This window comes from Paucihalobacter sp. (assembly GCF_036825875.1).
Classification (GTDB): Bacteria; Bacteroidota; Bacteroidia; order Flavobacteriales; family Flavobacteriaceae; genus Paucihalobacter.
This window is the reverse complement of the sequence record NZ_DAISXK010000001.1, coordinates 110,277-167,947: the sequence shown is the minus strand read 5'-3', so window position 1 is coordinate 167,947 and position 57,671 is coordinate 110,277. Positions and strand designations below refer to the sequence as shown.

At 37.3% G+C, this 57,671-nt stretch carries 50 protein-coding genes and 1 pseudogene (1 of these 51 only partly in view); 28 read left to right on the top strand and 23 right to left on the bottom strand.

Going from position 1 to position 57,671, the window contains the following annotated elements; genetic code table 11:
* Nucleotides 1-1,069, top strand: the final stretch of a protein-coding gene (locus V7Z48_RS00775) for a TonB-dependent receptor (RefSeq protein ID WP_334111473.1). Its footprint begins 1,346 nt before the window's first position; only the last 1,069 of its 2,415 coding nucleotides appear in the window; its start codon lies off the left edge, out of view; it ends in the stop codon at nucleotides 1,067-1,069.
* Here V7Z48_RS00775 and V7Z48_RS00770 read toward each other — a convergent pair.
* A complete protein-coding gene (locus V7Z48_RS00770) occupies nucleotides 1,066-1,854 on the bottom strand; it encodes an alpha/beta fold hydrolase (protein ID WP_334111472.1) in 789 nt (262 codons plus the stop codon). The two genes, V7Z48_RS00775 and V7Z48_RS00770, sit on opposite strands and share 4 nt — an antisense overlap.
* A 3-nt stretch (nucleotides 1,855-1,857) precedes the next feature.
* On the bottom strand, nucleotides 1,858-3,000 hold the full coding sequence (locus V7Z48_RS00765) for a cysteine desulfurase family protein (RefSeq protein WP_334111471.1): 1,143 nt from the start codon (nucleotides 2,998-3,000) through the stop codon (nucleotides 1,858-1,860).
* A 92-nt stretch (nucleotides 3,001-3,092) separates the two neighbouring features.
* Here V7Z48_RS00765 and V7Z48_RS00760 point away from each other — a divergent pair, with 92 nt between their 5' ends.
* Nucleotides 3,093-4,016 (top strand): hypothetical protein, encoded by a 924-nt coding sequence (locus V7Z48_RS00760; RefSeq protein ID WP_334111470.1) that lies wholly within the window; start codon nucleotides 3,093-3,095, stop codon nucleotides 4,014-4,016.
* Here the strand turns inward: V7Z48_RS00760 and V7Z48_RS00755 are convergent.
* Both V7Z48_RS00755 and V7Z48_RS00750 read right to left on the bottom strand, forming a co-directional pair.
* Nucleotides 4,009-4,566 (bottom strand): Smr/MutS family protein, encoded by a 558-nt coding sequence (locus V7Z48_RS00755; RefSeq protein WP_334111469.1) that lies wholly within the window; start codon nucleotides 4,564-4,566, stop codon nucleotides 4,009-4,011. The two genes, V7Z48_RS00760 and V7Z48_RS00755, sit on opposite strands and share 8 nt — an antisense overlap.
* A gap of 2 nt (nucleotides 4,567-4,568) precedes the next feature.
* Complete coding sequence (locus tag V7Z48_RS00750; RefSeq protein ID WP_334111468.1) at nucleotides 4,569-4,778, bottom strand: hypothetical protein; 210 nt, start codon at nucleotides 4,776-4,778, stop codon at nucleotides 4,569-4,571.
* A 97-nt stretch (nucleotides 4,779-4,875) separates the two neighbouring features.
* Between V7Z48_RS00750 and V7Z48_RS00745 the strand changes: the two genes are divergently transcribed.
* The 6 genes from V7Z48_RS00745 (at nucleotide 4,876) to V7Z48_RS00725 (ending at nucleotide 8,902) form a co-directional block, all read left to right on the top strand.
* Complete coding sequence (locus V7Z48_RS00745; RefSeq protein ID WP_334111467.1) at nucleotides 4,876-6,609, top strand: T9SS type A sorting domain-containing protein; 1,734 nt, start codon at nucleotides 4,876-4,878, stop codon at nucleotides 6,607-6,609.
* Between the two features lie 21 nt (nucleotides 6,610-6,630).
* The gene (locus V7Z48_RS00740; RefSeq protein ID WP_334111466.1) at nucleotides 6,631-6,939 is read left to right on the top strand and encodes a DUF2752 domain-containing protein; all 309 of its coding nucleotides are present in this window, start codon (nucleotides 6,631-6,633) and stop codon (nucleotides 6,937-6,939) included.
* 10 nt (nucleotides 6,940-6,949) lie between these two features.
* Nucleotides 6,950-7,285, top strand: a complete 336-nt coding sequence (locus tag V7Z48_RS00735; protein WP_334111465.1) for a CCC motif membrane protein — start codon at nucleotides 6,950-6,952, stop codon at nucleotides 7,283-7,285.
* 19 nt (nucleotides 7,286-7,304) lie between these two features.
* Nucleotides 7,305-7,574: a CD225/dispanin family protein gene (locus V7Z48_RS00730; RefSeq protein ID WP_334111464.1), complete on the top strand. Its 270-nt coding sequence runs from the start codon at nucleotides 7,305-7,307 to the stop codon at nucleotides 7,572-7,574.
* Nucleotides 7,575-7,617: 43 nt separating this feature from the next.
* Nucleotides 7,618-7,971, top strand: coding sequence for a DUF2752 domain-containing protein (locus V7Z48_RS13560; RefSeq protein WP_442954705.1), 354 nt, complete (start codon nucleotides 7,618-7,620; stop codon nucleotides 7,969-7,971).
* 67 nt (nucleotides 7,972-8,038) lie between these two features.
* Complete coding sequence (locus V7Z48_RS00725; RefSeq protein WP_334111463.1) at nucleotides 8,039-8,902, top strand: sulfurtransferase; 864 nt, start codon at nucleotides 8,039-8,041, stop codon at nucleotides 8,900-8,902.
* Nucleotides 8,903-8,988: 86 nt separating this feature from the next.
* Here V7Z48_RS00725 and rocD read toward each other — a convergent pair whose 3' ends face one another.
* A complete protein-coding gene (gene rocD / locus V7Z48_RS00720; protein ID WP_334111462.1) occupies nucleotides 8,989-10,269 on the bottom strand; it encodes an ornithine--oxo-acid transaminase in 1,281 nt (426 codons plus the stop codon).
* Nucleotides 10,270-10,402: 133 nt separating this feature from the next.
* On the opposite strand from rocD, the gene rlmD reads away from it, so the two are divergent.
* Genes rlmD through V7Z48_RS00700 form a run of 4 tightly spaced genes read left to right on the top strand, consistent with a single transcriptional unit; the run spans nucleotide 10,403 to nucleotide 13,641 of the window.
* Nucleotides 10,403-11,821, top strand: a complete 1,419-nt coding sequence (gene rlmD, locus V7Z48_RS00715) for a 23S rRNA (uracil(1939)-C(5))-methyltransferase RlmD (protein WP_334111461.1) — start codon at nucleotides 10,403-10,405, stop codon at nucleotides 11,819-11,821.
* A gap of 1 nt (nucleotide 11,822) precedes the next feature.
* The gene (locus V7Z48_RS00710; RefSeq protein WP_334111460.1) at nucleotides 11,823-12,353 is read left to right on the top strand and encodes a DUF6452 family protein; all 531 of its coding nucleotides are present in this window, start codon (nucleotides 11,823-11,825) and stop codon (nucleotides 12,351-12,353) included.
* A complete protein-coding gene (locus V7Z48_RS00705; protein WP_334111459.1) occupies nucleotides 12,328-13,038 on the top strand; it encodes a DUF6048 family protein in 711 nt (236 codons plus the stop codon). Before V7Z48_RS00710 ends, V7Z48_RS00705 begins: the two co-directional genes overlap by 26 nt.
* Nucleotides 13,039-13,098: 60 nt before the next feature.
* The gene (locus V7Z48_RS00700; protein WP_334111458.1) at nucleotides 13,099-13,641 is read left to right on the top strand and encodes a DinB family protein; all 543 of its coding nucleotides are present in this window, start codon (nucleotides 13,099-13,101) and stop codon (nucleotides 13,639-13,641) included.
* Nucleotides 13,642-13,748: 107 nt separating this feature from the next.
* Here V7Z48_RS00700 and V7Z48_RS00695 read toward each other — a convergent pair whose 3' ends face one another.
* Complete coding sequence (locus V7Z48_RS00695) at nucleotides 13,749-14,903, bottom strand: THUMP domain-containing class I SAM-dependent RNA methyltransferase (RefSeq protein WP_334111457.1); 1,155 nt, start codon at nucleotides 14,901-14,903, stop codon at nucleotides 13,749-13,751.
* Nucleotides 14,904-14,961: 58 nt separating this feature from the next.
* Between V7Z48_RS00695 and V7Z48_RS00690 the strand changes: the two genes are divergently transcribed.
* Genes V7Z48_RS00690 through V7Z48_RS00680 form a run of 3 tightly spaced genes read left to right on the top strand, consistent with a single transcriptional unit; the run spans nucleotide 14,962 to nucleotide 16,807 of the window.
* Nucleotides 14,962-15,693: a class I SAM-dependent methyltransferase gene (locus V7Z48_RS00690; protein ID WP_334111456.1), complete on the top strand. Its 732-nt coding sequence runs from the start codon at nucleotides 14,962-14,964 to the stop codon at nucleotides 15,691-15,693.
* Nucleotides 15,690-16,373, top strand: coding sequence for a ZIP family metal transporter (locus V7Z48_RS00685; RefSeq protein WP_428849999.1), 684 nt, complete (start codon nucleotides 15,690-15,692; stop codon nucleotides 16,371-16,373). Before V7Z48_RS00690 ends, V7Z48_RS00685 begins: the two co-directional genes overlap by 4 nt.
* A 2-nt stretch (nucleotides 16,374-16,375) precedes the next feature.
* Nucleotides 16,376-16,807 carry a DUF4268 domain-containing protein gene (locus V7Z48_RS00680; RefSeq protein WP_334111454.1) on the top strand — a complete coding sequence of 144 codons (432 nt, stop codon included), beginning with the start codon at nucleotides 16,376-16,378 and terminating at the stop codon, nucleotides 16,805-16,807.
* Nucleotides 16,808-16,821: 14 nt separating this feature from the next.
* Here the strand turns inward: V7Z48_RS00680 and trhA are convergent, their stop codons facing one another.
* Nucleotides 16,822-17,448, bottom strand: a complete 627-nt coding sequence (trhA, locus tag V7Z48_RS00675) for a PAQR family membrane homeostasis protein TrhA (protein ID WP_334111453.1) — start codon at nucleotides 17,446-17,448, stop codon at nucleotides 16,822-16,824.
* Nucleotides 17,448-18,140, bottom strand: a complete 693-nt coding sequence (locus tag V7Z48_RS00670) for a DUF4294 domain-containing protein (protein ID WP_334111452.1) — start codon at nucleotides 18,138-18,140, stop codon at nucleotides 17,448-17,450. The genes trhA and V7Z48_RS00670 overlap by 1 nt, the downstream gene beginning before the upstream one ends.
* A gap of 130 nt (nucleotides 18,141-18,270) precedes the next feature.
* On the opposite strand from V7Z48_RS00670, the gene V7Z48_RS13555 reads away from it, so the two are divergent.
* Entirely contained in the window at nucleotides 18,271-18,435 is a 165-nt protein-coding gene (locus V7Z48_RS13555; RefSeq protein ID WP_428850000.1) for a DUF3149 domain-containing protein, read from the top strand.
* 257 nt (nucleotides 18,436-18,692) lie between these two features.
* Here the strand turns inward: V7Z48_RS13555 and V7Z48_RS13550 are convergent.
* Nucleotides 18,693-19,289 (bottom strand): annotated as a pseudogene (locus V7Z48_RS13550) (M1 family aminopeptidase); the annotation flags it as partial.
* 2,620 nt (nucleotides 19,290-21,909) lie between these two features.
* Nucleotides 21,910-22,800, bottom strand: a complete 891-nt coding sequence (locus V7Z48_RS00660) for an ABC transporter ATP-binding protein (protein WP_334111450.1) — start codon at nucleotides 22,798-22,800, stop codon at nucleotides 21,910-21,912.
* A gap of 134 nt (nucleotides 22,801-22,934) precedes the next feature.
* Between V7Z48_RS00660 and V7Z48_RS00655 the strand changes: the two genes are divergently transcribed.
* The 7 genes from V7Z48_RS00655 (at nucleotide 22,935) to V7Z48_RS00625 (ending at nucleotide 30,726) form a co-directional block, all read left to right on the top strand.
* Nucleotides 22,935-24,023, top strand: coding sequence for a M42 family metallopeptidase (locus tag V7Z48_RS00655; protein ID WP_334111449.1), 1,089 nt, complete (start codon nucleotides 22,935-22,937; stop codon nucleotides 24,021-24,023).
* Complete coding sequence (locus V7Z48_RS00650) at nucleotides 24,016-24,591, top strand: NUDIX hydrolase (RefSeq protein ID WP_334111448.1); 576 nt, start codon at nucleotides 24,016-24,018, stop codon at nucleotides 24,589-24,591. The genes V7Z48_RS00655 and V7Z48_RS00650 overlap by 8 nt, the downstream gene beginning before the upstream one ends.
* 75 nt (nucleotides 24,592-24,666) lie before the next feature.
* Nucleotides 24,667-26,550 carry a DUF294 nucleotidyltransferase-like domain-containing protein gene (locus V7Z48_RS00645; RefSeq protein ID WP_334111447.1) on the top strand — a complete coding sequence of 628 codons (1,884 nt, stop codon included), beginning with the start codon at nucleotides 24,667-24,669 and terminating at the stop codon, nucleotides 26,548-26,550.
* A 1-nt stretch (nucleotide 26,551) separates the two neighbouring features.
* Nucleotides 26,552-27,220 carry a 3'-5' exonuclease gene (locus V7Z48_RS00640; protein ID WP_334111446.1) on the top strand — a complete coding sequence of 223 codons (669 nt, stop codon included), beginning with the start codon at nucleotides 26,552-26,554 and terminating at the stop codon, nucleotides 27,218-27,220.
* 11 nt (nucleotides 27,221-27,231) lie between these two features.
* Nucleotides 27,232-27,720: an acetyl-CoA carboxylase biotin carboxyl carrier protein subunit gene (locus tag V7Z48_RS00635; protein ID WP_334111445.1), complete on the top strand. Its 489-nt coding sequence runs from the start codon at nucleotides 27,232-27,234 to the stop codon at nucleotides 27,718-27,720.
* A gap of 10 nt (nucleotides 27,721-27,730) precedes the next feature.
* Nucleotides 27,731-29,173, top strand: a complete 1,443-nt coding sequence (gene accC, locus V7Z48_RS00630) for an acetyl-CoA carboxylase biotin carboxylase subunit (RefSeq protein WP_334111444.1) — start codon at nucleotides 27,731-27,733, stop codon at nucleotides 29,171-29,173.
* Nucleotides 29,174-29,184: 11 nt separating this feature from the next.
* Nucleotides 29,185-30,726, top strand: coding sequence for an acyl-CoA carboxylase subunit beta (locus tag V7Z48_RS00625; protein ID WP_334111443.1), 1,542 nt, complete (start codon nucleotides 29,185-29,187; stop codon nucleotides 30,724-30,726).
* 54 nt (nucleotides 30,727-30,780) lie between these two features.
* Here the strand turns inward: V7Z48_RS00625 and V7Z48_RS00620 are convergent, their stop codons facing one another.
* The 8 genes from V7Z48_RS00620 to V7Z48_RS00585 form a co-directional block, all read right to left on the bottom strand.
* A complete protein-coding gene (locus tag V7Z48_RS00620; RefSeq protein ID WP_334111442.1) occupies nucleotides 30,781-31,272 on the bottom strand; it encodes a hypothetical protein in 492 nt (163 codons plus the stop codon).
* Nucleotides 31,273-31,344: 72 nt separating this feature from the next.
* Nucleotides 31,345-32,367 carry a DUF481 domain-containing protein gene (locus V7Z48_RS00615; protein WP_334111441.1) on the bottom strand — a complete coding sequence of 341 codons (1,023 nt, stop codon included), beginning with the start codon at nucleotides 32,365-32,367 and terminating at the stop codon, nucleotides 31,345-31,347.
* 110 nt (nucleotides 32,368-32,477) lie between these two features.
* Nucleotides 32,478-33,353 (bottom strand): pirin family protein, encoded by an 876-nt coding sequence (locus V7Z48_RS00610; RefSeq protein ID WP_334111440.1) that lies wholly within the window; start codon nucleotides 33,351-33,353, stop codon nucleotides 32,478-32,480.
* A gap of 135 nt (nucleotides 33,354-33,488) precedes the next feature.
* Nucleotides 33,489-34,961 (bottom strand): S41 family peptidase, encoded by a 1,473-nt coding sequence (locus V7Z48_RS00605; protein WP_334111439.1) that lies wholly within the window; start codon nucleotides 34,959-34,961, stop codon nucleotides 33,489-33,491.
* Nucleotides 34,962-35,097: 136 nt separating this feature from the next.
* Nucleotides 35,098-35,490 (bottom strand): DoxX family protein, encoded by a 393-nt coding sequence (locus V7Z48_RS00600; RefSeq protein WP_334111438.1) that lies wholly within the window; start codon nucleotides 35,488-35,490, stop codon nucleotides 35,098-35,100.
* A 113-nt stretch (nucleotides 35,491-35,603) separates the two neighbouring features.
* Nucleotides 35,604-36,128 (bottom strand): hypothetical protein, encoded by a 525-nt coding sequence (locus V7Z48_RS00595; RefSeq protein ID WP_334111437.1) that lies wholly within the window; start codon nucleotides 36,126-36,128, stop codon nucleotides 35,604-35,606.
* Between the two features lie 166 nt (nucleotides 36,129-36,294).
* Entirely contained in the window at nucleotides 36,295-36,762 is a 468-nt protein-coding gene (locus V7Z48_RS00590) for a hypothetical protein (RefSeq protein WP_334111436.1), read from the bottom strand.
* Between the two features lie 87 nt (nucleotides 36,763-36,849).
* The gene (locus V7Z48_RS00585) at nucleotides 36,850-37,221 is read right to left on the bottom strand and encodes a hypothetical protein (protein ID WP_334111435.1); all 372 of its coding nucleotides are present in this window, start codon (nucleotides 37,219-37,221) and stop codon (nucleotides 36,850-36,852) included.
* A 236-nt stretch (nucleotides 37,222-37,457) separates the two neighbouring features.
* Between V7Z48_RS00585 and uvrA the strand changes: the two genes are divergently transcribed.
* The 5 genes from uvrA (at nucleotide 37,458) to V7Z48_RS00560 (ending at nucleotide 47,787) form a co-directional block, all read left to right on the top strand.
* On the top strand, nucleotides 37,458-40,304 hold the full coding sequence (gene uvrA / locus V7Z48_RS00580) for an excinuclease ABC subunit UvrA (protein WP_334111434.1): 2,847 nt from the start codon (nucleotides 37,458-37,460) through the stop codon (nucleotides 40,302-40,304).
* A 122-nt stretch (nucleotides 40,305-40,426) separates the two neighbouring features.
* Nucleotides 40,427-41,113, top strand: coding sequence for a TIGR00730 family Rossman fold protein (locus tag V7Z48_RS00575; protein WP_334111433.1), 687 nt, complete (start codon nucleotides 40,427-40,429; stop codon nucleotides 41,111-41,113).
* A gap of 18 nt (nucleotides 41,114-41,131) precedes the next feature.
* Nucleotides 41,132-42,394 (top strand): hypothetical protein, encoded by a 1,263-nt coding sequence (locus V7Z48_RS00570; RefSeq protein ID WP_334111432.1) that lies wholly within the window; start codon nucleotides 41,132-41,134, stop codon nucleotides 42,392-42,394.
* On the top strand, nucleotides 42,391-45,225 hold the full coding sequence (locus V7Z48_RS00565) for a metalloprotease (protein WP_334111431.1): 2,835 nt from the start codon (nucleotides 42,391-42,393) through the stop codon (nucleotides 45,223-45,225). The genes V7Z48_RS00570 and V7Z48_RS00565 overlap by 4 nt, the downstream gene beginning before the upstream one ends.
* A gap of 150 nt (nucleotides 45,226-45,375) precedes the next feature.
* Nucleotides 45,376-47,787: an alpha-ketoacid dehydrogenase subunit alpha/beta gene (locus tag V7Z48_RS00560; RefSeq protein WP_334111430.1), complete on the top strand. Its 2,412-nt coding sequence runs from the start codon at nucleotides 45,376-45,378 to the stop codon at nucleotides 47,785-47,787.
* Between the two features lie 866 nt (nucleotides 47,788-48,653).
* Here V7Z48_RS00560 and V7Z48_RS00555 read toward each other — a convergent pair.
* The 5 genes from V7Z48_RS00555 to V7Z48_RS00535 form a co-directional block, all read right to left on the bottom strand.
* A complete protein-coding gene (locus V7Z48_RS00555) occupies nucleotides 48,654-49,289 on the bottom strand; it encodes a response regulator transcription factor (RefSeq protein ID WP_334111429.1) in 636 nt (211 codons plus the stop codon).
* On the bottom strand, nucleotides 49,279-51,228 hold the full coding sequence (locus tag V7Z48_RS00550) for a sensor histidine kinase (RefSeq protein ID WP_334111428.1): 1,950 nt from the start codon (nucleotides 51,226-51,228) through the stop codon (nucleotides 49,279-49,281). Before V7Z48_RS00550 ends, V7Z48_RS00555 begins: the two co-directional genes overlap by 11 nt.
* A 78-nt stretch (nucleotides 51,229-51,306) precedes the next feature.
* The gene (locus V7Z48_RS00545; RefSeq protein WP_334111427.1) at nucleotides 51,307-53,964 is read right to left on the bottom strand and encodes a tail fiber domain-containing protein; all 2,658 of its coding nucleotides are present in this window, start codon (nucleotides 53,962-53,964) and stop codon (nucleotides 51,307-51,309) included.
* A 19-nt stretch (nucleotides 53,965-53,983) separates the two neighbouring features.
* The gene (locus tag V7Z48_RS00540) at nucleotides 53,984-55,813 is read right to left on the bottom strand and encodes a BspA family leucine-rich repeat surface protein (RefSeq protein ID WP_334111426.1); all 1,830 of its coding nucleotides are present in this window, start codon (nucleotides 55,811-55,813) and stop codon (nucleotides 53,984-53,986) included.
* 826 nt (nucleotides 55,814-56,639) lie between these two features.
* Entirely contained in the window at nucleotides 56,640-57,611 is a 972-nt protein-coding gene (locus V7Z48_RS00535) for an SDR family oxidoreductase (RefSeq protein WP_334111425.1), read from the bottom strand.
* Nucleotides 57,612-57,671: the final 60 nt, after the last annotated feature.

Below are 57,671 nucleotides of genomic sequence, written 5' to 3'. Positions count from 1 at the left end.
TTCGATTCGTCCACCAAATTTCAATATCCCCAATAACCAACCATACGAACCATTTTCTGGGCCTTTGGTTGCCTTTCAAAATATACGTGCCATAAATTTTGTTCAAATAGACCGTATACAAGCTTCGGTACAATGGAGTAAACGCGGATATATCGGCGATCATGAGGTGTTCTACAACGCAGGTGTAAGAGCGCATAATTGGACGGTTAACGGCGACGGACTCGAATCGAATACCCAAACAGTATTTAGTCCGAGAGCGCAATTCGCCATCAAACCCAACTGGAATAAAGATATTTTGTTTAGAGTGGCAGGCGGCTTGTATTACCAACCACCATTTTATCGAGAATTACGAGATTCATCTGGAATTGTGCGACCAGAAGTGAAAGCACAACAGTCTTTTCATGTGGTATTGGGAAGTGAGCACAGTTTTCAAATGTGGGACAGACCCTTTAAACTGGTGGCTGAAGCCTATTACAAAGGACTCACCGATGTAAATCCTTACACCTTAGAAAACGTACGAATAAGATACCGCGCTCGCAACAATGCCGAAGCTTATGCCTATGGTTTAGATATGCGACTTAATGGCGAGTTTGTGCCTGGAACAGAGTCTTGGTTTAGTGTTGGGTATTTAAAAACAGAAGAAAATATAGACGACCGCGGATTTATTTCACGACCCACGGACCAGCGTTTAAAGTTTGGCGTTTTGTTTCAGGATTATGTGCCTAATATGCCAGATTTAAAGATGTACCTCAATTTGGTTTACAACACTGGTGTACCAGGTGGATCGCCAAGTTATGCCGATCCTTATGATTATCAATTTAGATTAAGAGATTACCGTCGTGCGGATGCTGGATTTTTATACGATATGGTAAACGCTGAAAGAGAATACAGCAATTGGAAACGCCATTTTAAGGCCCTATCGATAGGATTTGAAATTTATAACATCTTCAACAATCAAAACTCTATTACCAATACTTGGGTTCGCGACGTAAACAGCAAGGCACAATTCGCTATTCCAAATTTCCTAACACCAAGGGTTTTTAATTTACGATTAACCGCGCAGCTTTAAGCTATAGCGAGCTGTTTTAAAAACTTAAGGGTTTCTGTATTAAACACATCATGTTGTTCAATATTAACAACGTGTCCACAATTAGGCACCACAAGTAAGGTAGAAACAACGTGCGATTCAGAAATTTTTCTAATGGTTGGTAAAAACAAATAATCTTGTTCTCCCATTACGTATAATGTAGGTATTTTGATATCCTTCGCTCTAAAAAATCGCAATAGGGGATTTATTTCTGACGTGAGTTTAAACCATCTTACAAATTCCTTTTGATATAATTTTTTAGCTTCATTTACAAATAATAATCTTGACTGTTTATGGTTTTTCCTAGGCATGATGATAAACGCAAACAACTTGTAAAGATACATATACGGTATCACCGATTTAAAAATAACACCAACCCGCATTAATAATTGCGAACGCATGTCTAACTTCATAATGGCGCCGCCCATAATCATACTTTGAACACGCTCAGGATGCATCTCTGCAAGGTTACGTATTAAAATCGTTCCTAAGGAAATACCTACAAAGTGCGAAGCTTTAATTTTTAAATGATCCAACACTTCAATGATATCGTGTGTTATAGAATCGAAAGTGTATTTTGTATTAAAGGCATCTTTCAGTTGTGGTTTACTGTTGCCATGACCTCTCAAATCTAAGACCAACACATTAAACTCCTTTTTATAGGCTCTGATCTGCTTAAACCAAATAGACGAACTGCCACCTGCACCGTGCACAAATGTTACCCATGGTGTTTCTTCATCCAATAAATAGGTATTGTAATTCAGCATTTTTCAGGAATGAATTATATCGGTTAAAACTTTCACAACATAGTCAATATCAGCTTTGCTGTTAAAAATACTAAATGAAAAACGAATTGATGGTTTTTTTAACATTTCAGGAGTCTGAATTTCAGCGAGTACATGGGATACTTGTGCACTTCCACTTTGACAAGCACTGCCTTTAGAACAGGCAATACCCTTTAAATCTAGTTGAAACTGCATCATGGTGGCTTTGGCTTCGCTTAAAGGCACTTGAACATTTACAATGGTATAAGCACTATTTTGAAAGTCTAAACAATTTCCGTTAAAAATAACCCCTTCAATTTGCTGAAGTTTGTCAATAAAATAGCGTTTTAAATTTTCTATGTGTTGCTGCTCATTTTCAAGTGAATCGTAAGCCAGTTCAAGAGCCTTAGCCATTCCCACAATATTATGAATACTCTCAGTTCCGGCACGAAGGCCTCGCTCCTGCTCGCCACCAAATAAGAGTGGTTTTAAGCCTGAATGTTTTCTTATAAAACAAAAGCCTACACCTTTCGGACCATGAAATTTGTGCGCACTTGCGGCTATAAAATCAACAGGAATCAAGCTTAAATCTAAATGGTAATGACCTACTGATTGCACCGTATCACTGTGAAACAAGGCATTATGTAACTTGCACAATTTGGTAACCTTTACTAGGTCTAAAATATTGCCAATTTCGTTATTGATATGCATGAGCGACACCAATTTTTTATGTGGTGATGACAATAAAGTTTCAAGATGGGCTAAATCAATATTACCAAGTGCATCAGTGTTTACATATTGCACTACAATATTCTGTGTTTGTTGCAAGTACTGTACGGTATGTAACACGGCATGGTGTTCTATTTTAGAGGTAATAATTTCTGTGACGCCCAAATCTCGAATGGCGCTGAATAACACCAAATTATCTGCCTCGGTACCTCCTGAAGTGAAAACTATTTCAGAAGCAGAAACCTTTAAATAGCTAGCTATTTGCTTTCTACAAGATTCAATTAACGATTTAGAAGATCGTCCATAACTATGCGATGACGAAGCGTTTCCGAAGTTGTTCTGCAACACATTCGTAATTGCTTCAATCACTTCTGGTTTAAGAGCTGTGGTAGCTGCGTTATCTAGATAAACTGTTTGCATCTTGCAAAAATATACTAAATAAAATTATTCTGATTATGCGACGTTATAATATATTAATTCCACTATTTTTGTGACTGAAAACATGAATAAAAATGCAAAAATTCAAAGTAATAATAATCGCACTCTTACTGTGTTTTAGCTGTAATGACGGTGATATAATAGATGTTGAATTTAATTTTGATGATTCTTTTGCTTTTACACAGTGCGGGCAAATAATTTTCTTTAAAATCAATGAAGACGGCAACGAATCATTGGCTCTAAGTTTATCCGGAATTAGCGTTGATGATTTATTTGATTTTGATGACATATTAAATGATGTTGAAGACACCATCGTGATTGAACGCACTTTAAATGGCACAACCGATCGCTTCAATTACAGAACCTATAGCAGCGAAGTTAGTGGTAATGATTTGTTTTGTAACCCAATTCCTCCAGCCAATATTAATGTTTTGAAAGAAGAAGAAAGTTTAAGTGGAACCGTAATTATAACCATTACAGCCAGAGACGATGACAATGACGGTGTTCCGGCAGAATTTGAAGACGTAAATGGCAATGGTAATTTATTTGATGATGATACGGACGGCGATGGGATTCCAAATTTCTTAGATGCTGATGACGATGGCGATAATGTGCTAACACGTGATGAACTAAACTCCGATAGTATCAATGAAAATTTTGGCAATAACCCTTTAGATACTGATGGTGATGGCATTCCGGATTATCTTGATACCGATGATGATGGTGATGGTACCTTAACGCGTGATGAAGAAATTGCACCTCAAGATCAAAACCCTAGAAACGATGTTACCGATATTAATTTTGGTCCAAATTATCTCAATCCAAACGTATCAGATGAACTTCCTGCGGTTGCATTTAGACCGCATTCGGTAACCAGAACTTACACTATTACAATTACAATAAACAATATTCAGTTCAGCTTTTTAAACCAAACCAGTTTTGATTTCGGTGAAAATGTATCTTCAGAAAGCATTCAAAAAACACCGATTTTTAATTAGGAGCAACATTTTGAAAAATACGCACCTCGGTGGCGCCTAAACCAAAGATTTTGTAATCGGCATCGTAAAAAGTTATATTGTCATAACGCCTTAATAAAGTATGTAACTCCATTTTTAGTACACCTTCACCAACGCCATGAATAAAAACAATGTGCGGCATACGTTTTGAAATGGCGAACTCCAATCGTCTTTTAGCCGTGTCCAATTGAAGGTTGAGCATATCAAAATTTTCCATATGCTTGGTGTTTTCAACTAACTGATGGATATGTAAATCCACGACCATTTTTTCGGTTTCTTTAGACTTCATTTTAAAAGTTGGACCAGGCTTTTTTGACATTTCTTTATCAACAATTACCTTTTGGAAATCGGTATTAAAAATATCTTTTCTAATCATGGTCTCATCCTGTTCTAAAATCAACTCATGAGCCTTAAACTCTAACTCAAAACCTTCGGTAGTGATAATGGTAACAGTGTCGTTATGAACCTTAGCAACCACACCGTTTATAGCGTCGTCTAAGACAGATACTTTTTGTCCTTTTTTAAATTTCATAATCAATTAGTTAGATCTTGAGAATCATCAGGCTTATCTGTACTTTCTGATTTGCTAGAAAGATTTCTAGAAATGCGATAAAGACCAATCATGAGTAGTACAATCCCAGAAATTAATAAATACTCGTTCTGCGCTTCACCAGCCTGCGCATAAATTGCTACCAATCCGCCTAGTAAGATGAAAATATAATTGAAAAATCTTGGAATATTCATGTTGTTTGTCGGTGTTTTTAACAATTAATCGAAAATAGATTTACAAAAGTAAATATAAATATCGTAGCTATTAACTTTAAGACATTAATCCACGGTCATGTTAACAAAACTTCTTTCCTTAACAATTTTCATTACCTTTTATTGTACTGGATTCGCCCAGCTTTATGTTGGTGGCGATCATTATATTTTCGCTAGTGATGCGCAACTTTTCGTGACTCAAGAAGTTGAATTACGGGATGCCAATAGCAATTTATATTTACGCGATGGTGCACAATTACTACAAGATGCCAGTGTCGGTAATTTGGGTTTAGGCGAATTAAGTGTTCAACAAACTGGAACTGTCAATCAATTTGCCTATAACTATTGGTGTTCGCCAATTGGTGGTAGTACTGTTGCAGCAGGAAACACAACATTTCGAGTGGAATTAATTGATGAGCCTACAGGACTTATTAGCAGCGATGATGTTGGATTCACGACAGCATTCAACAGTATTGCTAGTCCTTTACAAATATCAGACCGTTGGCTTTACACATTTGTTCAGGCAACCAATTATACCCAATGGACTTACGTAGGCAGGAACGGCGCAATCGCTCCAGGCCTAGGATTCACCATGAAAGGTGTTGGAACCGCGCCCATGGGAAATCAAGTTTACGACTTTAGAGGCAAACCAAATAATGGGGATATTCCTAATCCTGTGGCAACAGGTGCCTTTACACTTATTGGAAATCCGTATCCTTCAGCTTTAGATGCTGCACTTTTTATTAATGATCCTGTTAACGCTGATATCTCAGGTGAATTGTACTTTTGGGAGCAACAACAAGGTGCTGCTTCGCATTTTATAGCAGATTACATTGGTGGTTATGCAACCTTAACTTATAATTCAGCCTTTGTTGAAAATTTTGTGCCTGCTACATTTTCTACTTACGACAGTGCGGGCAATCCAGTAGCTGTGCCACCGGGTCCTGGTGGAACCAAATTTGCCCAACGCTACCAACCAATAGGGCAAGGATTCCTAGTTAGAGGTTCAAATGATGGAAATGTTACAGTCAAAAACGAACACCGCGCTTTCGTACAATTAGGGCCAGACAGTTTCTTTTTTAGAAATACCGAAACTCAAATCCCAAACGACGAAGATATTTTTTATCAAATTCCCGAAGATTACAAACGTTTTAGAATTAATGTCGATTTTAATAATCTCTACACACGTCAGTTACTTCATAACTTCCACCACACTGCAACAGATGGATTTGATCGCGGATTGGAAGGTCATCGTCCGGGCGGACCAGCCAGTGATGCTTTTTGGATTTTAGAAGATGATAAATTTGTAATACAAGCGCATAGTTTTGATGAATCTTTACGAATCCCTTTAGTCGTCAATGCTGAAAACAACCAGCCACTGCGTTTTAGGATTTTGGATGTTCAGCATTTTGACGACCAACCTATTTACCTCTATGATAACGCTTCTAACATTTACGTAGATTTAAAATCGCAGCATTACGACATCAATATTGAAGCTGGTTATTATCCAAACCGCTTTGAAATTACATTCAACAGAGGCACCTTATCCAATGACGAATTTCAAATCTCAGATTTTAGAATAGTTCAAAACAATACAGCGCAAGAACTGCAGCTATTCAACAATAAATTACTTGACATAAGATCATTTCAATTGATAGATGTCAGTGGTAAAACGGTTTTAAAACAGGCTTCATTAGGCAATGCTAACGAATTTACATTTAGTACTTCCAAACTAAGCGAAGGTGTTTATATTGCCAACATAGCCCTAACAAATGGTGGCTCTATATCTCAAAAAATCATAATCACAAATTAAATATTTTAGTATCTTTCGCTCGTGATTAAAGCATTGGCCATACTATTTTATTTAAAGGCGGACGACTATATGTTGCCCTGTTTATGGAAGAAAAACTTTGGTATTGAATGTTTTGGTTGTGGCATGCAGCGTTCTTTCTCCCTTTTAATGCAAGGAGAATTTTCGGCAGCATTCAAGATGTATCCCGCAATTTTTACCTTAATCGCAATGTTTGCCACGCTCCTACTGCACTTAAAATTTAATTTTAAAAATGGTCATAAAATTATTTTGGCTTTATTTGTAACCAATGTTATTATTATAATTACTAACTATATATTAAAAATCACTTAAATTAAAAATTATGGAACAACAAAAACTACCAAACGCAACGCTCGTACTAATAATGGGCATTTTATCAATTATCGGATGCTGCTTTTACGGCTTACCTGGAATAATATTTGGGATTGTGGCAGTTATCTTTGGAAGAAAAGACAAAAAATTACATGCTTCAAATCCTGATGAATACACCGGAATAGGCAACGTTAATGCTGGTTATATTATGGGAATAATTGGTATTGTATTGGGTGTTCTCTCTTTCTTGTTTTCAATTTGGGTTATTTCCTTTTTTGGCTGGGACGTTCTTACCAATCAAGAGTTATTACAAGAGCGTATGATGGAAATGCAACAAAACCAATAACAACTAAGATCAATAAAACATGGAAAACCGACCACCAAAACCGCCTAGTTATTTAGCATTGGCCATCATAAGCACCGTATTATGCTGTTTGCCAGCAGGAATAGTTAGTATTGTTTATGCCACAAAGGTAAACGATGCCTATATGAACGAGGATTACCAAGGCGCTATAAACGCCTCTAAAAATGCGAAAACCTGGGGCATCGTGTCTGTTGGAATTGCGCTTTTAGGTTGGGTTTTATATGTAGCTATTTTCGGAATTGCTTTTTTAGGAGCCATTGCAAATAGCTAATCTTCATATTGCCATTAAAATAATAATAGCGATAGTACTTGTTATGGTGCTATCGCTATTTTTTATGTTTGATCCTTCTAGTTTTACCATATTTCCTAAATGCCCATTTCATTCTATAACCGGATTTCATTGTCCTGGTTGTGGCAGTCAACGTGCGATTCATAGTTTTATGCATGGTAACTTGGCCCAAGGTTTTCAACACAACTTTATCATTTTATTACTATTAATTGTTGTCGTATATGACGCTATCGTTATTACTATTAACAAAGGATTTAAAAAACAATACTTTAACTTACTACACCACCCAGTTACAACCAAAAGTGTTTTAGTGATCATCATTTTGTTTTGGATTTTAAGAAATGTCAATTTTTACCCGTTCAATCTTTTATCACCTTGATGATATTTTGTATTAAGAATTATAAATCCGTAGGTTAAAATAAAGCCATGTATTTGAGCTGAAAAACATGAAAGCTACTTATTCGCAAATCATTCAAGCATCAGAACTTCAATTATTGCACAACTCAAAAGATCTTGTGATTGTTGATGCTAGTACTGGCATGAATGCAAAGTCTAATTACCAAGCAAAGCATTTAGAAGGCGCAATATTTGTAGATTTAAATACACAACTTGCCGAAATAAAGGACAATTTGGCAATCGGAGGCAGACATCCTTTACCAAGTATTGAAAATTTTACGCGAATATTGGCGGAACTGGGAATTGCTCCAAAAAGTCATGTAATCATTTATGATGACAAAAATGGTTCAAATGCCGCCGCCCGATTTTGGTGGATGTTAAAAGCCGTTGGTCATGAAAAAGTGCAAGTTCTTAACGGTGGACTCCACGAGGCAGAAAAACACCACTTTCCGATAAGTTCAAAAATAGAGACTCGGCAAAAAGCTAGCCTATTTAAAGTTGACCATTGGAAATTACCATTGGCTAATATGGAAGATGTAGAAAACTTATCTAAAACCGATAATCATCTGGTAATCGACGTCCGAGAGCCTAAACGTTATAGCGGAGAAACGGAACCCATAGATTTAATAGCTGGTCATATTCCAGGGGCAATAAATGCACCTTTTCATGAAAATTTAGATGAAAACGGTTTATTTCTTAATCCTCAACTTTTAAAAATGAAATATCAAAAGTTAATTGAAACGGTTCGTCCTGAAAATATAATCATTCATTGCGGATCTGGGGTTACGGCCTGTCATACAATTTTGGCTATGGCGTACGGCGGATTGGAAATTCCAAAACTTTATGTCGGTTCGTGGAGTGAATGGAGTCGTAATAACAAACCCATTATAAATAACGCATCAAATGCCTCTTAAACATCGCTGATATTACTCTAATAAAAAAACCTCACGAGCCAGTCGCGAGGTTTTAAATTTTAAAAATCTTATGTGTTTAAGCCAAATTAATCTTCAAAAGTTTTCAAGGTTTTGATTATAATGGCAACACAATCTCTCAATTGTTCTTCGGTCATTACCAAAGGCGGCGCAAAACGGATAATATTGCCATGCGTTGGTTTGGCCAATAAACCATTGTCGCGAAGTTTTAGGCAGATATTCCAAGCTGTATCGCTTTGTTCGTGTTCATTGATTACAATGGCGTTTAGCAAACCTTTACCACGTACAAGTTTAACGATGGTACTTTGTTTGATGTATGTATTTAATTCATCTCTAAAAATAATACCAAGTCGCTCGGCGTTTTCAGCCAAATGTTCATCGTTCACCACTTCCAAAGCAGCCATCGCAACCGCAGCAGCAATGGGGTTTCCTCCAAAAGTACTTCCGTGACTCCCGGGCTTTATCACATTCATAATGTCATTATTTGCCAACACCGCCGACACAGGATACAAACCACCACTTAAAGCTTTTCCCAAAATAAGGATATCTGGTTTTATGTCAGGCGTTCCAGAACAATCTTTTTGCTCGCAAGTACAATTACCGCAGGTTGCTAAAAGTCGGCCAGTTCTGGCGATACCAGTTTGTACTTCATCAGCCAAAAATAAAACGTTATATTGAGTACATAATGCTTTGGCTTTCATTAAATAACCTTCATCTGGCACCATCACTCCTGCTTCACCTTGTATGGGTTCCACTAAAAATCCAGCAATATCGCTGTGTTTGGATAAGACAGTTTCTAAAGCATCGATATCGTTATAAGGAATGTTTAAAAAACCTTCGGTGTAAGGACCAAAGTTTCTTTTAGCATTGGCATCATTCGAAAATGAAATTATTGTTGTAGTACGACCGTGAAAGTTGTTGTTACAAACTATTATTTTGGCTTGATTTTCATCAATACCTTTTACTTCATAGGCCCATCTACGACAAATCTTAATAGCAGTTTCCACCGCTTCTGCACCAGTATTCATGGGCAGTAATTTGTCGAAATTAAAATATTGTGTCGTAAATTCTTCATATTTACCAAGCACATCATTGTAGAACGCCCTAGACGTAAGTGTTAATCGTTGCGCTTGTTCAATTAATGCATTTACAATTTTTGGATGTCCATGACCTTGGTTTAAAGACGAATAAGCCGATAAGAAATCGTAATATTTCTTGCCTTCTACGTCCCAAACATAAACGCCTTCACCTTTGGTTAAAACTACAGGAAGCGGATGATAGTTGTGAGCACCGTATTGGTCTTCGAGGTTCATCGCCTCTTGCGATGAAATGGATTCTAATTGAATCATAATAAAATAATTTTGTCATTAAATAGCAATTCCTTCTTTTGGAGAGAAATCATCCGTTTATAACGAATTGCAAATTACTAAATCTTCAACGAAATTTAGCATAATTGGCTTCAATTTATACTATTTTTGCGCCATGTCAAGAAAACAAAAAAACCTAGTTTTTACACATGTAGAAGTCATTGATGCTGGCGCAAAAGGTAAGTCTGTTGCGAAATCTCCAGATGGTAGAGTCATTTTTTTATCAAATGCTATTCCCGGTGATGTGGTTGATATTCAAACCTTAAAAAAGCGCAGTTCGTATTACGAAGGTAAGGCCATCAACTTCCATACCTATTCAGCAAAGCGTACCAAGCCAGAATGCCAACATTTTGGTGTTTGTGGTGGATGTAAATGGCAGCATATGGATTATACATTTCAACTTGAATACAAACAGAAAGAAGTAGAAAACAATTTAATACGCATTGGCCATTTAGACTGGGATGAAACCTTACCCATTTTAAGCTGCGAATCACCTTATTTTTACAGAAATAAAATGGAGTTTTCATTTTCAGATAGTCGATGGTTAACTGTAGATGAATTTCAATCGGATGGTGATTTAGTAGACAGAAACGCCCTAGGTTTTCACATTCCTGGCATGTGGGATAAAATTCTAGATATTAAAAAATGTTGGCTACAAGCCGATCCTTCAAACGCTATAAGAAACGCCGTTAAGCAATTTGCCGTTGAAAATAACCTAGAGTTTTTTAATACCAGGCAACAAACCGGATTTCTGCGAACTTTAATGATTAGAACGTCTTCTACTGGTGACGTTATGGTGTTAATTCAGTTTTTTAAGGAAGATCAAAACAATCGAGAAAAATTACTCGATTTTGTGCATGCACAATTTCCTGAAATAACTTCGCTTTTGTACGTTATCAATTCCAAAGCTAACGACACACTTTACGACCAAGAGATCATTTGCTATAAAGGTCAAGACCATATTTTTGAAGAAATGGAAGGTTTGCAATTTAAAATTAATGCCAAATCTTTCTATCAAACCAATTCGCAACAGGCTTACGAGTTGTATAAAGTCACGAGAGATTTTGCCAATTTAAGCGGTGACGAACTGGTTTACGATTTGTATACTGGTGCTGGCACTATCGCTCAATTCGTAGCTAAAAAAGCTAAAAAAGTAATTGGTGTGGAAGCCGTACCAGATGCCATTGAGGCTGCCAAAGCCAATGCACAATTAAATGGCATTAGCAACGTTGAGTTTTATGTTGGCGACATGAAATCGGTATTTAACGAATCGTTTATAAACCATCATGGCAAGCCTGAGGTTATTATTACCGATCCGCCGAGAGATGGTATGCACAAAGATGTGGTACAACAAATTTTAAATATTATGCCAGATAGAATCGTTTATGTGAGTTGTAATAGCGCCACGCAAGCAAGAGATATTGCGCTCATGAATGATTTTTACAAAATTGAAAAGGTTCAGCCTGTTGATATGTTTCCGCAAACACATCACGTAGAAAATGTTGTACTTTTAACCAGAAGACAAACGACTTAACATGTTCAGTAAAAAATCTATTGTCCTACTTATTCTAGTGTTTGCCCTTTGGAATTGCGAGCGCGATGATATTTGCGCCGAGTCAACACCCACAACGCCCCGTTTAATTATTGAATTTAACGATATAAATAATTTAGAAAACAGCAAGGCAGTACGACAACTTACCGTTATTGGCATTGATGAAAATGGCAACGATATTAACACGCTTATTTCGCGAACCAATACCAATGAGGTCTCATTACCATTACGAATAATTGCTGAAGGTGTGACCAACACATCACGCTATAAATTTATACGGGATGCCGATTTTGACACGGATGATAATCCTGAAACCGCATCAAATACCGATATTATAACGATTACGTATTTACCCGAATTTGTATTTGTTTCCAGAGCATGCGGATTTAAAAGCATTTTTAATTCTATTGGAATTAACTCTGAAAATGATGATAGTATTTGGATTCTAGCCGAACAACTTAACACCGATAACGTAGAAAACGAAAACAATGCGCATATTACTCTATTTCATTAGTAGTTGTTTTTTTTGGATGAGCGCTGTGGCATTTGCACAAGACAGCTCGTCTAACGATAGTATCCCTAAATTCAGAGAAAAGTATGGTTTGCGCCTTGGTGGCGATGCACATAAATTGGCGCGCTCCTTTTACGATTCCGACTATACTGGTTTTGAAATTAATGGCGATTACAGACTTACCAAAAAATTGTATATAGCTGGCGAAATAGGTGTTGAAGAAAAAATTACAACAACTGATTTTTTAAACACTACGACTTCAGGAAGTTATTTGCGCGCCGGCGTAGATTACAATTTTTACCAGAATTGGTTAGATATGGAAAATATGCTTTATGGTGGTTTTAGAATTGGTGCTGCCGCCTTTTCACAAGATCTTAATAGTTTCACCATTTATGACGTCAATAACCAATTTTGGAATGAACAATTCAGTAGTCCAGAAACCATATCATTTAACGACCTTACGGCGATCTGGACGGAAATCGTTCTCGGTGTTAAAGTTCAAGTGGTGACCAATTTATATATTGGCTTTAACGTCCAACTCAAAGTATTGGTAACTGAAACTACACCAGATAATTTTGATAATTTATTTATCCCTAGTTTTAATAGAACTTTCGATAACAGTCGTATTGGTGCAGGATTTGGTTATACCATCTCATATTTGATTCCTATTTATAAAAAAGATAAGTAACCTTCTTTTTTCGCTTTTTTGATATTTGAATATTTGCTAATTTTAAGCAAACCAGTTTTTATGACAAAAGAGGACATTGTTCAACTGTTAGAGGACAGTCACCAAGCACTTATTACTTTTTTAGAAAATCAACCTAACGATTTGTGGACAAAGGGTCCGAAAGGCAAATGGACCACGGGTCAGCAAGCTCTGCATTTACTTCAAAGTATAAAAAAGTTGAATGATGCTTTATGTCTTCCTAAATTTATTTTAAAGTATAAATTCGGCACCTCGAATCGGGAATTGCGTGACTTCGATACCATTATTAAACGCTATCAGGAACGTTTAGAGGCCGCACAAGGGGTTACTTTTAAGGCTTCACGTAATATGAAAATTCCGCCGCTTAGCGATAAACCTTATATTCTTACGCGTCTGCAGATGGAACATAAAAAACTGCAGTATAAAACCATGAAGATTTCAGATTCAAACTTAAATAATTTAGTTGTACCACATCCGCTTATGGGAAAAATGCCACTACGTGAAATTATTATGTGGACGGCGCATCACGTTAACCATCACAGTAAAATTCTTAAAGAGCGCTATAATAAGGCTGTATTAAGTTGATGAAAACAATAGTTTTATACACTCTTGATCTTTTGGTTGAACAATTGTTTTAAAACCCAACCTAAAAAATTAAAGACAAGGATCGCGGATCGCGTCACAAAAAATAACTATTGCTTTTTCGCTTTTCGGCTGCCTTCGTACATTTCGTATTTAACAAGACGTGCTTCTAATTTGGCGTTCATTACTTTTATTTTTCGTGACGGTCTTAAGCCTACATGCTTTAAGGCTTCCAGATTTGAAGTTATAAACCACGCATTGGTGTTGGGATAACCGTGTTTTAAGGTTGTGCCCAAATCGGCGTAAAATTGTTCTAAGTCAATATCCAATCGCTCCCCGTAAGGCGGATTAAAAACCATGTGTAACTTGTTATCACCACCTTTTTGAGTTTTAAAGAAATCTTCGTGTTTTACAGTAATAAACTCTTCTAGATGTGCATTTTGGACATTCTCAATAGCTTTTTGAACCGCCGATGGTGATTTGTCATAACCAGTTATTTTATGGTGAAAATCTCTGGTTTTATTAAGCAAAGAAGTTTCAATGGTTTCGAACAATTCCACATCCCAATTTTGCCAGCGTTCAAAGGCAAATTCATTTCGCATTAAGTTAGGTGGAATATTACAGGCAATCATAGCGGCTTCAATCAAAATAGTACCACTACCACACATCGGATCCATAAAATCTGATTGGCCATCCCAACCGCTTAACATAACCAAACCTGCCGCCAAAACTTCATTAATGGGTGCAATATTGGTTGCGATTTTATAACCGCGTTTGTGCAATGATTCACCTGAAGTATCTAAGGAAATGGTACACATTTGTCCATCAATATGCACGTTGAGTTTCAAATCTGGAAACCTCAAATCAATATTAGGTCTGGTGCCTGTCGTGTTTCTAAACTTATCAACAATAGCATCTTTAGTCTTTAAGGCGATATATTGAGAATGCGTAAACTGTGCTGAATGCACAGTCGCGTCAATAGCCAAAGTACCCGTTGGTTTTAAATACGGTTCCCAATTCATGGCGTATACCTTATCGTATAAATCCTGTTCGTCTTTAATTTTAAAACTGTCGATAGGCATTAAAATTTTAATAGCAGTTCGCAAAGCCATATTAGCCTTGTACATAAAACCTTTATCGCCTTCAAACTGCACATTTCTAACACCTTCACTTACATTTACAGCACCTAACTGCGTAAGTTCCTTTGCTAATAATTCTTCAAAACCAAAGAGCGTTTTGGCTACCATTTTAAAATTATTGTCCATACCTTTCAACTAATTGATTGCAAAAATACAGTATTTTTGCAGCCACATTAACTTATTAATGACAAAACAACAATCCAATTGGTACGCTTCGTGGTTTAATACGCCATACTATCATATGCTTTACCACGATAGAAATCACGCTGAAGCTAGTGCATTCATGGATAATCTCACCAATTATCTCAACCTTCCTGAACAGGGCAGTATTCTTGATTTGGCCTGCGGAAAAGGACGGCATTCTATTTACCTAAATTCTCTTGGTTATAAGGTTACAGGATTAGATTTATCGGAAGAAAGTATTGCTCATGCGAAACAATTTGAAACCGAAAGTTTGAAGTTTGAGGTACACGACATGAGCGTGCCTTATAAAGAACAGTTTGATGCAGTTTTTAATTTATTCACCAGTTTTGGATATTTTGAAAATGAAGATGATAATGCCAAAACTTTGAGCGCCATTCAGCAAAATTTTAACGAAACTGGTTTTGGGGTTATCGATTTTATGAATGTCAACCAGGTTATCAACAACTTGGTGCCAAATGACATAAAAAGTATAAATAACGTCAACTTTGAAATCAGTCGCTCTACCGAAGATGGTTATATTATAAAAGACATAAAATTCTCTGATAAAGGTGAAGACTTTTCATTTACCGAACGGGTAAAAGCCTTTACGTTGAAAGATTTTGAAGTACTTTTCGAGGAGTTAAACATTTCACTTTTTGATGTTTTTGGCGATTACAAACTCAACCGTTTTTATCCTAACCAATCCGAAAGATTAATCATGATTTTTAAATAATGAGTTACCTACTTCCCATATTGGCAGTTGTGTTTGGCGCAAGTATCGTGTTGCTTACAAAAAAGAAAAGTACGATATCTCAATGGAGCACCAAACTACTACTTTCGTTTAGTGGTGCCTTTTTATTATCGCTCACCTTGTTTAATTTATTGCCTGAAGTCTACCACCACCTCGAAGGAAAAACAACAGGTGTTTTTATTATGCTCGGTATTTTTATACAAATATTTTTAGAGAGTTTATCAAAAGGTGCGGAACACGGCCATTTACATATTCACACTAAACACAGCAATTTCCCTTGGTTGTTATTTATAAGTTTAAGTATACACAGTTTTTTGGAAGGTTTTCCTTTACACCAGCACAATACCATGGTTTATGGGGTTTTAATTCATAAAATTCCAATTGCCATTCTTATAACTGCGTTTCTCATCAAATCTGGCTTTTCTTTTTTTAAAACAACCTCCTTTTTGGTGATTTTTGCCATCATGACACCTTTAGGAACCTTTGTGTCTTACTTTTTTGAAGGTTTGGCACCATATCTCAGCTATATTAACGCTATTGTTATTGGAATTTTTCTTCATATCTCTACCATTATATTATTTGAAAGTAGCGAAGGCCACAAGTTTAATTTCTCGAAGTTGCTATCCATATTCCTAGGGGTTTTGATAGCCTATTTCTTGTAAATATGTTTAGCAAAGAAGAATCAAAACGCATAAAGCAGGAATTTTGGATTAGTTACGGGAAATCTTTTCCTCGGAAGTGGCTGCTATACAACACCAAAATTAAAGATCTATCCTTTAAATTTCATTTCGATACGAAAAGTGCCATGGTAGCCTTAGATGTAGAAGGCGATTTGGAACAACGTATTAAATACTGGGAAAAACTAGAATCACTTAAAACCATTCTTATTGCCGATTATGTGCCAAATGCTATTTTTGACGACACTTATATCTTAGAAAACGGCAAAGAAATTTCACGTATATACGTGACTTTAGACATAAAGGTTTCAATTCACAACAAAAATACCTGGCAAGAAGTCATGCTGTTTTTTAACGAAACCATGCCCAAGTTCGAACATTTTTTTGAAGACTTTGAAGACGTGCTTCAGGACGCATAAATTGACTTTTAGTTTTAAACAACAAAAAGGTAAATCATAAAGAAGTGCCCCAGCGCACCGCCTAAAACAAACAAATGCCAAATCACATGGTTGTAAGGAATTTTTTGAATGGCATAAAATACAATCCCAATGGTGTAGGAAAGTCCGCCAATAAACAGCCACAAAATCCCATTTGGTCCAATAGCTTCAGATAGGTTACTAAAATCGAAAATAATGAGCCAACCCATCAGCAAATAAAGCAACGTTGAAAACACCTCGAACCGTCCAGTAAAAAACAATTTAAGAATTACCCCAAACGCTGCAATTCCCCATACCACCCAAAATAACAACCAGCCACGTGTATCAGCTAGTGTGATCAGCAATACTGGTGTATAAGTACCTGCAATTAAAAAATAAATACTGATGTGGTCAACAATTCTAAAGTAGTGTTTTTGACGTTCCTTTCTCACAGAGTGATATAAGGTAGAAGCACTAAAAAGAACGATAATTGAAATACCATAAACTACCACACTAAAGGTGCTAAATGGCACTTCAGAATTGTTTTTTAACAATAAAAGTATAAGACCTGCAATACCTAACAATGCACCAAGACCATGGGTGTAAGCGTTAAGCAGTTCTTCTTTATGTGTTTGTACGCGCATTAATTTTTAGGGTTGACCACCGTTGGTTTTTGATGAATCCATTTTTCGGTAAGGCTAAAATAATCGATATAGAAAGCCGATTTCTGTCGTTCCAATTGTTCACTTTGAAAGGCACGTTCTAAAATATCTTCAATAAAAAAGTCTTCCTTAACGTCTACAGGTTGAAATTCTTTCTTAAGCGAAATATCGAATAAAGAAGCCGTATTGTTGTACCAAAATGCGCGCCAACCAGTGCGTAATTCTTTTACCAATTCAAAAGCGGTTTTACCGGTTTGTCTGTGGATGAGTTTTACTAAAATCTGACCTTCGCTTTTGGTGAGTTTCTTGAGTTCGGCGGAAAATTCTTCTTCAATATATTTCTGAATCATTTTAGAATACCGGCGTCTTTCTCGTTTGTTTTCAAGGCTTTCCAAACGTTCGTTTAAAGCCTCCAAACGTTCCGAGGCGAGTTTGGCGTAAGGATACACTTTTAATGTTTTACGCTTTAAAATGAGGTAATTAATGCGTTCGTCCTTATCTATAAACTTAAGACTTTCAAGAATACGCACTTCATCCAAATATATGGCATCCATAGCTAAAGAGTCTCCGCCAACATAAAAATATTGCACTAAGGTGCTGTCCTTTTTTTTGGGTTCTGTTTGCGACCAGACCACACAAGGAATTACTATGATTATAAAAACTAATAATCTCAATAGATAGTGGTTAAAATAACTAAAACATCCCGAATAATTCGGGATATAAAATTACGGATTTACAAAATGTATAACCTTAAAATTGTTCTAATATTATAGTTGTTTTCGGTTATCTTCGGAATTAGTGTCGATGAGCTTGTTAAATGGGTCCACACCAACTTCTTTGGGTTCCTTATCAACAATTATTGTCACCTTATTATTGATGGTATTTATTTTGTGTTTTTTCAAATATAAAACTTCTTCTGGTTCGTCGCTGCTCTCTTCCTTTTCACCAAAAATACCAATATCAACATAATCGGCCAATGGCGCCGAATAAATCGGCTTGCGCATAGTTTCAGTCTTGTAATTTAAAGTATCGGTTTCGGTTTCATTGTAGTAGGTTTTACCCAAATCGTTGTTACGGTATTTACTCACATTAAACTCAATTTCAACCTCATACTTACCATTGTCTAATTTTTTAAAACTGGCGTCCACCACATTGTTACTGTACAGGGTTATAGTTTCATACATGTCTTTTATTAAATACTGTAGCGAATCTGGTGTAACTTGCCTTAATTCTTCAACCAATTCTATCGAAGTCGTGTAAGGTGGTTCTTGAAAAGCCACCTTTGACACATAGGATTTTAAAGCATTATTGAGCGTCTTTTCACCTAAATAATCACTCATGGCATAGAATACCAAAGATCCCTTTTGGTAATGTATATAACCTTGTCCGTCGTTGTACATGAGCGGTTTTTCACGCTTCCGTTCAAATGTTCGGGAAAGTAGATAATTATCCAAAGCATCTTTTAAAAACTTACGCATTTTAGTTTTGCCGTATTTATGTTCTAATACTTTTAATGATGTGTATTCTGATAAGCTTTCAGACAACATTGTGGCACCTAAAACATCAGCACCAATTACTTGATGCGCCCACCATTGGTGCGCAATTTCGTGTGCCGTAATAGCATACGGATAATCAACACCACCTTCTTCCGAATCGTCTACATCGGCAATAAAACCAATAGCTTCAGAAAATGGAATGGTATTAGGAAATGCCTGTGCAAAACTACCCGAGGTTCGTGGAAACTCAATAATTCTAGCCTGTTTGTGTTGGTACGGACTATAATTTTCGGAAGCATAGGCCAAGGCATCTTTTAAGCCTAGCATCATTCGGTCTAAATTGAACGTGTGATCTTTGTGGTAATAAATCTCAAGATTAACATCATTCCACTTATCTTTTTTAACCTCAAATTCTGCTGAAATAAAGGCATAGAAATTTAAGATCTTGCTATCCATTTTATAATGAAAGAACTTTCGGTCGCCTTCTTCCCATTCCTTCTGCAAATAGCCTGGTGCAATGGCAATTTGTTCTTTAGATGTACTTACGGTGGCTTCAAAATCTATCCAATCGGCGTCTTTAGAAATATAAGTATCTCCAAGTGCGGTGCTATCTGAAGGATGTGGTTTTAACGGATTGGGTGGCAATTCGTATTTTTCGCGGGTTTTATCGTCACGCAATTCACCACCACTGTTATACCCGAAAGAAGGAAATATTTGAAAATTATTAATAAAAGTTCCATTATACAATACAGGAGAGCGTTTTCGCAACCAATTATTAGATTTATTTTTAACAGTTACCTCTAAGGAAATGGTATCACCTGGCATTAAAGGTTGCTGTAATTTATAGAGGTTTACCCTATGAACCGTATCGTTCACCACCAATTCATTGTTCAAGCTGAAATCATAAGTATTGATATAGCTGTTGGTATTTAAGAACAAGGTGTCGATGCTTTGATTGGTTTTATTGACCATTAAATAATTGGCATCGGCTTCAAAATTTAAATCTTCAGGGAAAATATGAACGTTGGCATTCACTGCAATTATCCGCGGCTGTGCCTTGTTCAGGTATTTTTTGTATGTTTTCTCTCTTTCTACGGCTTGTAGTTCACTTTCTTTAGCCGAAGTTCGCGTGTTTTTTACGTTGTTTTGATAATACAAACCATAACCAATCCCTAGAAATGCAATTAATAACACTATAAACGAGACCAACGAAAGGCCTTTCATTCTTTGTTTGGCCATGATTAAGCGTTCTTTAAATGAATTTGGTAAGCCTCTAACCCAAAACAAAGCTGTAACTAGTAAAAGCAATAATCCAGCTATAAGCCAATACAGCTTATAAACCATATAAGGCCAAAAAGAGGTGCCATAACCATTCATATCAGAATAGGAATAACCAGGACCTTGGTTGTATTTATAAATATCTTGTTCAATTCCGGCTGCACTTAAAAATGGGATACCAATCCAAAGCACCAACAGAATAAATAATCCCAAATAAGCATTCCCTATTAGTACTTGAATAAACATTGCCATCAAAGCCCAAATTGCAAAAGAGATAAAGTCTAATACAAATAATTGATATAAATATTGACCTATTTCAAACTGATAAAAACCACTATAGATTTGAAATAAAATTCCAGAAATCATGACCACAAAGAGCATTATCAATTGCATTTTAAGTAAGGCCATCAGCTTAGACAACCAAACTACCCAATTAGGTGTTGGTGTGATGTCGAGTAAATGATTCATATTGGCAATTTTGGCGCGTTGTACCAATAATCCAGCGTATAAAAATGTGCAAACATTGATCGCCAAAGTAAACACGCCACCACCTTGAAGCATTTTCCAAGTAAGTGGTAATGTTTTGGTGCCGAAAATATTACCAACTTCCGATAAACCAATTAAGATTAATATCAAACCAACCAACACAATACTAACGAAAGGCCAGTTCTTAATGATATAAGTCAAATCTAGTTTAGAAAGTTTCCAACTTGTTTTTAAATGATTTAAAAATGAAAAATCGTAGGAAACTGTTGGTAATTTAATTCTGGTAATACCACCAAAGTTAGATTTGATTGAACGCTCGCCTTGTTGTTTTCTAAATGAAAAACTTAGCGCATTTTGACTAAAACTAAACACTTTAAAAACCGTTCCAAAAATGAGTGCTGCAAAACCAAGCCACAGTAAACGATTGTAAACTATCACTTCTTTTAATGGTAATTGTAATTCATTCTGCTCAGCGACGGTCCAATAGCGTGTATAGTAATTTTGAGCGGATGCGCCAAACGGATCTAACAAGGCCGCTAAATAACGATTATCAGGCGTACCTAACAAACTTTCAAGCAGTCCTTGAATTAACAAAATAAGTACAACGGTAATAAATCCTGCAGCAATATTTCTGGTAAACGTTACTACAGCAAACACGATGGCACCAAATAATAAGATGTTTGGCAATATGTATACCGTATAACTGTGCAAATAGGCTTGCAAGCTAAATGGCCCAACAATTTCGGAATTGGTACCCGGCATTCTAAATCCAATAAACATACCAATCCCAATGGCAATTACTATAAGCGTCACCACCAAAATGGCACTAAAAAACTTCGCAAATAAATAGTTGGCTTTAGTAAATGGATAGGAATACAAAATGGTATGCATTTCACTTTTGTAATCTCTGTAAATAGCAACCCCAACAATAGATGGAAATAAAAAGAAAATTAATACAGTTAATGAATTGAACAATCCATTTATGGCAATAGGTGAATTTACAATATATGAAGAGCCTGTTGTAACGGTTATACTATCGAAAATTCCAGCAGAAGCCGACGATAAAAACAAAGCTAAAATAAAAAATATGGCACAATAGATATAGGTTGCTGGCTTTTTAATCCAATAACTTAATTCGTGCTTAAATATGGTTGAAAACATAATTTATTATTTTTGTAATTAATTAAACAGCAGCAGTTTCCATATCGCCCTTTAAAGCAATAAAATAAACATCATCCAACTGTGCATTGGCCAGTTTAAAATCGGCTGCCGGTTGTTTATTACTAAACACACGAATATTTAAAGTGTTATCTTGGTTGTAATTAGACGACAAAATGTTGTACATGGCTTCATGTTGTTCCAATTCGTCGCGCTCAATAATTTTAGTCCAAATTTTGCCTTCAAGTTCTTGAGTGGCCTGAGCGGGCGTGCTGTGTTGTAAAATTTTACCACCGTTAAGTATGGCCATTTCATTGCAAAGTTCCTTGACATCGTCAACGATATGCGTTGAAAAAATCACGGTACAATTAGTTCCCACCTCACGTAACACGTTTAAAAATCGGTGACGCTCAGCTGGATCCAATCCTGCGGTTGGTTCATCTACAATAATAAGTTTTGGATTGTTAAGCAATAACTGAGCAATTCCAAAACGCTGTTTCATACCACCAGAATAGCCAGCCACATGTTTTTTACGAACATCATATAAATTGGTAATCTCTAAAACTTCTTTTACAATGGCTTCGCGTTCTTTTTTAGAAGAAATACCTTTTAAAGTTGCAAAGTAATCTAGTAAGGCTTCAGCTGAAAGTTTTGGATATACACCAAAAGACTGCGGTAAATAACCCAAAAGCTTACGCAGCGCCATTTTATCATTCAAAACATCAATATCTCCAAAGGTGATACTTCCTGAGTCTGGGCTTTGCAGCGTAGCGATTGTTCGCATCAAAGAGGATTTTCCAGCACCATTCGGTCCTAATAAACCGAACATACCGGCGCCTATTTCAAGATTTAAATCGTCTAAGGCCTTAACCCCATTCTTGTAAGTTTTTGTAAGATTCTTGATGACTAGTTTCATGAGTTGAATTTTAATGTTTGGTGTATTGGACACAAATAAGTTGATTTTGTTACAAGCTTTGTTAAAATTGTTATGTGGTTCGAAAAAATCAAATTAATTTTACAAATCTGATTAATTCACTAAAATACTTATAAATGGCTAAAGAAAGCATATTGAATAAAAAATCACTGGAGTTTTTAAAGAATTACCTCAATAATCCTTCACCAACTGGCTACGAATGGAACGGTCAAAAACTTTGGATGGCCTACCTGAAACCTTATGTAGACACCTTTATTACCGATACCTATGGCAGTGCTGTTGGTGTGATCAATCCCGAAGCCGACTATAAAGTAGTGATTGAAGGCCATGCCGATGAAATTTCATGGTACGTTAATTATATTACCGATGACGGTTTGATTTATGTGATTCGCAATGGCGGTAGCGACCATCAAATTGCACCCAGTAAAATTGTGGATGTTCATACCAAAAAAGGCATCGTAAAAGGTGTTTTTGGATGGCCAGCTATTCATACCAGAGATAAATCGAAAGAAGAAGCACCCAAACCTGAAAATATTACCATTGATGTAGGCGCCAAAGACAAGGCCGAGGTTGAAAAAATGGGAATCCACGTAGGCTGTGTGATCACCTATCCAGATGAATTCCATATACTGAACAAGGATAAGTTTGTATGTCGCGCCTTAGACAATAGAATGGGTGGATTTATGATTGCCGAGGTAGCTAGATTACTTCACGAAAACAAGAAGAAATTACCTTTTGGTTTGTATATCACCAATTCGGTGCAAGAAGAGATAGGATTGCGCGGTGCGGAAATGATTACCCAAACCATCAAGCCTAATGCTGCTATTGTTACCGATGTAACCCACGATACCACTACCCCGATGATCAATCAAAAGGTTCAAGGCTATGCACAAATTGGCAAAGGTCCAGTGATTGCTTATGCGCCGGCAGTGCAACAAAAACTGAGAGATTTAATCACCGATACGGCTGAAAAACACAAAATTCCGTTTCAACGATCGGCATTATCTCGAGCTACAGGAACTGACACCGATGCTTTTGCTTATAGCAATGGCGGCGTAGCGTCGGCATTAATTTCATTGCCGCTGCGTTACATGCATACCACCGTAGAAATGGTACAACGTGACGATGTTGAAAATGTTATCAAACTCATTTACGAATCACTATTAACTATTAAAAGCGGACAGACTTTTAGTTATTTTGACTAATAAGCAAGCTGAATATATCGATATTGTTACCGCCGATGGTGCGCCAACAGGTAAAGTCGCCCTAAAAGACGAGGCGCACCAACACGGGTGGTATCACAATACCATTCACTTGTGGCTGTACACCAGCACGGGTGAGATTTTACTCCAACAACGTTCGCATAAAAAAAGTATTTATCCACTGCTTTGGGATGTGTCGGCCGCTGGCCATATTGATGCCGGTGAATCTATAGAAGCAGCCGCCATTCGAGAAACCAACGAAGAACTCGGATTACAATTACAAGCTGAACAACTCACTAAAATTGGGATTCATAAACATTGTAAGAATTATAACGATGGCGCCATAAAAGATTACGAGTTTCACCATGTGTTTATTGCGGAATTAACCCAAGATATTTTAACACTCATTCCACAACCCGAAGAAGTGGAGGCTATTAAATTGGTAACTATAAAATCATTTTTAGAGTTGTTGACCAAAAGTGAAACCAATTCTCATTTTGTCGCTTCAAACAAAGATTATTATATATTCGTACTTGACGCAATACAGCAAAAGCTTGGTATTAAAGCATAATTCGAGCATCTAAGTTTCATCTTTTAATGATAATAATCATGTCATCAATTCCATATTTTCATTAAATTTGGAGGTATGAGTAACATCGTTTCACAGCGTATTTTTGATTTCCTCAAGGACTTTCCGCCCTTCAATTTTGTTAAACATTCGGATTTAATCACTATTTCGAGTACTTGTGTTGTTCGATATTTAGAAAAAGAGGAGCTGGTATTTAACACCAACGATTTGTTGCACAAGTATTTCTATGTCGTGAAAGATGGCGCTGTTGGCCTTTATCGAAATAATCACTTGGTTGACCATTGCGATGAAGGTGATGTATTCGGCATTAGAGCTATTTTACGTAACGATGCCTATCAATTAAAAGCAGCTGCCATAGAAGAATCTATTGTGTATGCACTGCCTGCTGATAAATTTCTTGATATGGTTCAAAATAACCTAGAGGTCCATAAGTATTTGGCCACCGCTTTTGCTTCCAATTTGGCCATCAGAAATGATGAAAAAGATACTAAAGAGGTTTCTAATATTGATATTTTACCACTTCAAAGAGTACAATATAGCACGCCTGTTATAACCTGTATAACTCAAGATACCATCGCTGAAGCGGCTAAATTAATGACCGTACATAAAATAGGTTCCATCTTAATTACCGATAGTCAGCAGCAGCCTCTGGGAATTATAACTGATAAAGACCTTCGTTCTAAAATCGCCACTGGTTTTTTCAATATTAACGAAACCGTTACGCAAATCATGAGTGCTCCGGTTTATACATTTCCTCCTGATATTTCTGCTTTAGAAAGTCAGATGGCAATGCTAGAAAAAGGAATTTCGCATTTGTGCATTACCGAAGATGGCTCCGTCAATTCCCAAGTTTTAGGTATGGTAACGGCACATGACATTGTGGTTATGAACACCAATAATCCATCGGTTTTATTAAAGCAAATCAAACGCGCAAAATCCTTTGAAGCGTTGGCGGAAATTAGACAAAAACTACAACCGCTTATCCAAGCTTACTTTGATAGTGATGTTCCAGTTGATTTTATTGCGTCTGTAGTAAGCAGTGTCAATAATTGCATCACCCAAAAAATAATAGAACAAGTTATAACAACAAAAACCCAGCAACCACCCACAGCCTTTACCTGGCTGGCATTGGGAAGCCAAGGACGTGAAGAACAACTTTTGTTTACCGACCAAGACAATGCTCTAATTTTTGAAGATGTTGATGAAAAAGAACAGGCACAAGTAAAATCATATTTTTTAGATCTTGCCTCCGACATCAATAAAGCAATCGCCATCGTTGGTTTTGAAGAATGTCCAGCCAACATGATGGCTTCCAATCCGGAGTGGTGTATGTCTATTTCTGATTGGAAGGCACAGTTCGATAAATGGATTACCCGACCATCCGAAAATTCGATAATGATGTGTACCATTTTTTTCGATTTTAAACGGGTGTATGGTGATGTGAGTTTAGAATTGAAGCTATCAGAAAGCATTCGGCAATCTGTTGGAAGCTATGAGGTGTTTTTGAATTATCTCGGGTTGAATGCTTTACAAAATCCACCGCCACTTAGCTTTTTTCGTCAGTTTGTTGTTGAAGATAGTGGCGCACACCACGACCAATTCGATATTAAAGCACGTGCCATCATGCCATTGGTAGATGCGGCACGCTTGCTGATACTTGAAAAAGGTGTTAACGATCCAAAAAGCACTATCAAACGTTATGAAGCACTTGCAAAACTGGAGCCTCAAAATGAAGTTTTATACCAATCTTGCCTTGATGCTTTCAAAACCTTGCTGGCGTTTAGGACTATTGAAGGTTTAAAATATAAGGACAGCGGAAGGTTTGTGAAATTAGAACAATTGAGCAAATCTAACCGACTCAAATTAAAGCAAGCTTTCAAACCAATTAAAGAAGTTCAAAATGTCATTCAAATTCGATTTAAACTAGCGCAACTAATGTAACATGCTAAAGTGGTTTCAACATAAAAATTATCCTGATTTTTGGCAAGAATATGACGCTGCCAATAAGGTTCCACTACCCCATTCTATACAAGAAACTTCGTTTGTTGTGTTCGATACTGAAACTACCGGACTACATCCAAAAACAGATGTTGTATTGTCTATAGGTGCATTCAGAGTTAAAAATAAAACGGTATTTACTTCCCAAGGCTTAGAGCTATACCTTCAACAGGAACGCTTTAAAAAAGAAAGTGCTGCTATTCATGGTTTGCGAAAATCTGGAAACGAAATAAAAATACCAGAATCAGTAGCCATTGAAGAATTTTTAAGTTTTATTGGCAATAGCGTTTTAGTAGCGCATCACGCTGCCTTCGATATTGCCATGATGAATTCAGCCCTAAAACGCATGAATTTAGCCAAGCTTAAAAATAAATTTATTGATACTGCACAACTATTTCAAAGGGTTGTACCTTCGCAACAACAAGTAAAAAATTTGGGATTGGACGAAATTGCACGCTACTTTAAAATACCTCTGCACGACAGACATACCGCCAATGGTGATGCCTATATAACAGCCTTAATATTTATTAAACTTTATACCAAATATATTCAACTCAATGACCTAAAATTGAACGATTTTTTAAAATCCCATCAGCGAACAGGCTTATTATAAAACACACAATTATGGATACAAATTATACCGTAAAAATTAACCAACAAAGCAAACAGCAAATCCCCGCCAAAGCGATTACTGAATTAGATTTGGTGCCAGTAAACGAACAACTGGTTCATTTGCTACACAACAATCAATCCTATCTTGTTGAAATTGTTGAACAAGATTTCCACCAAAAAACTTACACTTTAAAAGTGCAAGGCAACCTCTACAAAGTTCAAATAAGCAACAGTTTAGACCAACTTATTGAATCTATGGGTTTGAGTATCACCTCGGCCAAGCATGTAAATAGTGTAAAAGCCCCTATGCCAGGGTTGATTTTAGATATTGCCGTTAAAAAAGGTGATGCGGTTAAAGAAAACGATACACTGCTCATTTTAGAAGCCATGAAAATGGAAAACAGTATTACCTCGCCACGTGAAGGCGTGATAAAAACCATCAATGTTTCCAAGGGCGATGCCGTGAATAAAAGTCAATTATTAGTGGAATTTGAATCATAAGAATAAAAAGATGAAAAAAATATTAGTTGCCAATCGAGGTGAAATAGCCATAAGAGTGATGCGGACTGCTAAAGAAATGGGCATTAAAACAGTCGCCGTGTATTCAACAGTCGATAGAAATTCGCCCCATGTCAAGTTTGCCGATGAAGCGGTATGTATAGGAGAAGCGCCATCCAACCAATCTTATTTGCGTGGCGATAAAATTATAGAAGTTGCCAAACAGCTTAACGTAGATGGCATTCATCCAGGTTATGGCTTTTTATCAGAAAATGCCGAGTTTGCAGAAATGGTCGAAAATAATGGCATCACTTTTATTGGTCCAGGCTCCAAAGCCATCCGCGTTATGGGAAGTAAATTGGCGGCTAAAGAAGCGGTAAGTCATTACAATATTCCCATGGTTCCGGGTATCGACAAAGCCATTACCGATGTTGAAAAAGCAAAGGCTATTGCCAACAATATAGGCTACCCTATTCTTATCAAAGCATCTGCTGGTGGTGGCGGTAAAGGAATGCGTGTTGTTAGTCATGCTGATGAATTGGAATCGCAAATGACACGTGCCATCAGCGAAACAACTTCAGCATTTGGAGATGGCTCCGTATTTATTGAAAAGTATGTTACGTCTCCACGACACATTGAAATACAAATTATGGCAGATACGCATGGCAATGTGATACACCTTTTCGAACGTGAATGCAGCATTCAACGTCGCCATCAAAAGGTAGTTGAGGAAGCGCCATCATCGGTATTAACACCTGAAATTCGTACTAAAATGGGCGAAGCGGCAATTAATGTGGCTAAATCTTGCGATTATGTTGGTGCTGGAACGGTAGAGTTTCTTTTGGATGCTGACCTGAATTTCTACTTTTTAGAAATGAATACGCGTCTTCAGGTAGAACATCCCGTAACCGAATTAATCACTGGTGTAGATTTGGTAGCCTTGCAAATACAAGTCGCCCGTGGCGAAGTATTGCCTATCAAGCAAAAGGATTTGCATATCAAAGGTCACGCCTTAGAATTGAGAGTCTATGCTGAAGATCCACTCAATAATTTTCTACCATCCGTTGGAAATCTAAGTACCTACCGCTTACCTAAAGGTGAAGGTATTCGCGTTGATAATGGTTTTGAAGAAGGTATGGATATTCCTATTTATTACGACCCAATGTTATCAAAATTAATTACCTACGGCAAGAATCGCACCGAAGCCATACAACTCATGTTAAGCGCCATTGCCAATTATCAGGTTGAAGGCGTGCAAACAACCTTGCCTTTCGGACGTTTTGTTTGCGAACACCATGCATTTATTTCAGGCGATTTCAACACGCATTTTGTAAAAGATTACTACGCGCCTGAAATGCTAAAAGCACAGCAAGACTCTGAAGCCTACATCGCCTCTTTAGTTGCTTTGTATCAATATGAAAAAGACCAACAAGTGTTGCGTATTCCCAATGTTTAAAATTGAAACTTATGAATCCTAAAATAGAAGAATTAAACAATAAATTAAATCAGGCCTATCTTGGTGGTGGCCAAGACAGAATTGAACGCCAACATCAAAATAAAAAACTAACCGCCCGCGAGCGTATTGATTATTTATTAGACGAAGGTTCCTTTGAAGAAATCGGTGCCTTGGTTACCCATCGTACCAAAGATTTTGGAATGGAAAACCAAATGTATTACGGCGATGGTGTGGTGACGGGTTATGGCACTATTGATGGACGCTTAGTATATGTATTTGCTCAAGATTTTACCGTATTTGGTGGTTCGCTTTCAGAAACCCATGCTGAAAAGATTTGCAAAATCATGGACTTGACGGTTAATGTAGGTGCACCATTTATTGGATTAAATGATTCGGGAGGTGCACGTATTCAAGAAGGTGTGCGCTCCTTAGGTGGTTATGCCGATATTTTCTACCGAAATGTACAGGCTTCAGGTGTGATACCTCAAATTTCAGCTATTATGGGTCCATGTGCCGGTGGCGCAGTGTATTCGCCAGCTATGACGGATTTCACCCTGATGGTGGAAAACACGAGTTATATGTTTGTAACGGGTCCTAGCGTGGTAAAAACCGTCACTAACGAAAGTGTAAGTAGCGAAGAACTCGGTGGTGCTTTGGTACACGCCTCTAAATCGGGTGTGGCGCATGTTACCTCAGTTAACGATGTGGCTTGCCTTGAAAGTATTAAGAAATTGATTTCTTACCTACCTCAAAGTAATAAAGAAACCGCTCCTAAGTATTCTTACGATCTTGAGGACGAATTAAGAACACAGCTCAATGGATTAGTTCCAGATAATCCAAATAAACCATACGATATGCATCAGGTAATTGATGGAATTATTGATGCAGATTCTTTTTATGAAATTCATAAAGATTACGCTGAAAATATTATTGTCGGATTTGCTAGATTGGGCGGACAAAGTATTGGTATCGTAGCCAATCAACCGATGTTTTTAGCCGGTGTATTAGATGTGAATAGTTCAAAAAAAGCAGCGCGATTTGTGCGTTTTTGCGATGCCTTTAATACACCGTTGTTGGTTTTGGAAGATGTACCAGGATTTTTACCTGGGACTGACCAAGAATGGAATGCAATTATCACCAACGGTGCAAAATTACTCTATGCCTTTAGCGAGGCTACGGTGCCACGTGTTACGGTGATTACCCGCAAAGCTTATGGTGGTGCCTACGATGTAATGAATTCTAAACACATTGGTGCCGATATGAATTTTGCATGGCCCACCGCCGAAATTGCCGTAATGGGTGCCAAAGGTGCAGCAGAAATTATCTTTAAAAAGGAAATTCAAGCCTCCGATGATCAAGAAGCTACTTTAAAAGCTAAAGAAACTGAATATGCCGATTTGTTTGCGAATCCTTACAGTGCAGCGCAACGTGGCTTTATAGATGAAGTTATTCTGCCAGACCAAACACGTCGCAAACTGATTAAAGCATTTACCATGCTGCAGGACAAGCAGGTCAATCATCCCATTCGCAAACATGGGAATATTCCTTTGTAGTTTAGTAGAAGATTAATATAGATACAATAAAGCGAACCTTATGCTAAGTTCGCTTTATTTATTTATAATAGCTTTGTCAAGCACCCTTTTTAGCTCTTCGGCCTTTTGAGTTCCTACACAAAGTTTTTTGCCGGTTTTCAATCGCAATGCGAGTCCTAAATTGCCTTTTACGTTATAAACTGTACCATACTTAGTACCAAGTCTTATTCCCCAGCCACCCACAAAGCCGTAATCCACCATTTCGGCCGATGCTATCGATTCCCATGGAATATGCTTACTGATTAACGGAAAAAAATTGATATAAATACCGCTTCTGTTGATAGTGGTTTCTAAACGCATGGTGACAAACAATGCAAAAAGCGCAAATGTAAAAACAACATACAACAACACGCCCCAACTTGGTAAAGGATGGTCACCAATGGGTTTGTCAATTACAAAATGACTGTAAATCAGGTACACTGCAAATAGGTCGAAAGCAATGAGTATAACCCATAACCACCATTGGGTAAACCGTTGTGTTTCTTTAAAATTGATCGTTGTGTTCATATTGTATTGTTTATTATATTAAAATTTAAATTAGGTTAAAAAAACTAAATGTTATTTTCTGTACTTGATACGTTATAAATCCCAACCAATTGTTGATTGCAAAACATAATCCGTTTTGTTGGTAGTTTGAACTGGCTGGTTGTCGTGGTTTAAGGTAATCCCAAAATTGATATAAAAATTTAGAGGCAAATCATATTTTAAGTCAAATCGCGAATCTACACGAAACCTTCCTTTTTCTGTAAAACTCGGATACGCTACCACACGCGTTAGCAGCGTTAAATCGCCAATATTATAAATATTTAACTCAGTTCCTAGAAAACCTTCACCACTGTTATTATTACCGTCACTACCACTTACCATAAAACTTTCGTTATTGTACGAAACACCACTCTGAACCGCCCAGTACATTTTATTGCTCCTCAAAATATACTTTCCCATACCCAGTTTTGCCAGCGTTCTTAAATCAATATTTTGCTCTGTATTACTTAAAAATGACACTTCTGAAAGGGTGAACCAATTCTTTTTCATATAATACTTATAAACGAGGCCAGCGTCCATTCTGCGTACTGAGAATACTTCGTCCCGGGTCGTTCTTATTTGATTGTAATTAGAACTTAATGACCAGCGCTTTGCATTATAGGACAAAGCACTCCTCAAACTTAACTGCGACTGGTTATCTGATTTTATAAAGTTGTAGCCAACCGAAACACTTGCGTCCAATTTGCTCCAAAAATCAGACTTTACGACTACCAAAAGTACAATGGAATTGAGATTGGTAATGGCCAAAACTTCTCCTGAAACGGTTGAAATAGCAATGTCACCGTCAGAATTACTTTTCAAAGACCCATTGTAACGACTACCATTTTTCAAAGTTACCAAAAACTCTGTTTTGGTGCTAAGCGTTTTAATTTCGCTCCATTTTATTTTAAAATCCGAATCGCTATAATCTGTTTTAAAGGTGGTCACATCTTGCCGCATGCCTTTCAGTTCACCTTCAATTAAGTTGCCATTATTCAAAACTAACGAATCATTTTGAGCGTCAATTTCTGATATAAAAACATTCAGAAGAACAATTAGTAGCAATCTCAAATTCATGAAATTATAAACATTTTATAGGCGCGTTAGTTTTAAAACGTTTAGAAGTCTCAACATACACCTTAATATTCGTCTTTAAACAATATATAAATTATTCGTGTAAAACCAACTTATTTGTACACAGGATATGGCACAAACTCCGATTCACCAGGGACTTTCGGAAAGCGATGCGCAATCCAATCTTCTTTTGCTTGCTGTAAGCGTTCTTTACTAGACGACACAAAATTCCAATTGATAAAGCGTTCTTCAGGAAAAACTTCACCGCCAAAGATATACACTGTGGTGTTGGCAGTAATTTCAAATTCGCATAGCTTGGCATCTTTCGCGATTAAAATCTGCTTTGGTTGATAGGTATTGCCATCGCTTCGGATTTCGCCTTCTAAAATATAAAGCGCACTTTCACCAAACAGGTCATCACCTATGTTAATGGTTTGGGTGGTTTTACTTTTTATTTCAATGAAATACAAACTACTATGTATAGGAACAGGCGATGTTTTCCCAAATGCTTTACCTGCAATGAGTTTAAACCTGACACCATTGCGTTCCCAATGTGGAATATCTTTGGCCTCAACATGGTAAAAACTCGGATTAGTTTCTTCCAAATGTTTAGGTAAGGCTACCCAAATTTGAAGACCGTGCAAGCTTTTAGTGGAATCTCTTAAATAGTCAGGCGTTCTTTCGGAATGCACAACACCTTTGCCTGCGGTCATCCAGTTGACAGCGCCCGGTTTAATTTCAACCTCATTGCCCATGCTATCGCGGTGCATAATGGCACCTTCAAATAAAAAGGTAAGCGTTGAAAGTCCAATATGCGGATGTGGTAATACATCTAAATTATCACGCTCGCTCATTTTAGCAGGACCCATATGGGCTATAAAAACAAACGGACCAACCGCTCGTTTTTGTCGAAAGGGCAACAATCTTCCAACCATAAAGTTGCCGATATTGGCTGCTCTTTCTTCTATTATTAAATCGACATTAGACATATTGTTTTTTAATTTTAAAACTTAAATCGATGTGATTCTTATTTTATAATTTACGCAAATTGAGATTTATAAAAACGATAAAAACCAGTTTTGTGTTTATTTTGATTAGCCCATTCATCCATAATCTGAAAGTTTTTAATCTTTATTAGCTTTCGAAATGAGTTTTAAAGTTTCAATTAAATAAGCATCTTTTTTATTTAAATAATGCTCATAAAATAGGTCGGCGTGTAAAATCACATCCGAGCTTATATTGGCATCAGGCATGGATTTGTCTAAATCTTCTGAAAATTTATACAATCCAATGGGCATATTCACCAATAATTCGGAGTTTGGAAGTTCGTAAACCAATTGCATTCCAGCAGTAATATTTCGGAATGTTCCACCAATAGGTTCGCCAATAATTTTGCCTCTGTTTTGACTTTTGAAAAGCGCAGCAAAGTAAGCCGCAGCCGAAAAAGTTCGCCCACTCACTAATAAATAAACCTTGCCTTTATAAGCCCTTTTATTAGCTTTATTGGTTTTTTGATTTACCACTTTTACGTTGTAATAATCCTTGTTCTTAGTAAAACCTTTTTTGAAATTTTTCAGGTAGGCATCTAGCGCTTCAGCCGTCAAAGATCTGTTTTCAACTCCAACTAAATGCTGACTTTCTGGAAAATCGAAATCAGGCACAATCAATTCAATATGTTCGTTAAAATTATATTCAGCTATAAAGGAATAGAGCAACGACGGGACAATCATGTTGCCACCGCTATTGTAGCGCAAATCGATAATTAGGTTAGCAACGTTTTGTTTTTGAATGGTTTTAAAAATGTCTTCAAATTTTTTCTTAAAGGTGTCGTATTCATTCTTCACCTTTTCATCTCTCCATGTAAATGAATTTAACTGAATATAAAAAGTGTTTTCTGCTTCAAAAAACTGGGTATTGATAGTATTCGCAAGTTGCTCTCTGTGCAACGGCATCACTGTATTTTTATAAATCTGTTCTCTTGATTCAACATTTATAGCGTCAAGTTGCAAATAGTGAATTTCAGAATCCTTAGGTAAAGAATATGCAATCTGAAATGCGTTGACGGCACCGTATTTCAGTAAAAATAGTATATCGAACGAGCGCTCAAGATTGCGTATTTCAAATGTAGTAGCCGCTCTTAACACACTGACTAATATACTGTCTACTGACTTTCCGTTAATTTCAGAAATAACAGAACCATAAGGAATAGCCGCATTTTCGGCATTCACCAAGAACTGATTATTCTCAATGATAAAAGGCATAGGAAATAACACCTTGTTGTCTCCCAAAACAGATTCTACAATAGTACTTGGAAGGTTGATGTTGCCGTGACCGTCGGTAGCACCACTTGGTTTCGAACCCATCAAAAACCTAAAAAACTCAACAGCCGTTAAGTTTTGTCCATTTAATTCCTTGCCGCGATTTTCAAGATAGTTTCTCAGTGTGTTTTTTTCAGTCTCGCTTAACGTCGGCGATACCTCACAAATAATATTTACCAAAATCTGGTAATCTTCAGACAATTGAACATCGTCTAACTGTGTTTGTCCTCTTAAATTGAGAAACGACAACAGTGCACATAAAAAAAATAAATGCCTCATAACACCAGATAAAGGATTAATAATGAGTTAAATTTAATAAAAAATCAAGTCACATCCTTTAAAAATTCATCAGTGAAACGAAATAAGCTATATCTACTAAAACAAAGGTTGATAAATTGACTTAGCAAAAGTGTTTTTAGCTTTTCTTATTAGTCAAATAAGAATCCACCGAATACTTTCCAGCACCCGATAATAAAATTACCAAGAAAGCGAACAAATACAACAATGCCATTTCTTTTTTGGCAAATGGATCGTTTAAATGCACCACAAAAGCAGCCACAAACATGGTCACTAAAGCTGGAATGGTAGCCAATTTGGTTTTTAACCCAATGATAATAAACACGGGCGCTAGCACTTCCCCAATTAAAGCGAGTACCAGACTCAAGCCGCTTCCAACGCCCAAAGGGTCAGGAAACACTATAGGTGTAGCACTTAATCTTGCAATTTTTGGTAAGCCATGGGTGAGCATAAGGGCACCAAAGCCAAGTCTTAAAATAAGTAATCCGATGTGGTGTAAATTTTTGTTCATGGTTTAAAGTTTATGGTTTGTGGTTTGTGGTTTGTGGTTCGTGGTTCATGGTTTAAGGCAATAATTGTACATCGTATATTGTACTTCTAATATCGTAAATCGCACTTCTAATATCAACCTCCTTTTTGCCCCACAAACTGATGTGTTTTTAGTTTAAACAATACATTAAAACTGGTTAGACTACCGTAAGATCTGGTAATGTACTGCTGCAGATCAATTTTTTCTTGTTCGTCTAGATTGCTGCTATTAATTTTTTGTTCCATCACGCGCAAGCGGTCACGCACCATGGTGATTTTATGAAAGAAAGTATCAATAGGTATTTCCTTACCTTGCAATGAGGTGTCGCCTGGTTCTAAAATTAAATTACCACCTTTCCATTTATCGGCAATAGGTACCACTTCAGAAACATCACTCCACTTTTTCAATATTTCAACCAAACTGCTTTGTACTTCAAAAAAGCTGATAGTGTCTACTTCATCTTCAGTGGCTTCAATCACTTCAAATTCTGAATCTAAATCAATGGTTTCTAATCCACTGTCAATAAATGTTACCCAATAATGTTTAGAGGTTACGTTGGTTACCACGCCTTTTCCAAATTCGGGGTGGTCAATTCTTGAGCCTATTCCTAAAAGTTTCATTCAATACTATTTTAATTATATAAAATTTATCACACAATAATAGTAAATATGAATTAAATTCTATCCAAAAGAAATCGAATTTAAATCGGCAATATCAACAAATAATTCCAACAAAAAAAGGCATCTATAAAACATAGATGCCTCTATTAATGATGAAAATAATAAACTAAAGCACTTTATTGATGCGCTCAATCCAAGTTTGGGTCAGCTGAAGTTCGCCATTTAATTGAAAGGTATCGTCTGTATTATAAAATTCCCAGAACACATCCGATACATGACCATTTTTAGGCAAAAAACGTATACCTAATCGTTCAATAACCTTCAAATTGTTGTTTTTAGCATAATGTGTTTCTAAGGTAGCGGCTGAGATTTCTTTTAAGGATATGGCATGTTGCTCTATTTCATCTCCTTTTTGCTTTATTAGATATAGCATGCTTGAAGTGATGTCTAAACCAATAATCATATGCGCGCAAATATCATATTGATTGATCGTGTGGTCATATTGAGCGGCCAATTTTTTTAATGACTGCACTAAGTTTTTGTTATGATTTTTTTGGCTAGCCACAAAGTAAACGATGGGTGAAGCGCAAACAGCAACTAAAATTGCCCCAGTAACGGTAATTCCTAAATTCATTTTAAATGATAATTAATTATTAATGATAAATAAAGGTGGTAATGCTAGCAAAACCACGGATGAATAAAATTTATGAGAATTTTATTACTACCAGAAATAATGAAAAGGAAAGATTAGGTCTGATTTTCGGGATGCAATCAAACAATTATTATAAAAAACCGTGTAATGGTTAAGCCGAACCAAAACTAAGGTTTCACTAAAATCGATGGAAAGGTAAAATTTTACGAAACTGTTTTCTTCAGCTTGAAAACGAGATTGGTATCCCGCCATAGAAATTTCCGACTCTGGTGTAAGACCCAATAAGCGTATACCACCAATCGAAATATCTGCGTGCTTTTGCGGACTAGATGCCGCTATAAATTCTTCAGAATTTACAACCTTAGCGTCAACATTAAAGCCAAATGCACTGCCAAAAAACAGGACTAAATAACAGGCTGAAAATAGCAGCTTTAATTTCATAATCTAAAACAAATGCACACATCAAATGTAATCAAATATCATGCTGTTTATTACTTTGTAGAAAATATTTTTAAATCATGTAAAGCCATGGTATTCATACCTTTAAAATCATAGTATAATATTTAAATTCAACCAAATAAAACAATATGTATTAGCATCTAACTTCTTTCTGTTTTAGCGACTAAATCTTTACCTTTGTAACTTTGTTTACCTTCATTAGGTATTTAAAAAATGCTATGAATAAATTTGATGATGCAATTGAGGTTAAAGGCGCACGCGTTCATAACCTCAAAAATATTGATGTTACCATACCCCGAGATAAACTTGTGGTGATTACAGGCCTTTCGGGCAGTGGCAAATCGTCCTTGGCTTTCGATACCATTTATGCCGAAGGCCAGCGCCGCTATATTGAAACCTTTTCAGCGTATGCCCGTCAGTTTTTAGGCGGATTAGAACGTCCAGATGTTGATAAAATTGACGGTCTTTCACCTGTTATTGCCATTGAACAAAAAACCACCAGTAAATCGCCACGCTCAACGGTTGGAACTATTACTGAAATTTACGATTTTTTACGATTACTTTACGCAAGAGCCAGCGATGCTTACAGTTACAATACTGGAGAGATGATGGTGAGTTACACCGATGAACAAATAAACGAGCTGATATTAGAAGCTTTTGATGGTAAGCGTGTAAGCATTTTGGCGCCAGTTATTCGCTCAAGAAAAGGACATTACCGTGAGTTATTTGAGCAAATCGCCAAGCAAGGTTTCGTAAAAGTGCGCACCGATGGAGATATTAAAGATATCGAAAAAGGAATGCGTCTAGACCGTTACAAAACACACGATATTGAAATCGTAATCGACCGCTTACAAATAGATAAAAGCGAAGACACCATCAAACGTTTAAACGATTCCATCCACACCGCCATGTATCACGGTGAAGATGTGCTGATGGTGATCGAACAAGAAACGGGAGAATTGCGCTATTTCAGTCGGAATTTAATGTGTCCATCCTCAGGAATTTCCTATCCAAATCCCGAGCCGAACAACTTTTCATTTAACTCGCCAAAAGGCGCTTGCGACCGCTGTAATGGGATTGGCGATTTGTATGTGGTAAATACAGATAAAATAATCCCAGATCCCAAATTATCCATTAAAAATGGCGCTTTGGCACCGCACGGACCGCAAAAAAGCAGTTGGGTTTTTAAACAATTCGAACTCATCGCGCAACGTTATAACTTTTCGCTGTCCGATGCTTATAAAGATATTCCTGAAGAAGCCAAGCAAATGATTCTGTTTGGTGGTAAAGATAAATTTTCGGTAGAAAGCAAAACGCTAGGTGTGACGCGCGACTATAAAATAGACTTTGAAGGCGTTGCTAATTTTATTGATAACCAATATCACAACAACGATTCTAAATCACTTCAGCGTTGGGCAAAGGAATATATGGATAAAATTACCTGTCCAGAGTGTGAAGGATCGCGATTAAAAAAGGAGTCGCTTTATTTTAAAGTCAACAGTAAAAATATTGCCGAATTGGCAAATATGGATATCAGCGATCTAGCGGTATGGATAGATAAATTGCCCAAGCAACTCAGTAGCAAACAGCTAAAAATAGCAGAAGAAATTATAAAAGAAATAAAAAGTCGTTTGCAGTTTCTGTTAGATGTCGGACTTAATTATTTAAGCTTAAACCGAAGCTCAAAATCACTATCGGGTGGTGAAGCACAACGCATCAGGTTGGCTACCCAAATCGGGTCGCAATTGGTTGGTGTTTTGTATATTTTAGACGAGCCAAGTATTGGCTTGCACCAGCGCGATAACGACAGGCTCATTAATTCGCTCATGGCCTTACGGGATGTTGGCAATTCAGTAATTGTGGTAGAACACGATAAAGACATGATTGAACGTGCCGATTATGTGATTGACATCGGACCCCATGCAGGCCGCCATGGTGGTGAGATTATAAGTATTGGCACACCTAAGGAATTACTCAACAGCAACACCCTTACAGCCCAGTATCTCAATGGAAAACTCAGTATCAATATTCCAGAAACAAGACGTAAAGGCAACGGAAAAACCTTAAGCCTAAAAGGCTGTACTGGAAACAATCTTAAAAACGTAGACGTGGCCTTACCTCTAGGAACCATGATTGGGGTTACGGGTGTTTCTGGTAGTGGTAAATCTACTTTAATAAATGAAACCCTCTACCCTATTTTAAACGCACATTTTTTCAATGGGGTTAAAAAACCCATGCCTTATAAAAGTATCAAAGGTTTAGAGCATATCGATAAGGTTATCGACATCAACCAATCGCCAATTGGTCGCACACCAAGGAGTAATCCAGCTACTTATACTGGTACGTTTGGCGAAATACGAAGTTTGTTTGCTATGATTCCAGAGGCGATGATACGCGGCTACAAAGCGGGCAGATTTAGTTTTAATGTAGCAGGCGGACGCTGCGAAACCTGCCAAGGTGGTGGTTTACGCGTCATAGAAATGAATTTCCTACCCGATGTTTATGTTGAGTGCGAAACCTGCCAAGGCAAACGATTTAACAGAGAAACATTAGAAATAAGATACAAAGGCAAATCCATCAGTGATGTTTTAAATATGACCATCGACGAGGCCGTTGACTTCTTTGAACACATCCCTAAAATACACCGAAAACTCAAAACGATTAAAGATGTTGGCTTGGGCTATATCACCTTAGGGCAACAAAGTACAACCTTGTCGGGTGGTGAAGCCCAGCGTATCAAACTGGCTACCGAATTAAGCAAACGCGATACTGGTAACACTTTTTATATTTTAGACGAACCAACAACCGGTTTGCATTTTGAAGACATTAATGTTTTGATGAAAGTACTACAAAAACTAGTGAACAAAGGCAATACCGTATTGATTATCGAACACAACTTAGACGTCATAAAAATGGTTGATTATATTATTGATATTGGTTACGAAGGTGGCAAAGGCGGCGGACAAGTCGTAGCTGTAGGCACGCCAGAAAAACTAATTCAAGATAAGAAAAGCCACACCGCCAAGTTTTTAAGAAAAGAATTGGATGTCGTGGTAAGTAATTAATAGACTGATGACTGGAAGAATGGTTTGAAATAAGTATTTTTAACACTCATTTGGAAAAAGAACAGAGAAAAGAGAAAACCTTGAACCTTGAACTTTAAATACCAAAAATAGAACACCAACATATGAGAGCAGAATTTAAACACAAAGGCTGGAACGAAATAAAAACAAACGACTCATGGGCCATTTTCAAAATCATGGGAGAATTCGTCACAGGATTTGAACGCATGAGTAAAATAGGACCTTGTGTATCCATTTTTGGGTCGGCTAGAACAAAGCCAGATCATAAATATTACCAATTAGCGGTTGACGTTGCCCAAAAAATAGTAGAACACGGCTACGGCGTCATAACCGGTGGTGGCCCTGGTATTATGGAAGCAGGTAACAAAGGTGCGCATTTGGGCGGCGGCACTTCTGTGGGTTTAAATATCGATTTGCCTTTCGAGCAACACGACAATCCGTATATTGATTCCGATAAAAGTTTAGACTTTGATTACTTCTTCGTGCGCAAGGTGATGTTTGTTAAATATTCGCAAGGTTTTGTGGTAATGCCTGGCGGATTCGGAACTTTAGACGAATTGTTTGAAGCCATTACGCTGATTCAAACGCATAAAATAGACCTTTTTCCTATTATATTAGTGGGAAGTGAATTTTGGGGTGGATTATGGGAATGGGTAAAAACCACCATGACCGAAGCAGGCAATATCAGTCCAAAAGATATAGACTTAGTGCAGATTGTTGATTCTGCTGATGAAGTGGTTGATATACTAAATAAATTTGACGAAAACTATAGGTTGAGCCCTAATTTCTAAAACATACCAAGGTTTACTATGATTAAATTTCGTTGTAGTGTATTTATATTGACGCTAGGCCTATCGTTGTGCTTACATGCCCAAAGTAGTGTTAAAGTGATGTTTTACAATTTATTAAACTATCCAACAGAAACCATATTTCCTGAAAGAGATTCTGATTTAGAAGCGATTTTAAGTGACTACCAACCAGACTTATTTTTAGTTTGCGAACTTAATAATGAAACAGGCGCCGATAACCTTCTTACCATAACTCAAAACGCCATTCGTCCTGAATATGCCATGGCGAATTTTGTAACCAATAGCTCCGATGATTTAACAGGCGACAATAATGAGCTTCAAAATATGCTGTATTACGACAGCACTAAGTTTATACTAGAAAACCAAACTGAAATAACAACCTTAGTGCGTGATTTTAACCACTATAAGTTGAAGCTGAACACGGTAAATCAGGAATTCGATCCAATAATTTTAGATGTTATAGTTTGCCACTTAAAAGCCGCCACTGGTCCTTCTAACGAGAATATACGTTTTCAAATGGTACAAGATTTAGTTGCCTATTTAGATACCCTGCCTGAAGATAGCCACATTATTTTAGGCGGCGATTTAAACCTTTATTCTGCCTTTGAATCAGCCTTTCAAGAATTGTTAGATGTGACGAACCACATCACTTTTGCCGACCCTCCCAACCGCGTTGGCGTTTGGAGTAACAACCTCGATTTTTTAGATGTTTTTACCCAATCAACGCGAACCATGTCGAACTTGGGAGGCGCTGCAGGTGGTTTTGACGACCGCTTTGATTTTATTTTAACTTCCGAAAATATGCTGAATAATGCCGATCTATATTACGTAGAAGACTCCTATCAAGTTTTTGGAAATAACAATAACCCAGATTGCTATAATCGTGCTATCAATTCAGGAGATTGCAGCGGTCCCGAATTTTCATTGGCCATTCGGCAGTCGTTACACAATTTTAGCGACCATTTGCCCGTTACCTTAACACTAGAAACGCCGCAGCTTTTAAGCATTTCTGAAATAGATCAAAAAACGGCTTTCAGTTTAAATAAAACATTAATTTTAAATGGTACAATACAGATTCAACATAAAAACACAGCTATTCAAGAATTTAAAATCATCAATCAATTAGGGCAAGTGGTGCATATATTTTCAGCTGATGCTTCAGGAAACACAACGGCGAATCTAAACTTTTTAACATCGGGTGTGTACACTTTGGTTGTGCCTTCATCATCTAACAAGGTTATTAAATTCATCCTCTCCAATTGAAACAGAACCACATCATAGTTGCATCCCTAATGGCATTTGCCCAGTTTTTAACATCTCAAAATGTAATAACTATTGAGGCCAAACTGGACGTGCCTTCTAAATCGCTCACTATTGAACAACAGATCATCTATCAAAACACTTCAAACGACACCCTTAAAACCATTTATTTAAACGACTGGAATAACGCCTATTCAACCAAAAAAACACCCTTAGCCAAGCGTTTTGAGATGGAGTTCAGCACCAAATTTCATTTGGCAAAAAGCGAACAACGTGGCTTTACAGTAGTAACTTCCATTATAAACCAAGAAAGAGATAGTCTTAATTTTAATTACCTTAAAGATCATCCCGATGTAATTGAAGTCCATTTGAACAAACCTTTATACCCTAGAGCTTCCTATAATATCAATTTAAATTATGTAAGCGTGGTGCCTGATGCAACCTTTACTGATTATGGCATCGATAAAAACAATACCTTCAACCTTAAATACTGGTATATTGTACCAGCACTTTACAATGGCGAATGGCATTATTACAGCAATAAAAATTTGGACGATTTACTCATTCCAAAAGCTGATATTTACATTGATATGCAACATCCGCGTAATTACACCATAGTTTCAGAATTGGATGTTGTTAACTTCTTGCCTGACGGACTTAAACAAACCACTAGCTTATTTGGTAAAGATAGAACTGATACTTTTATGGTAATTGGCACTTATCCCAATTATAAATTCGTGCAAACAGATCAATTCACCATCATTTCAAATATTACCGAAAAAGGATTAAAACCTGAAGACAAAGCTATCTATACGGATAAAATAGTGCGATTTTTAACGGATAATTTAGGTACCTATCCACATCAAAAATTAGTAGTTTCTAATCTGGCCTATGCACGCGATCCCTTATACGGACTGAACCAATTACCAGATTTTATCAAAGTATTTCCCGATAATTTTCAGTACGAACTTAAACTCCTAAAAACCGCTCTTAAAAAGTATATCGACAATATCTTGCTAATGCATCCACGCAATGATTATTGGTTATCTGAAGGTTTACAAATTTACTACATGATGAAATATGTAGAGATCAACTATCCCGAAACTAAACTAATGGGTTCACTTTCAAATATTTGGGGTGTGCGTTCTTTTAATGTCGCAAAAGTAGATTTCAATTTCCAGTACTATTTGTTTTTTATGGAAATGGCTCGTAAAAACAACGACCAACCCTTGAGCATGCCAAAAGATCAATTGATTAAGTTCAATGCCAATATCGCCAATAAATACAAGGCTGGTGTGGGATTGAAATATTTAGATGAATTTATCAACGCTGATATTTTTGAAACAACCGTCGGTGAATTTTTAGAAAGTAACAAACTTGAGTTTACTACTACCAAAGAATTTGAAAACGCAATCAAACGCAAAACTACTAGAGATATTGATTGGTTTTTTAACGATTATGTTCAAACCCGCAAAAAGATAGACTTTAAATTTGAAGACGTAGTTACCACCGAAGATTCCATTATTATCACCATTAAAAATAAACGCGATCACGCGGTGCCAGCAAGACTTTGGGCATTTCAGAAAGATTCCGTAAAACAAAGTATTTGGGTTGAAAATATTAAAGGCAGTAAAACAATCAGCATTGCTCGAGATAGTATAGACAATCTTATTCTGAATGAGGATGATGTATTGCCAGAATTCAACCGCCGGGATAATTACCATAAAATAAACAGCTTTTTCGCATCCCGAAAACCCTTTCAAGTCCGACTATTTAAGGACTTAGAAGACCCCAAATACAATCAGATATTTATGATGCCATTAATTGAGTTTGGTAATATCTACGACGGACTTACTTTAGGCGCTAAGCTTTATAACAAAACCTTGTTGCGACGCCGACTCAATTACAGATTTTCGCCACAGTATGCCACCAACTCTAATACCCTTACTGGGTCGGCGTCGGTATTTTATACGCATAATTTAGAAAATCAGGATTTATTCGATATCACTTATGGCATGAGTGCTAATTATCGCTCGTTTGCACAAGATGCTTTCTTTACTACATTTACACCTCAGTTGGCATTTACATTTAGGAAAGACAGCGACTTTAGAAATGACATGACCCAACAGGTAAGTCTGCGCTACGTTAACATACGACGCAGATTAGGCCCCGATGCCATTGTTGAATTAGACGAACCAGATTACAGCGTTTTAAACCTAAGATATGTCCTCATTAACCCTGGCGTGATCAATTATAACAGGTTGTACGGAGATTTTCAAATTGCAGATAAGTTTAGTAAAATTGCAGTTAATTATGAATACCGTAAACTGTTCGAAAACAACCAACAATTTAGTTTTAGATTTTTTGCCGGGGCATTTCTTCATAACAACACGGCAGGCGACTCTAATTTTTTTAGTTTTGCTTTAGATAGGCCAACGGATTATTTATTCGATTTCCCTTATTTAGGACGCTCGGAGGATTCTGGCCTTTTTAGCCAACAGCTTATAATTGCTGAAGGTGGTTTTAAATCGAAACTAGCCACACCTTTTGCCAACCAATGGATGACCACTGCCAACTTTAGCGCCTCCATTTGGCGCTATATTCAAGCTTATGGCGATGTAGGTTTGGTTAAAAACAAATTCGATTCTACCAAGTTTGTATACGACTCTGGAATAAGATTGGTACTGGTTGAGGATTATTTCGAAATATTTTTCCCAGTTTATTCAAGTTTAGGATGGGAATTAGGCCAACAAGACTACGACCAACGAATCCGATTTATGTTTACCGTAGATCCGCAAGTTTTATTAGGTCTTTTCAGACGCAAATGGTATTAACAAATGTTTAGTGTAAATTCGATTTATGAGTATATTTTAAGGATTTCATAAATTTAAGCGCTATAAATTGGTAATTATTTAATATTGTAAGCTATTTAAGAGTTGTTATACATTAATTATTTGACTAATTTTGCAAAAAGCACTTAGGGCATGAAAGAAGAAACCAATACCAAATCCGAAATTACTTTTGAAGACTTTAAATCCGAAGTTTTAAGCGATTATAAAATTGTGGTCAGCAGCCGTGAATGTAGTCTTTTAGGACGACGCGAAGTACTTACCGGTAAGGCAAAGTTTGGTATTTTTGGTGACGGAAAAGAAGTGCCTCAAATTGCTTGGGCAAAGGCTTTTGAGGATGGTGATTTTAGATCGGGCTATTACCGCGACCAAACCTTTATGATGGCAATTGGCGCACTTACAATGGAGCAATTTTTTGCTGGGTTATATGCCAATACCGACTTAAAGGAAGAACCTATGTCGGCTGGCCGTCAAATGGGCGGACATTTTGCTACCCATAGCCTTGACGAAAACGGCGAATGGAAAGACCTTACCAAACAAAAAAATTCTAGTGCCGATATTTCTCCAACCGCCGGTCAAATGCCACGTCTACTTGGTTTAGCACAAGCTTCAAAACTATACCGCAATCTGAAAAACATCAATTCCGATAAGTTTTCTGTGAACGGTAACGAAGTAGCTTGGGGCACCATTGGCAACGCCAGTACCAGTGAAGGTCTTTTTTTTGAAACCATCAATGCCGCCGGCGTGTTGCAAGTACCTATGGTCACCAGCGTTTGGGATGATGAATACGGTATCTCGGTGCACGCCAAACACCAAACTACCAAAGAAAATATTTCTGAAATATTGAAAGGTTTTCAACGTGACGAAGAACATAAGGGATTCGAAATCATGCGCGTTAAAGGTTGGAATTATCCAGAATTAATCGATACTTACCAACGCGCCGCAAAATTAGCACGTAAAGAACATGTGCCTGTACTAATTCATGTGCAAGAACTCACCCAACCACAAGGGCATTCTACCTCTGGTTCGCACGAACGCTATAAAAATAAAGAGCGTTTGGAATGGGAAACAGAATTCGACTGCAACGCACAAATGCGCCATTGGATGATTAACAATAATATCGCTACCAATGAAGAATTAGATGCGCTGGAAAAAACCATAAAAAAAGAGGTGCGCGACGCCAAAAAAGCAGCCTGGAATGCCTTTATAAATCCCTTATTAAAAGAACGGGAAAAGGCTTTGTACTTATTAAAAGCCATTGCTGCAAAAAGTCCTAACAAAGTTTTTATTGACAAATTGGCGAATGACTTATCATCCATAGCGGAGCCATTAAGAAAAGACATATTATACGCCACGCGCAAAGCACTGCGCTATGTGATTGGTGAATCTTCTACTGAGAAAGAACAATTGTCGAGTTGGATTAAAAACTATATAAATACAGTTCAACCCTATTACAGTTCGCATCTATACAGCCACTCTCAGAAGGCTGCCATTCATCAGAATGAAGTATTGCCAACTTACGACAGCGATGCCGAAGAGGTTGATGGTCGTATGGTATTAAGAGATAATTTTGATGCTATATTTAACAATTATCCAAACAGCATAATTTTTGGGGAAGACACAGGTTTTATCGGAGATGTTAATCAAGGGTTGGTTGGGCTTCAAGAAAAATATGGAGAAATGCGCGTCGCAGATACCGGAATAAGAGAAGCCACCATTTTGGGTCAAGGTATCGGACTTGCCATGCGCGGACTGCGACCCATAGCTGAAATTCAGTATTTGGATTATGTGATGTATGCTCTACAATTAATGAGTGATGATTTGGCCACCGTTCATTACCGTACCAAAGGCCGACAAAAAGCACCGTTAATTGTAAGAACACGTGGTCACCGTCTTGAAGGAATTTGGCATTCTGGCTCTCAAATGGGCGGTATTCTGAATTTGGTGCGCGGTATGCACGTATTAGTGCCACGAAACATGACCAAAGCAGCAGGATTTTATAATACACTAATGGTCTGTGATGAACCAGCTTTGGTCGTTGAATGCTTAAACGGCTACCGTTTAAAGGAAAAAATGCCAAATAACATTGGTAGTTTTAAAACACCTCTTGGGGTTGTAGAAACCATGGTTGAAGGTACCGATATTACCTTAGTATCTTATGGATCGACACTCCGACTCGTAGAACAAGCGGCTAAAGAATTATTAGAAGTAGGTATATCTGCCGAAGTAATAGACGTACAATCCTTACTCCCATTCGACCTTAAACACGACATCGTAAAAAGTATTGAGAAAACCAGTAGAGTATTAGTAATAGATGAAGATGTTGAAGGTGGCGCTTCTGCTTATATTTTAAACCAAATACTTAACAAACAAAACGCCTACCAGTATTTAGATTCAGCTCCAAAAACACTGGCCTCTAAACCACACAGACCTGCTTACGGTAGTGATGGCGATTACTTTAGCAAACCATCTACCGAAGATATTTTTGAAAACGTTTACCAAATAATGCACGAGGTAGATCCCAACGATTTTCCCAAACTGAGATAAAACATAATCAAAATAGAGCTATGCATCATTCGGATAGCTATTTCGTTCTTAAAACAAACTATAAACAGTGACGTCACTTCCCGCGTGGCGACAGATAGACGAGCCTACTTCTAATTTGATTTTAAGGAGCTTGCAAAGTATAATTGTGTCGAGAAAGAGCTCCAATCCAATTTTAATATAGAATTATTCTAAAAAAGCAAAGGGTGGGCTTATCCATGGCTTTGCTATGGCTTAAGGTACGAGGATCTATATAGAAGAGATAAGATTTGGTTGTGACTGTTGTCCGTTGTCTGTTATCTGTAGGTGGTTTGTTTTGGAAGATTTGTTAAGATTTTTTTACCGCAAGGGGCACAAAGATTTGCACAAGGAGTCACTAGACTTGTTTTTTTCTTTCTATCATGTTTGGGGTTTGTGCCATTGGATTTAACAAGGCTATCAGAGCGATTAATTGAAATTCAATCACGAATTGGTAATTTTATTTCTATTTACTTTTTTGTGGGCCAAAAAAGTAACAACAAAGTTTTTCGCCATCGAAAGTATTTTATTTTGTGCTTTTGGGCACTAAAGAAACCACAAAAAAAGGCTAAAGTTTCACCTTAGCTTCAAAACTTTTTAATGCCTTTTCTTTGCTATAATGCCGACAGCGCTTTCCGCTGGGGCGGAATTAGAATTGATAATTTATGTGTAGAGTCTTTCGATTGCTTGTTGGTTTTTGCTTTAATTTGTTGATGTTGTTTTTAGAAGTTATGTGTTGGCCCATCCCTAAATCCCCTCCTTCGGCAGGCAAGCCTGCCTGTTGCTTTGCTGCTTGAAGCTTTGAAGCACAAGGCGGATAGGTTCTTAACTAAAAAGTTGTCGCACTTCAATTATAACAAATGTTTTTCAATCGCGATTTTTATAATTCCCACACTATTTTTGGCACCAAGCTTACTCATAATATTCATGCGGTGCGTTTCTACTGTTTTGGGGCTTACAAATAGTTTTTGGGATATTTCCTCAGTGGTAAGTTCTTCTGAGATTCCACGTAAAACATCCATTTCTCGTTTGGTAAGTTTTGGGGCGAGGTGTTTGTTAGATTCTTGTTTATGGCTTTGATATAGCAGTTTATTATGTAAAGTATCTGGAAGATAAACAGTATCCGATAACACTGTTTTAATGGCTTTCATGAGTTCAATCTTGTCGGTGTTTTTTAAAAGATAGCCATGGGCACCGTTTTTAAGCATGCGTTTTACAAAACTAATATCTTCAAAATTAGTTAATGCAATTATTTTTAAAGTTGGGTATTTTTTTGAAAGTAATTTACTTAAATCAATTCCATTGCCATCTGGCAAGTTGATGTCCAAAAACAAAACATCTGGTTGGTTTTCAGCAATACCTTTTTCTGTTTCTGAAATAGTTGAATAGGCACCTGTAATCTCTACTTCGTTGACATTGTCTAGCATAGCGGCAATGCCTTTAAGTACCAGCTGATGATCGTCTGTTATGGCTATTTTAGTAGTCATCTAATTGGTTTAAATCTATTTCAATATTGAATGATGTGACCTTCTCGTCTGAGTGTACATCGAGGGTGGCATTGAGGTATTCCACGCGCGATTGGATATTTTTTAATCCAATACCTTGATGATCATTTCGGCTGGTGTCAAAGCCTTTACCGTTGTCTTCTACTGTGATATTTAATAGGTGTTCGTGACAACTAATTTGCACATTAATTTCGGTTGCTTCGGCGTGTTTGATACTGTTATTTACTAATTCTTGCACTATTCTAAAGAGACTTATTTCTGCATTTTTAGGAATTTTAAAGCTGTCACCTATAAATTGAAAATCTATTTTTTGTGGGTGAATGGCATCTAAATTCTGACAAAAAAGTTCAACTGCTTCCAATAGACTAAACTCTTGTAAAGAAGGCGGCACCAGATTGTGTGAAATGGCTCGTACTTGCTGACAAGACTGATCAATCATATTTACCACCTCTTGAATGGTATTGTTATTAAATTCTAAAAGCGAATTGAGTTTGAATTTAATCGCACTCAAGTCGCCATTAACACCATCATGAAGCTCTCTAGCAATGCGAAGGCGTTCCTTTTCTTCACCTTCAATTAAGGATTCTAAAGTTTTTACCTGACTTTCTCTTTTAAGGGTTAATAACTCCTGATCCTTTCGCTTTTGTCGTTGTTTAAATAAAAACCACAAGGATATCAACACCGCTAATAAGGAAAGGGAAACAATGCTTATCAATGTGTTTTGACGTTTCTTTTTCTGCAATTCGTTTTCCGCCTGTTCTATAATGAGTTGCTGAGCGACAATTTCTTTGTCTTTCAATTCACTTTGGTATTTGGTTTCAATATCGATGACCTTTTCTCTTAGTTCGTTATTTTGTAAACTATCTCTTAGTGTGTAATAGTTATCGAGATGATCAATGGCCATTACATAATCTCCCTTCTGGTATTCCAAATCGTATAGCTGGTAATAAACCACTGCTAAAGGAGACATGACCTTCATCTCGGAAAAAAGTCTGTGTGCTTTATTCAAGTAGGTTTCTGCTTCCCCTAATTGTCCCATTTCAAGATACAACGCGCCTAAATCGTGAAAAGACCCACCAATGGTCATTTTCTGACCTATGATTTCGCGCATGCTGAGCGCTTTTTTTAATTGTGATTCAGCTTTTAAAAATTCACCTTTATCCTTAAAAATTATCCCAATATTTCTATACTGAGCCGCTTGAACCATTTTATTATCGGCCAGTTCAGCGTATTTAAGAGATTCCTGGAAATTTTCCAAAGCTTTGTCTTCATTCTCCAACCGTCGGTAAGCAATCCCTTTTCCATTTAAGACAATACTTAAAGTGCTATAATTTTGTAAACGTTTGTCAATTTCAATGGCGCGGTCAAAAAAAACAATGGCCTTCTCGTATTGCTGAAGTGCACTGTGAATAACACCAATCACATTCACTATTTTGGAAGTCTGACTATCAAAGGCAATGGCTTCTGACAATTTTAAAGCCCTCAATAAATAGTTAATGGCTTTTTCATTGGCATCGGTGCGGTAATAAATAACACCCAGTTGGTATAAGGATTCTACTTGTTTAATAGTGTCGGTACTTTTCTCGGCATAGTCTAAATAAGCTTCCTGAAGTGGAATAGCCTCAGAATACTTGCCTTCAACCCTTGCCACCACAGCTTGGTTGTAAATGGAACGCATGCGCATATCTTTATCGTTAACTTTTTTGCTGAGCAACTCAAGACTATCGTTATACTGTTTACTTAGATTTACATCTTTATCGATATAAGCCATTGAAAGCTGATTATATAGCTGAAGTTTATCAACAGGATCCTTAACAGAAGATAATAGTTTTTTCATACTGTCAATAGCCACTTCAGTTTGAGAAAAACCCGAAGCAAAACAAACCAAAAAAAAAGTGAGTGTTTTAAAATATGTTGGCATGCTTGTTTTATTTGACATTTAAATATACATTTTTTTGCGATACAACTTTTATGAATTATTGAAGATTAGATATATAATCTAGTTGCTTACAGCAGCCGATTGCTTAAGCATCACTATTTCGGCCACTACATCTTCAAGCATATTTTGCATATTTTTTATGGTGATGTTCTGTTCTTCGAGTTGTTTTTGTTGGGTTTCTATCAGTAATTGCTGTTCTTGTACGGCTTTTACCAAAGGCACCACAAAGGTGGCATAGCGTAGTCCGTAATAGTCGTCGTTACTCTTAGGGGCATCTATTCCGCTAAAGCTAAAGCCCAGTTCTTTGGCCGCTTGTTCTACTTCTTGTGCTATAAAACCAGTCTCTTTTAGTTGCGCTTTTAGGATTTCTTGTTCAGGCATTCTTAAACTATCGGGGGTTTTTAAGAAACCTGCTATTGCATTGAGGTCTAATTCATAACTAACTGGTCGTAATTTATTTATAAAACTTAGACCAGGTACCTGTTCTTGAATATTTTTCTTAAAACGCTTATCGGAAACATTGGTCCAATTAGCAAAACCCCCAATACTAGAGATCGCATTATTACCAAGTCTAATTTGATTATTGGCAGTAATAGCAGTGGCATAGCCTAAGGCTGTTGAATTTTCGCGATTGGTTCCTGTATAGAAAGCCCCGCTTCCTATGGCTGAATTAAAATTTCCTGTGGTATTGGAAAACAAGGCGTCAAAACCTATGGCCGAATTTCTTATACCCGTGGTATTGCGATATAGGGCATTTCTGCCGCTGGCGGTATTAAAGGTTCCGGTAGTATTGTCATAAAGGGCTCGATAGCCAGAGGCTGTATTGCTGTCTCCACTCGTATTATTAAAAAGTGACTGACTTCCGTTGGCGGCATTAAAGCTACCAATATCATTGGCATTCAATGCTTGATGACCAATGGCTGAATTTCTAAGTCCGGTAGTATTTGAAAACAACGCCCTGTTTCCCAAAGCGCTATTTCGATCGCCCGTAGTATTAGAATATAAGGCTTCATTGCCAACCGCAGAATTTCTGAAGCCAGTTGAGTTGTTGGCAAGCGTTGCACTCCCGAATGCAGCATTGAGCTCTCCAGAGATATTATTGGCGAGTGACACTGCGCCAACAGCTGTATTTGAATTTCCAGTTGTATTCAAAGAAAGTGCGCCTGATCCCATTGCAGTATTGGAGCCACCAGCTGTATTGGCGGTTAAGGATCTAAAACCGATTGCAGTATTTGCATTTCCATCACTATTATTTAAAAGAGCGGCATTTCCTATGGCAGTGTTATTAACACCTATAGTATTAGAATTTAATGTATTATAACCAACAGCTGTATTTCTTACGCCAGTAGTATTAAATCGAAGTGCACCTGATCCAATGGCCGTATTATTATTGCCCGTTTGATTATTAAAAAGTGCTTGAAAGCCAACAGCTGCATTATTTGATCCTGACTCATTGCTATATAAAGCTTCATTCCCTAAAGCCACATTGTAATTACCAACTGTATTAGAGAATAAAGCATAAGCTCCTAACGCTGAGTTTCGTTCTCCAGTTGTATTGTTTCTTAAAGAAAAGCTGCCACTAGCAGTATTGGCCTCACCCACAGTATTTGCATGTAAAGCAAAGTTACCCATAGCCGCATTGTTAGCGCCTGTGGTGTTTGAGTAAAGACTTGAAGCCCCAACTGCGGTATTTGAACCACCCGAGGTGTTATTAAAGAGTACAAAATTTCCAATTGCTGTATTTGCCTGTCCATCCATATTGTTCCTCATAGAAGCAAAACCTACTGAGGTGTTTGCAGAGCCGATAATATTAGAACGTAATGCATCGCTCCCAATCGCTACATTGCCGTTTCCTGTAAGATTATTATTAAGTGCGAAAGCTCCAAAAGCGTTGTTAAAACCTCCTGTGGTATTGGCATTTAAGCTATTAACCCCAACAGCAGTATTTATATTACCAGTTTGGTTAGATGCTAGAGCTGCATTTCCAATGGCTACGTTGGCTTCACCGCTAGTATTACTGTATAGGGCACGATGACCAAGTGCTACATTATATAATCCGGTGGTGTTAGTATACAAGGCTTCACCTCCAATGGCCGTATTAAGAGCTCCTGTGCTATTAGAGCGTAAGGACTCAAAACCAACGCTGGTATTCAAATTACCTGTAGAATTAGATTCTCCTGAAAAATGCCCTATAAACACATTCCTGTTATCAGTCAAATCATCATTGTCTCCAGCACCTTCGCCTATAAATACTGAATTGCCCGTATTGAGAACTTCAAGCTGTCCTTGGGTGGTAAGCCTTAATTTTTCAATATTGTTGGTTCTAAAAGATACAGAATTGTCATCGGTAGTTCCAAGAAATTGTGTTGTAGGATCTGTTGCAGTATTTCCTTCTAAATCCCATCCAGCATTTGTATTGGCACCAAGCTTTTCCCAAAATGCACCGTTGAAAAAATAAAAACCAACCCCATCACCACCTGAAATTGCTGGATTGGTATTGTAAATCAATAGCGCTTCAGCTGCTGGATTGGTACCATCTAAGGTAGTATCTAAAACATCACGCAATGGCACTTTTGGCACCAACATCCCTTTGCTATCAGAGTATACTTCCAAAATAGACGACGGATGGGGAGTTGTTGTATTAATCCCAATTTGAGCGATTAAAGTGGAGTTTTGCATTAAGGTGAGCAGCAATATTATTTGAATGAATGACTTCATATGATGATGATTAAAAATTTCAATTCTTAACAATTTTATAGGTCCTTCTTATCGAACCAATAGTTATTTCTGCTAGGTATAGACCTGTCTTAGCTTCAATATCAAGTCTAATTTTATCGGTATGTGCATATTTTCTGTTCAACAGCTGCTGTCCGTTTACAGTAAAAATTCTTAAACTAATATCGCTGTAGGATTTATCAAATTGAATAGTGATTTCAGAATTGGTTGGATTGGGAAATAGGTGTATAAATTTTATCTCGTTCGAGGTAAATTCATCAACCGATAGCACCGTATTACATGCTGAATCGCTCGCACTATCACCGTTGATACTCCAACCACGGTCGTTCACAAGTGTGGTTCTTGCCATGTTTGCTGCTGTACCATAAGTTCTGCCAAATGCACCCAAACTTCTATTGCTAACGGTTGGGTTATTGGCTTGCCAACCTACCAAAGTAGCCGAATAATTATCGCAGTCCATACCAGAACTATCCAGCATGTTTCCTAAATTAACAGTTGAACTCAAAATCCATGACCCTAGATTTTGATTAAAGGACGAGGCACCGTTTAAAAATCTAAACATGTTGGTTATTCCAGACACGTTCCAAGCACTGATATCTTGATTAAATAAACTAGCATTTCTGAACATTTGAGATATATTGGTTAGTGATGAAATATCCCAGTTGCCAATATCTTGATTAAATGCACTAGCACCACTAAACATTTGGGTCATATTGGTAACGCCCGAAACATCCCAGTTACCAATGTCCTGATTAAACGCAATGGCATCCCAAAACATGCCTGTCATATTCACAATACCGGTGACGTCCCAGTCGCCAATGGGTTGATTAAAAGCATTGGTATTTCTGAACATATAGAGCGCAGTAGTCACATTAGACAGGTCCCAACTACTAATGTCGCCATTAAAGGCGTTGGCTGCATTAAACATATCCATCATTGTTGTTACATTTGATACGTCCCATGTGTTTAAATCTTGATTAAAAACAGCTGTATTTCTAAACATTTCTCTCATATTAGTAACGTTAGAAACGGTCCATCCGCCAATATCCTGATTAAAGTTTGAAGTGTTTCTGAACATCCCTTCCATATTGGTGACGTTTGCAACGTTCCAATCTGCAATGTCTTGATTAAAAGCTGAGGAATTGCTAAACATGCCACTCATATTTGTTACGTTCTCAACATTCCAACTTCCGATATTCTGATCAAAGAAAAGCGCGTTATTGAAAGTATCAGACATGTTTGTAATATTTGAAACATCCCAACTACCAATATTTGAGTTAAACTGAGTAGCCGATCTAAACATTCTGAACATACTAGACACATTACTCAGATTAGGGACATCACTGGCACTGATATTTAAATTAGTACAGCCGTCAAAAGCGGCGCTCATGCTAGTCCAATTAACGGCGCCCCATTGTTTAATGTCAGTTAATCGGTCTTTATTGATACCTCCTTCAATGTAAAAACGTTGGAGATTCTCGGGTTCCATTTCTACAATCACCACATCATTCGCCATGATACTTAAGTCGCTTAGAGTCACAAAATCAAATGTATCTGGGGTAAAACTACCTGAGCCACTATTTCCTGATGGCATAGATTCCCAAGTGTAATTTATAACCCCGCTAGATTGCGCCTTAAAACGGATTTGGTTAGCATCGGTTGGAAAAGTCCATTCTGTTATAAAATTTTGTGCATAGATAAATCCAGAAGCGATGGTTAATAGGCATATAGTACTCATAAGCGCGCGATTACTAACAGGTCTTAAGTTGGCTAACATATAAATCGGCTTGGTCAGAACCATCGCAATTGTGAAAAGTAATCTTGCTTTCATAGTGGTTGTATTTAGTGAATCGTGTGATTATTTGGATGTTTTGTCACGCAAATGCCTGGAATAGAAACAGCATGATTTAACACTAAATAATTGATAGCAAGATACCTGTGTAATTTTTAAATACTCTAAGGGTAAATACTGAATTCTGAAAAATCAGGGAATACCCTGAGAGGGGCTGAGCTTATCCTGATGAGTCTGGTATAATCGTTAAATTTTCCGCATTCAATAAATCAAATACGATACCAGATCACTGTTATGAGACCCCTCGTCGCTTGTGCCTCGCTTTGTTGGCGTGACAAACAAAATGGGGGTTGTTTTTTTAGCTGTCTTTGTGTGTATTCTTAGTGCTTTTTTTTATTGGCTTTACCGAATCTTCGATTTCTGAAGCGCAGTCGTGGTCTCCTATCTAGACCGCCCTTTTTGTCATTCCGAAGCGCAGCGAGGAATCTCATCCTGCTGAGTCCATTCCATCCTGAAAAGTAACTTCATAATGTCATTCACTTACGATTTATTACTTACTCTTATGCGACCCCTCGTCGCTCGTACCTCGCTCTGCCGGCGTGACAAATACTATGGGGGTTGTTTTTTAGCTGTTTTTGGGTGTATTCTTAGCGCTTTTTTTATTGGCTCCTCCGAAATTTCGATTTCCGACGAAGTACCTGTCCGCCGAAGGAGGAAGGAATCTTATCATGCTGAGTCCATTATACTCTTAAGAATCCCATATGCATCAATCCTGCGCACTCCAATAAGATCCCTGCCATAGGCAGGCAGATGCGGTCCTGTTCGTCGCCTGACGACTATGAAGTAGTAACAATAAAAGCACAGCTTAGCTCACCTCAAACCACTCCCAAGTGCGTTGGATGCCTTCGCGGACGGTTATTGTGGGTTGGTAGTTGATTAACTGTGCGGCCTTGCTAATATCAGCCAAGGAATCCCTCACGTCACCTTGGCGCGGCGGACCATAAAAAGGTTGCAATCTGGAATTGGCGGCTTCTTGCAAATACTGCCATAACTGATTTACCGAAATTCGCTCGCCACAGGCAATATTAAACACCTGGTTGGCGGCATTTTTTTCAGCAAAAAAGGCATTAACGTTGGCCTGAACCGCATTGTCCACAAAGGTGAAATCTCGGGTCTGTTCACCATCACCGTTAATGGTCGCAGATATGTTATCTTTTAAAGCTTGCATAAATAATGGTATGACGGCTGCGTATGCGCCATTCGGACTCTGTTTTGGGCCAAACACATTAAAATAGCGAAGACCAATAGTATCGGTGCCATAAGTGGTTGCAAACACATCGGCGTAGAGTTCATTCACGTATTTGGTAACGGCATAGGGCGATAGGGGTTTTCCAATTATCGATTCTATCTTGGGTAAGGATTTACTATCGCCATAGGTAGAACTGGACGCCGCATACACCATTCGCTTGACACTGCTGCTATCTTTTAAAGCAATCATCATATTTAAAAATCCGTTGATATTCACAGCATTGGTAGTAGCCGGATCGTTTATAGAACGCGGAACGGACCCTAAAGCAGCTTGATGACTCACATAATCTATGTCCTCCATGGCACGAACACAGGTATCTAAATCTCTTATATCACCTTCTATCAGGTCAAAATTGGGATGTTCTATAAATTCCTCAAGGTTGTGTCGGTAGCCATTAGAAAAATCATCTAAAACTCTAACTTTTTTAGCCCTATGTTTTAGTAAATAACCCACCAAATTGCTGCCAATAAATCCAGCACCACCGGTAACTAAATAACGATAATTCGATATATTTTGATGTTTTGTCATAGTCAATTTGAACTTCCCTGATTAGCGTTGACCGTTTTTAAACATTAATTTCATTATTAA

Bases quoted from the DNA above. Each gene is read 5' to 3' on its own strand.
- V7Z48_RS00705 (WP_334111459.1), top strand. From the start codon at position 12,328: ATGCGCATATTACTCTATTTCATTAGTAGTTGTTTTTTTTGGATGAGC.
- V7Z48_RS00560 (WP_334111430.1), top strand. From the start codon at position 45,376: ATGAAAGAAGAAACCAATACCAAATCCGAAATTACTTTTGAAGACTTT.
- V7Z48_RS00690 (WP_334111456.1), top strand. From the start codon at position 14,962: ATGACAAAACAACAATCCAATTGGTACGCTTCGTGGTTTAATACGCCA.
- V7Z48_RS13555 (WP_428850000.1), top strand. From the start codon at position 18,271: ATGAGCTTGTTAAATGGGTCCACACCAACTTCTTTGGGTTCCTTATCA.
- V7Z48_RS00645 (WP_334111447.1), top strand. From the start codon at position 24,667: ATGAGTAACATCGTTTCACAGCGTATTTTTGATTTCCTCAAGGACTTT.
- V7Z48_RS00750 (WP_334111468.1), bottom strand. From the start codon at position 4,778: ATGAATATTCCAAGATTTTTCAATTATATTTTCATCTTACTAGGCGGA.
- accC (WP_334111444.1), top strand. From the start codon at position 27,731: ATGAAAAAAATATTAGTTGCCAATCGAGGTGAAATAGCCATAAGAGTG.
- V7Z48_RS00595 (WP_334111437.1), bottom strand. From the start codon at position 36,128: ATGAAACTTTTAGGAATAGGCTCAAGAATTGACCACCCCGAATTTGGA.
- rlmD (WP_334111461.1), top strand. From the start codon at position 10,403: ATGTCAAGAAAACAAAAAAACCTAGTTTTTACACATGTAGAAGTCATT.
- V7Z48_RS00735 (WP_334111465.1), top strand. From the start codon at position 6,950: ATGGAACAACAAAAACTACCAAACGCAACGCTCGTACTAATAATGGGC.
- V7Z48_RS00725 (WP_334111463.1), top strand. From the start codon at position 8,039: ATGAAAGCTACTTATTCGCAAATCATTCAAGCATCAGAACTTCAATTA.
- V7Z48_RS00635 (WP_334111445.1), top strand. From the start codon at position 27,232: ATGGATACAAATTATACCGTAAAAATTAACCAACAAAGCAAACAGCAA.
- V7Z48_RS00770 (WP_334111472.1), bottom strand. From the start codon at position 1,854: ATGCTGAATTACAATACCTATTTATTGGATGAAGAAACACCATGGGTA.
- trhA (WP_334111453.1), bottom strand. From the start codon at position 17,448: ATGCGCGTACAAACACATAAAGAAGAACTGCTTAACGCTTACACCCAT.
- uvrA (WP_334111434.1), top strand. From the start codon at position 37,458: ATGAATAAATTTGATGATGCAATTGAGGTTAAAGGCGCACGCGTTCAT.
- V7Z48_RS00605 (WP_334111439.1), bottom strand. From the start codon at position 34,961: ATGAGGCATTTATTTTTTTTATGTGCACTGTTGTCGTTTCTCAATTTA.
- V7Z48_RS00620 (WP_334111442.1), bottom strand. From the start codon at position 31,272: ATGAACACAACGATCAATTTTAAAGAAACACAACGGTTTACCCAATGG.
- V7Z48_RS00755 (WP_334111469.1), bottom strand. From the start codon at position 4,566: ATGAAATTTAAAAAAGGACAAAAAGTATCTGTCTTAGACGACGCTATA.
- V7Z48_RS00655 (WP_334111449.1), top strand. From the start codon at position 22,935: ATGGCTAAAGAAAGCATATTGAATAAAAAATCACTGGAGTTTTTAAAG.
- V7Z48_RS00695 (WP_334111457.1), bottom strand. From the start codon at position 14,903: ATGGACAATAATTTTAAAATGGTAGCCAAAACGCTCTTTGGTTTTGAA.
- V7Z48_RS00535 (WP_334111425.1), bottom strand. From the start codon at position 57,611: ATGACAAAACATCAAAATATATCGAATTATCGTTATTTAGTTACCGGT.
- V7Z48_RS00760 (WP_334111470.1), top strand. From the start codon at position 3,093: ATGCAAAAATTCAAAGTAATAATAATCGCACTCTTACTGTGTTTTAGC.
- V7Z48_RS00610 (WP_334111440.1), bottom strand. From the start codon at position 33,353: ATGTCTAATGTCGATTTAATAATAGAAGAAAGAGCAGCCAATATCGGC.
- V7Z48_RS00745 (WP_334111467.1), top strand. From the start codon at position 4,876: ATGTTAACAAAACTTCTTTCCTTAACAATTTTCATTACCTTTTATTGT.
- V7Z48_RS00575 (WP_334111433.1), top strand. From the start codon at position 40,427: ATGAGAGCAGAATTTAAACACAAAGGCTGGAACGAAATAAAAACAAAC.
- V7Z48_RS00615 (WP_334111441.1), bottom strand. From the start codon at position 32,367: ATGAATTTGAGATTGCTACTAATTGTTCTTCTGAATGTTTTTATATCA.
- V7Z48_RS00710 (WP_334111460.1), top strand. From the start codon at position 11,823: ATGTTCAGTAAAAAATCTATTGTCCTACTTATTCTAGTGTTTGCCCTT.
- V7Z48_RS00730 (WP_334111464.1), top strand. From the start codon at position 7,305: ATGGAAAACCGACCACCAAAACCGCCTAGTTATTTAGCATTGGCCATC.
- V7Z48_RS00700 (WP_334111458.1), top strand. From the start codon at position 13,099: ATGACAAAAGAGGACATTGTTCAACTGTTAGAGGACAGTCACCAAGCA.
- V7Z48_RS00660 (WP_334111450.1), bottom strand. From the start codon at position 22,800: ATGAAACTAGTCATCAAGAATCTTACAAAAACTTACAAGAATGGGGTT.
- V7Z48_RS00585 (WP_334111435.1), bottom strand. From the start codon at position 37,221: ATGAAATTAAAGCTGCTATTTTCAGCCTGTTATTTAGTCCTGTTTTTT.
- V7Z48_RS00550 (WP_334111428.1), bottom strand. From the start codon at position 51,228: ATGCCAACATATTTTAAAACACTCACTTTTTTTTTGGTTTGTTTTGCT.
- V7Z48_RS00625 (WP_334111443.1), top strand. From the start codon at position 29,185: ATGAATCCTAAAATAGAAGAATTAAACAATAAATTAAATCAGGCCTAT.
- V7Z48_RS00590 (WP_334111436.1), bottom strand. From the start codon at position 36,762: ATGAATTTAGGAATTACCGTTACTGGGGCAATTTTAGTTGCTGTTTGC.
- V7Z48_RS00570 (WP_334111432.1), top strand. From the start codon at position 41,132: ATGATTAAATTTCGTTGTAGTGTATTTATATTGACGCTAGGCCTATCG.
- V7Z48_RS00555 (WP_334111429.1), bottom strand. From the start codon at position 49,289: ATGACTACTAAAATAGCCATAACAGACGATCATCAGCTGGTACTTAAA.
- V7Z48_RS13560 (WP_442954705.1), top strand. From the start codon at position 7,618: ATGGTGCTATCGCTATTTTTTATGTTTGATCCTTCTAGTTTTACCATA.
- V7Z48_RS00540 (WP_334111426.1), bottom strand. From the start codon at position 55,813: ATGAAAGCAAGATTACTTTTCACAATTGCGATGGTTCTGACCAAGCCG.
- rocD (WP_334111462.1), bottom strand. From the start codon at position 10,269: ATGATTCAATTAGAATCCATTTCATCGCAAGAGGCGATGAACCTCGAA.
- V7Z48_RS00600 (WP_334111438.1), bottom strand. From the start codon at position 35,490: ATGAACAAAAATTTACACCACATCGGATTACTTATTTTAAGACTTGGC.
- V7Z48_RS00680 (WP_334111454.1), top strand. From the start codon at position 16,376: ATGTTTAGCAAAGAAGAATCAAAACGCATAAAGCAGGAATTTTGGATT.
- V7Z48_RS00765 (WP_334111471.1), bottom strand. From the start codon at position 3,000: ATGCAAACAGTTTATCTAGATAACGCAGCTACCACAGCTCTTAAACCA.
- V7Z48_RS00545 (WP_334111427.1), bottom strand. From the start codon at position 53,964: ATGAAGTCATTCATTCAAATAATATTGCTGCTCACCTTAATGCAAAAC.
- V7Z48_RS00640 (WP_334111446.1), top strand. From the start codon at position 26,552: ATGCTAAAGTGGTTTCAACATAAAAATTATCCTGATTTTTGGCAAGAA.